Origin of the sequence: Flavobacterium sp. HJ-32-4 (genome assembly GCF_022532105.1) — a bacterium.
Taxonomy (GTDB): Bacteria; Bacteroidota; Bacteroidia; order Flavobacteriales; family Flavobacteriaceae; genus Flavobacterium.
The window spans coordinates 3,126,672-3,184,342 of sequence record NZ_CP092832.1; the positions used below are offsets into that span (position 1 = coordinate 3,126,672).

Genomic DNA, 57,671 nt, shown 5'->3' on the forward strand with positions numbered 1-57,671 from the left:
ATACGACATGCCATCAATTCCGCTACCGACGGCACCTTTATCGTCGCGCTGAGCGATGTGGTTGCCAACGCCATTGAAATCGTACAGGAGTACCTCGACAAAGAAAACGAAGACGGTACGATGTAACAATAAAGCCGGCCTCAGGGTCGGCTTTTTCTTTTCCGCTTAGTTCGGGTTGCCAGAAGCGCGAGGACCGAGAGCACCAGAAAAGGCAAGGGCGACAACGCCATCCGCACATTTCCCGCCAGGACGCCCGGCAGGAAAACAAGCAGCAGCAATAAGAACAAAGGAGGAATGCCCGTGAGCAGTAGCCACCGGCGCGGCATAAAAACCGCCACCAACAACAGCACTTGTCCAAGAAGTGGCAGTGCCACGGCCGGATGAAGAAACGTACCTTCTCCAGCCCCGCCTGTCAGCAAATAAAACTCCATCGCAAAAAGGCATTGGGAATGCGTCCCCCACTCTAACCACGCGAGTCCGGAGGTGAGCAGCAGTGCCGTGGCAAAAATCCGTATGTTTTGGTTGTCGGCTGTCATTGCAGATTGTTTAGAGGAACAAAGGTATAAGACCCTATTCACAAAACCCTGATTTTCATCAGTTCCTCCTATTATTCGCACCCCAAGAAAAATTTTAACATTTTCTCAGGTAGGGTTTTTTTATTGGCTGTTGTTTAACGTATTGAGTCAATACGTTAGGAGCTCCGGAGGATTTCGAAACTCTAAAACTTTCGTTAACAGCACGTTAATTGGCAGTTTCGATTATCTGACACGGTTCTAACTTTAGGCTCTTAATTATTTTACTTTTCTTATGAAAAAAATTACTTTTCTGCTGCTTACCCTCGGCATGTCGGCTCTTTCGTCGGCCCAATGCCTGAGTGGCGTCCCTTACCCGGACGAAACAGCGGTGCCAGATTGTAACGGTATTTCGCCAACCGACCTTTCGTTTGGTTACGGATATGCCGGCGAATACTCTCTGGTGACGCTTACCGAAGGTGAAACCTACACCTTCTCAAGTTCTATTGACACCGATTACATCACCATCTCGAATGAAGATGGCAGTACGGCTGTCGTATTCGGCGTAGGTCCCCTGACCTGGACAGCCGATGCTTCGGGCGACTATCGCTTTTACACCCATACCGACGATGCGTGCGGTGAGGAGGAAGAAATCCGCTCTCGCTACGTATTGTGCGGCACACCACCTCCACCTCCTGCGAACGATGATTGTGCCAACGCAATTTCGATTCCTACGGGGGACTCGTATTCATACGAGCAAACAGACGGTGGCGGTAGCACCAACAACGACGGCTACCTGCTGACTTGTTCCGACAATGGTCAAAATGATGGTACATGGTTTAGTTTCGAAGGAGACGGAAACGAGGTAACCATTACCGTTACGCCCGATCTGGATTTCGACCCACAACTTGCGGTTTTCAGTGGCTCATGTGGCACCTTCGAGTGTGTAGACACCATCGATGAAGGCTTCCCAGGTGACGAAGAAGAACTCGAATTCGTTACGGAAGCGGGCGTCACCTATTATATAAACGTCGGTTATTTTGACGACGTCGAAGACCAGCCTGAAGGCAACTTCACCCTCAGCATGTCACGCCAGGCACCGGCAGCCCTTCCGGAAAACGATGCCTGCGCGGGCGCTATTGCCATTCCAACAGGCGAAACGTATACCTACGAGCAGACCGACGGAGACGGAGCGACCAACAACGCTGGTTTCATTACCACATGTTCAAACGGCATGAACGACGGACTCTGGTTCTCGTTCGAAGGAGACGGTAGTGCGGTTGCCATCACGGTAACACCATCTGCCGGCAGCGATTTCGATTCACAGATCGGTGTTTACAGCGGTAGCTGCGACGCGGCCACATGTGTGGGAACGGTTGACGACACCTTCGAAGGCGAAGCCGAAACCATCAGCTTATTGACGACAGAAGTAGGCGTCACGTATTACATCAACGTAGGCAACTACTCGGGCTTCACCGATAACGACGAAGGTCCGTTCACCATTGAAGTAACCCGTTCGGCAGCGGTTGGTGTTCCTGACAACGACGCGTGTGACGGTGCATACGTCATCCCCACCCAAATGGATGAATATTCGTATGAGCAAACGGATGGTGCCGGTGCGACCAATAACGACGGTTTCCTCGAAACATGTGATAACGGCCAAAACGACGGCCTTTGGTTTACCTTCACCGGAGACGGCAACCACGTAAATATCGTGGTAGATCCAGCCGCCGGATTTGACCCACAGGTTACCGTATTCAGCGGATCATGCGGTGCTTTCAACTGCGTAGATACCATCGATAACGGTGGCAGCGGTGACGAAGAAACCCTATCGGTTCTCAATTCGGAAGTAGGAACCACCTATTTCATCAACGTAGCGAACTACAGCGGATTCACCGATAACCCGGAAGGCAACTTTACGATTTCCGTAACGCGTGAAACACCTCCTGCAGCCCTACCCGACTGCGCGGCTAACCCAACACCTGCCGATGGCGCTGTAGATGTACCAACCGGAGACGTAACCTTTAGCTGGGACGCACCTACGACAGGAGGTCCGGTAGACGGCTACAAAATATACGGTGGTTTGACTCAGCCGCTGACAGAAGCGGATTTGATCGACACCGTTACCGAAACATCTATTGACCTGACCATCACCGGATTCAGCACGACCTTCTACTGGAAAGTCGTTCCTACCAATACCCTGGGCGATGCAGAAGGCTGTGCCGAGTGGACATTCACCACAGTGGCACCGCCACCACCACCGGCAAATGACGCTTGTGCCGATGCTATCGCCATCACCACGTTGCCGTATTCAAACTCGTCTGACGACAGCGGGGCCACCAACAACGATGGCTTCCTGACAGGTTGTGCACCAGGCCAGAACGACGGCACCTGGTATACAGTCGTGGGCGACGGCGGTGACATCACCATTGCAGCCACGTCTGATATCGACGGCGAACTAGGCGTATTCACAGGCGACTGTGGCGCTCTTACCTGCGTTGGAAGTGTTGACGAAGGTTTGGCAGGCGACACCGAAACCTTCATCATCGAAGGCTCACAAGAGGGAACTGTATACTACATCAACTTTGGTTACTATGCCAGCGGCACCGACGAAGCAGAAGGCCAACTTGATATTGAAGTATCTTCTTCACTTAGCGTAAACGACAACGACCTCAGCTCGCTGAAAGCGTATCCAAACCCTGTTACTTCCGTATTGAACCTCGACTACATCCGTAATATCGAATCGGTAGCGGTAAGCAACCTCCTGGGGCAACAAGTACTGACACAATCAGTGAACAGTGCGAATGCGCGTATCGACATGACGCCACTATCAGCCGGCACCTATCTCGTGAAAATCATCGCGGATGGTGTAGCACGTACGCTGAAAGTGGTCAAACAATAAGCTACTAAGAGACTATACATAGGATTTTTTGTTTGAGAAGACTGCGGACTCCGGTTCGCAGTTTTTTTTTGTTGTCAGGCGATGCAAGCAGAAGCCCCGCTGTCGTATTTTTGGAGTAAATGATGCGGTAGTATGGAAAAGCAACCTATTTCACTGCAGGTAACAAAATCGTATAGCGCCCAATACCTCGACCCGATTATACTGCAACCGGGCGATCTTGTGCGGTTGGGTGAAGAAGAAACCGATCCGAACTGGAAAGGGTGGATTTGGGCGGAAACCGACACCCACAAAGGCTGGATTCCGATGCAGATACTGGATATGGATCCCGATCAGACGACAGGGCGCGTACTACAACCCTATTCAGCCAAAGAATTGGATGTGTTGGAAGGAGCGTACATAGAACCGCTGCACACACTAAACGGCTGGACCTGGGCGAAACACCTTGCAACCGGCGAGGAAGGGTGGATTCCGAACGAAATCCTGCCCGTGCGTTAGCGTCCTATCAGGAGGCGAAAGAAACAAGGGAAGTGCTTTCTGTCTTTTTTTACGCCCTTTTTTTCTGGAACGCATCGCGGGGTGTTCCATCCGATACATAGATGGTGCCGCAATACCGGAAGCCTTCCTTTTGGAGAAAGCGGTGCATCGGCACATTATCGCGATGGGTATCGACCCGAAGGTTTCCAATACGTGAAAAAGCGAACGAAAAGGCCGCCTGCGCCACACCCCTTACCAAACGCGCCGACGCCAGGCGATGGATGACACCATAGGGTGCATCGTCGAGCCACGCGCCCTCGATAACACGGTAATTCAGATCAGGGTCTTCACCTGTCATCAAACAGAAGTAGCCCACCGATTTCCCTCCTTCTTCACACATAAAACCACAATCCGACTGGATGTCCTGAAGGATAATGTCTGTTGAGGGATACCCGTTCGTCCACTGCGTAAGATTGCCCGTGGCCCGCATGATGGCGCGCGCCTCGTCGAGTATCTCCATGATACGGGCCAGGTCAGCAGGGGTGGCAGGACGTATTGTCATCCCCCAAAAATACACTATTCCCCATTTCCGTCAGCGTCGTCGGTTTTTCTATCTTTGGGGACGCCATCGCACTTGTGCTTCGGCCCAATATGACACCTATGAAAAAAATCTTCCTTTGGATGTTGCTCGGCGCCACCGCGATAACATCCGCCCAAAAAAAGAAACTGACCCTCGAAGAAAGCGTCTTGCAGCAAAACCGCCAGTTCCGTGCCGATATGATGGCGGGTTTCCAGTGGATTCCCGACACGGATCGCTACGTTTATACGACCGACGGTGGCCGCAAGCTCATGAGCGCCTCCGCCAAAGACCGCGTAGCGTCTGAATGGCTCACGCTTGACGACGTCAACAAAGCACTCGGCGAAAAAGCGAACAGTTTCAACGGAATTATCTTCCGCGATGCCTCGACCTTCGTCATTCCGGCCGGTGGCGATCTCTACGCCTATTCCGTCAGCACGAAAACCGGAAGCCGTCTGCTCGACCTGAACGATGAAATGGAGTCGACAACGCCGTCACCTGACTACACCAAGGTCGCCTACACCCAGAAAAACAACCTGTTCTATGCGGATGCAGCGGGTAAAAGCACGGCCATTACCAACGAAAAAGAAGGCATCGTATCCGGGCAGACCATCTCGCGTAACGAATTCGGTATCGAAGGCGGCATCTTCTGGTCTCCGAAATCCACCTACCTCGCGTTCTACCAAAAAGACGAGACGGGGGTAGCCGATTATCCGCTGCTCGATATCAATGAAACACCGGGTAAACTGGTATCCATCAAGTATCCGATGATCGGACAGACCAGCGAGAAAGTACGCGTGGGCATCTACCACCTCGCATCGGGAAAGACGGTTTACATTTCTCCCCGTGGCGCAGCCGACGACTATATGACCAACCTGTCGTGGACGCCGGATGAGAAGTATGTGCTGATTGCCGAACTCAACCGGGGCCAAAACGACATGCGACTGAACCTGTATGACGCTGCGACCGGCGCTTTCGTGCGTACCCTGTTGCAGGAAACGAGCGCCACGTGGACAGAACCGGAACACCCGGCGTTCTTCCCTTCAACGACTTCCTCGAATTTCGTATGGATCAGTGAGAAAGATGGGTTCAACAACCTGTATTACTACGGCCTCGACGGAAAACTGATTAAGCAACTAACCGCCAATCGTTTCGTGCTGCGCGATATCCTGGGCAGCACCAAAAACGGCAATACGATTTTCTTCTCGGCCACCGGACCGAACGCGACCAACATGCTGGCCTACAAGGTCGACCTTAAGGGAAAACAAACCCTCCTGACCAAAGACGAGGGAGTGCACCGCGTGTCGTTCAGCACGGATGGCAACTGGGTCTTCGATGAATATTCCAACCACAATACGCCTTCCCGATCGCTTTTATATGATAAAAACGGAAAAGCGTCGGTGTTGCTCGAAAGCAAAAACAAGTACGAAGGCTACGAACTCGGTACGGCCGACATCCGTACGATCAAATCAGCCGATGGTACGACCGACCTCTACACCCGTTTGATCAAGCCGAGTAACTTCGATCCGTCGAAAAAATACCCGGTTTTGGTGTATGTATATGGCGGGCCGCACGCCCAACTGATCACCAACTCGTGGCTCGACGGCGCCAATCTTTGGATGTACTGGATGGCCGAACAAGGTTACTTGGTATTTACAGTTGACGGACGCGGCTCTGACAACCGCGGGAAGGCCTTCGAGAGCGTCATTCACCGGCGCCTGGGGCTGAACGAAATGGACGACCAGCTTGCCGGCGTCAGCTACCTGAAATCGTTGCCTTTCGTCGATGGGAAGCGCCTGGCGGTACATGGCTGGAGCTATGGCGGGTTCATGACCACCAGCCTGATGCTTCGGAAGCCGGGTACCTTTACCACGGGCGTGGCCGGCGGACCGGTTACCGACTGGAAGTACTATGAAGTGATGTATGGCGAACGCTATATGGATACCCCAGCCGAAAATCCGGAGGGCTTTGCGGAAAACAGCACGTTGGCCTACGTAAACAACCTGCAGGGCAAACTGTTGTTGATTCATGGCACCAGCGATGACGTGGTGGTCATGCAACAGAATTTCGCCTTGTTGAAAAAATTCATCGAAGCCGGAAAGCAGGTCGATTTCTTCGCCTATCCCATGCACAAACATAACGTGGTAGGGAAAGATCGGGTGCACCTGATGGATAAAGTCCTGCATTATATTATTGACAACAACCCGTAATGCGCCAGCTATTCCTAGGGATAACATTCGCGCTCGTTGGATGCGCCGCACATCAGGATGCCAAAAACCTGCCGCAGGACGGTTCCTCCATGGCACGGGCCATTTACGTGACCTCGGCGGCGGAAGAAGCGGATGTGTTGAAGAAATGGTGCCCCGATTGCGAGTTCATCAAACGCAACATCATCCAGGATGACAACGGCAACCAATATGAAAAAGTACGGATGAGAGAACCAAACGGCAAAGAACGCTGGTACTGGTTCGACATCAGCCAGATGCGATAACTAAAAAAAACCTGATCGATGGATCAGGTTTTTTGTTTTTTCTTGCGGGCTGCCGGAAACAATACGTTGTTGAGTATCAGTCGGTATCCGGGTGACGTGGGATGTAAGTCGAGTACCGTTGGCGGATCACCCACCTGGTGGCGGTAATCCTCCGGGTCGTGGCCACCGTAATACGTCCACATGCCTTTTCCCATTTCCCCGTGGATGTAGCGCGCCTCGCCGTTCAGTTTGCATTCACCCATCACCAACACATTGGTTTTGACCAGGTCACGCTCAAACGCCGTAGTTTGTCCCATAAACCCTTTGACCAGTTGGGTGTGGTTTTGGCACAGCATCGACGGGATGGGATCCCATTTGGCCGAAAAATCCATCAGGGTGAAATAGTCTTTCTCCATCGGGACCGCTGCCACACGTTTGTTGGTGGTGTCGATATCCGAGAACTCATATACGTTCGGATTGCGCTCCAGCGTAAAGTTCTTGAAGGCAAACGTACGGGTGTAGTCGATTTGGGTTTGGTAATTCGGTGAGGAAGCGTCTCCGTCAAACATCGCTTCGCAGATGTCGACACCTTCCGCCGAAAGCGCGATATCGAAACTGTCGGTCGCCGAACACATCGCGAACATAAAACCGCCGCCGATCACGAAATCCCGGATTTTCTTGGCTACCGCGAGTTTTTCCTCCGACACCTTGGTATATCCCAATTTCGTCGCCAGTGCCTCGGCATCTTTCTTCTGTTCGATATACCAGGGCGTGTTTTTGTAACTGCCATAGAACCGTCCGTACTGGCCGGTGAAATCTTCGTGGTGCAGGTGCAGCCAATCGTATTGGATCAACGCATCCGCCAGTACTTCTTCATCGTATATGGCCGTGAAAGGGATTTCGGCATAGGTCAGCACCATCGTCACGGCATCGTCCCACGGTTGCTTGCCCGGCGGGGTGTAAACGGCGATTTTAGGGGCCTTTTCGAGAATGACCGTCTCCATGTTTTGGGACGGACTGGAGATTTCTTCCAGGATGGCGTTTGCCTCTGCGTCAGACAGTACTTCAAAGCTTACCCCACGGATCTGGCATTCCTTACGGATTTCGGCCGCATCCGGCAACAGGAAGGAGCCGCCGCGGTAATTCAGCAGCCAACTGGCCTTGTATTGCCGTTCGAGGCACCAATAGGTGATGCCATAGGCTTTGAGGTGGTTTTGCTGCGTAGACTCATCCATAGGAAGCAACACAAAACCCGCCCGCGCCGACAGGGCCATGAAAAGGAACAGAATGACGAGAATGCGATAACGAGACGCCATTTATTGAATTTTTGCCGAAGATACATCATCCGCTATGACCGATGTGTACATTTTTTGTTAAATCCCCCCGGCAAATCATCCGCAAAAAAGTGTCTTTTTGGACGTAAGTTATTAACAATGTGCATAAAATGCGAGACATTTTAGAGCACAAAATCGCCAAAAAGCGCTTTTTATGCCCTATCTTTGTGCCCCTTAAAAGAGGTAAAATCTATTGTATGAGAAAACAGTTACTACTGAGTATTTTTGGAGTTGCGTTGGCGTTGTTCTCGCTTGAGAGCGTGGCGCAGGTCTCCATTACAACAGCCGGTTCTGCTGTCACACAGAATTTTGACGGACTTGGTTCGGCAAACAACGCGAGTGTACCAGCCGGTTTTAAAATTGGTACCGATTGGTCTACCGGAACGACGGTAGTTACCGCGGCAGCCGGAACGAGCGGCGCGGGTATCCTAACGGGCACAAGCTCCGGCGGTGTGTACAACTTCGCCAATGGCGTGACGGCTACGGCTACAGATCGGGCGTTGGGCTTTCTATCGACGAGCGGTTTTTCGTCACCCCGGTCTATCGTGTACGCCTTCACCAACAATACAGGCGCAACCATTACGTCGATTGACCTGGCCTGGAATTATGAAAAATACCGTAGCGGAACCCGGGCGTTCGACTGGACGTTCTTCCACGGTAGTACCTCCACTGCCACTACCGCTGCAAACCCAGGAGACCAGTCATATGCAGCAGATGCCAACAACACGGTGATTTCAAACCCTCCGGCGGCGACGGCGAAGTCGTTTTCCATCACCGGTTTGAGCATCGCCAACGGCGCGACATACTACCTCCGATGGACCTACACGGGTGTTGCCGGTTCGACCAACGCGCAAGGACTTGCCATTGACGATTTCAGCATCACGGCCAACGTTTCGACAAACAATATTCCGGTGGCTTCAAGTGTGACCTTCACGGGTCCATTGGCTACAGGGAATACCCATACAGGAAGTTATACCTATTCGGATGCAGAAAACGATCCGGAAGGTACTTCAACCTTCCGTTGGTTCCGTGCAAACGATGCGGCAGGCGCAGGCGCGGTCGCTATCGGCGGCGCTACCTCGATTACCTACCAACCTGGTTCGAATGATATCGGGAAATACCTGTCATTCCGTGTGACACCTGTGGCTACGTCCGGCACGCTGACCGGTGCGGAAGTGGCGAGTGCCTACCAGGGCCCTATTGTTTCCTCTACGAACTCGGTATCGACGATCACCGCCGACGGCACCTTCACGCCGACTGCCAACGTCGATTACCTCACTTCTACCGGTACGGATGTAACGGCGAGCAGTTTTGAAATAGCCCGTTTCTCACTAAACGATGTGACGGGATCACCGTTCAATGATGGTCTGGCTACTACCCTCACGGCGCTTTCTTTCAGCGTAACCGGTTCATCCAACCTCGAAAAAATAGCGCTTTACGACGGAACTACGGAATTGGCGGAAGTAACCGCTGCCGCTACGACAAGCTTCTCCGGTTTGAGCCTTTCCGCAGCGTCGGGAGCCTCCAAGATCTTTTCGGTGCGCGTTACGTTTAAAACAACGGTGACCGATAACGCCCAACCGCAGTTGACCATATCGTCTGCCACTTCTGATCCGACAGGTTCTCTTTTTGCGGCTGCCAACGCGGGCGGTGCTTCGTCTTCGATTGCAGGCGACAACAACCGTATCGAGGTAACGGCTACTAAGCTTGCCTTTACCACGACGGCGGCACAGACCGTCACGAACGTAGCGATGACAACGCAAACCGTAGAAGCTACGGACGTGAACAACCGTCGCGACCTCGATTTCGTGTCAGTTGTCAGCCTTACATCGAGCGGCACATTATCGACATCGCCGCTTACAGCGACCGCTACGAGCGGTGTCGCTTCCTTTACGACCATCACCCACACGGCAATTGGAACCGGATTGACCCTTACCGCTTCATTTGGCGCGCTTACGCCTGCAGTGAGCGCGGCTTTCAACATCGTCCCTGCGCCAATTTTTGCTAACCCCATCACCGGAACCAACCCGGGGCTGTCAAACCCGTATACTAACGGACAAACATTTGATGCCAATATTTCCGTTTCGGGTATCGGCCGTGGGGCGGGTGTAAACGGAACCAGTGCAAATGATCGCTATAATGGCAGTTCGTGGGATACGGCCAATCTTGACACTACGGCATACTTCGAATTCACACTGACCCCAGTTGCGGGTTATCAGATCGACTTTACCAACTTTATCTACACGGCACAGTTTTCTACTACAAACGGTGTGACGACGGCTGCACTGCGGTCAAGCCTCGACAACTATACGGCTAATATCGGAACAGCGACGCTTACCGGAACAACCATTTCGTTGACCGATACGTCGTTCCAAAACGTATCAGGTCCGATCACATTCCGTCTCTATGCATGGGGTGCTACCAACTCGGGTGCGACATTCAGCGTGAACAGTTTTGAATTCAATGGTATTGTAGAAGCGAGCCCGGTTCCGCAAATTTCTGCTGCTCCGTCTACGATCTCCGGACTCAATTATTTTGAAGGCGCTGGTCCTTCCACTTCTCAAACCATCGGTATCACGGCTGCCAATCTTACGCCTGCATCCGGTAACGTGACCGCCAGCGCTACAACCGGATTTGAGGTTTCTACGGATAATACAAACTTCTCTTCTTCCGTAAACGTGGCGTACACCAGCGGCACGCTTACGAATGCTCCGCTATATGTTCGACAGGCAGCGGGCGCCACAGCCGGTGACTATTCGGGAACCGTGACGATTTCGGGCGGAAACGCACCTGCAAATGCTACGGTTGCCGTGAGCGGAAAAGTGGTCGTACCCTTTACCATTCCGTACTTCAACACTTTCAGCACACAATCGACTGTTGACGTGGCCTTGGTGCAAGGTTTTGTTGCAAGCAATGCGGCATTCAATACGTCATACCTTCGTTTCAATAGCATCGGAGCGTATCTTGATACACCTGTCATCGATTTCACACAGGAAGGTGATTTCCGCGTGGAGTTCGAAACCGCCACTTTCGGCGGTAATAATGGCCAGACACTTGAGTTGCAGATTTCAACCGACGGCGGTGCCAACTATACGACTTTGACCACTATTGCTCCACCATCGTCTTCCTACACTACGTTGACCTATGACATTAACGTAGCGTCCTACCCAAGTACAAATGGGAAACTCCGTGTGCTGATGACCGCCGGAACGTCGCAAACACGTCTCCGCAATTTCTACCTTCTGGGACGTACAACCTGGGACGGAACAAGCTGGTCAGCCGGCGCACCGAACAGCCTGGTAGTAGCAACCATCGCAGGAGATTATTCAACCAGCGGTGAGCCTTCTATCAACGCATACTCTCTTGATGTAAACAGTGGTACCCTGACCGTTACAAACGGTGAATCGGTCACCCTTCAAAATGCACTGACCGTCAACACAGGCGCAACCGCCGAATTTGAAAGTAACGCCAACCTCATCCAGGTGAACAACGTAGCGAATACGGGTAACATCTCGATCAGCCGTACGGCGAATATGAGAAGACAAGACTATATCTACTGGTCGTCTCCGGTTACAGGCCAGAACCTGTTCAATTTCTCTGACCAGACACTTTCGAACCGTTTCTACGTGCTGGACGAAGACACCAACAGCTTCAAAGCGTTGTTTACGGCCACACCAACCGGTTTGGGTGAAAACGCTACTACGTACAACTTCCTTCCTACGAAGGGCTATATGGTACGGGCTCCGAACAACCATCCGTCTACCGTAACACCATGGACGGGTACCTTTACAGGTGTACCAAACAACGGTACGTATACGTTCCAGGCAACGAATGGCGTAGCTACTGCGGCCATTGGTAACAACCTGATCGGTAACCCATATCCGTCACCGATTAACGCAACTTCCTTCCTGGCTGCCAACCCAACGGTAGGTACCCTTTATTTCTGGGCACACATTACGCAAACCGCACCAGGTGCTGCTAACTATGCTTCCTTCAACGGAACAGGTGCTGCCGCTGCTGCCGGTGGCGAGGTGCCAAATGGAACAATTCAGGTAGGTCAGGGCTTCTTGGTCACCGTACCTGCCGCTGTTTCGATCGTGTTCAACAACGGTATGCGTGTCAACAACCACCAAAACCAGTTCTTCCGTTCGTCTGAGTTCGGCGTAACAGGTCCGGAACGCCACCGTATCTGGCTTGACCTGAAAAAAGACGGTGCCGTAATGAGCCAGTCGCTTGTGGGCTACGTCTCAGAAGCAACCAATGGTATCGAACCACTGTATGATGGTGCCATGATCCCAGAAAATGCACCGCAACTGTATTCCGTGCTCGACAACCAGGCGTATAGCATCCAGGGTCGTGCGCTTCCATTCGCCGACAGTGATATCGTGCCGATGGGTATCAAAACACCTACGGCCGGCAACTACACCATTGCACTGAACAGTTTCGATGGCCTTTTCGGAAGCCAGGCAGTATACCTTAAAGACAATGCGACCAACGTGTTGCATGACATCAAATCAGGTGACTATACCTTCGCGACAGATGCCGGAACATTCAACGACCGTTTCCAAATCGTTTTCAACACCACAACATTGGGTACAGACCAACCTGTTTTGACCGACAATGCCGTAACCGTATACAAAAACGGAACATCGCTGGAAGTCAATTCTGGAACGGTTGCTATGCAATCGGTTAAAATCTTCGACATCCGCGGACGTCTCGTAGCTTCACGTGAAAGCATCAATGCTACCGCTACGTCGTTTGCGAACCTCTCGGCTACACAACAGGTACTTTTGGTGCAGATTGTGTCGAAAGACGGTGCAACCGTAACGAAGAAAGTGATTTTCTAATCATCACAAAACCATACGGAAAGAGCCGCCCACAAGCGGCTCTTTTTTTTTGCCGTAACGTGATGAAAAAGGGATGGTGTTGAAGAACATACAACGCGGCTGACAAAATGCCTCTATCGCAGGCACGTGATTTTAGGACGGGTCAGTATAACGAAAACAGGACTTATGTAGTAACCTGTATAGCTATTTTAGCACGGGTCATACGACCCGGCTACTGTATGGATACTGTATAGATACTGTATGGATACTGTATGGATACTGTATGGATAAAGTATCAGATGGTGACAAATTACTAACCCATACCCCTAGGTGTCATCCATTTTCTTATTATCTAATTCAAGGCCAGAATCCCGTCATACATCTTTCCTCTTTCCTTTTTCCTCTTTGCTCTCACCCCTCTCCCCTCCTCAGTTTTAACCTTATCCTAATGTACTACTATCAATCGTAACGATGCCGTAATACACTGCTAACGTTGTGCTTAGGCGCTACCGCTACTTTTGGCGAAAGTTATCGCATGAGGCTACATTACCTATTGGCGTTCGTACCCGCCTTTTTACTTTCCTGCACGACAGACCGCGACCTGGCCGACACCACCGTACTTCCCGATCCGGAAGCCGTTGTCGTGCATTACTGGAATTTTAACTCCCTGCCATCCGGCACACTGACTTCTGTGCAACCCGATGCCTCTCTGGTGACGGGTGCCGCTATCACCTATGAAGGTGAAGGAGCAGGATACATGGATGCCTTCGACCCGGGATACGACACAAATGCCCAAAACGGCGATGTGGCCGGACAAGGACTTCGCGCCCGGAATCCAAGCGACACACGCACGCTGCGATTTGCCCTTCCGACCACCGGGTTCAAAAACATCGTGCTTCGCTTTGCCACCGCCCGAACGGGATCAGGTGCCACGCAGCAATCATATGCTTACACCGTAGATGGCGTTAACTACACGTCCGACGGGCTTGTTCTAACTGGATTCACGACGAAGGAAGATCCGACGAACGACCTCGTCGTGCTTGACTTTTCCGATATTCCGGGAGCGGATGACAATCCGAATTTCCGCTTTGCCATTACCTTCAGCGGCGATACGGCGGCCGGAACATCCGGCAACAACCGATTTGATAACGTAACGGTAGAAGGAATCCCATTGGTTCCCATCACCGCCCCTTCCAACCTCACCTATCCTTCGCCCCAAACCTGGTCGGTGGGTGCGGCCATCACACCGGTTCAACCGACCGTTACAGGAAGTGGTATCCAGTATAGTGTCAATCCGGCGCTACCCGACGGACTCACCCTTGATACGACTACGGGCAGCATCAGCGGCACGCCCACTACCCAAACGCCTACGACCTCCTATACCGTAACCGCCACCAACGCAGGTGGCAGCACAACGGCTGTCATTCAGATTACCATCACAGCCGCCTCTCCTGTCTTTCTCGTGCATTACTGGAATTTCAATTCCTTGCCCACCGGTACGCTGACGACGGTCACACCCGACAGTTCGTTGTTGGCCGGCGGCGCAGCCTCCATTACCTATCCTGGAACAGGCGCGGGCTACCTCGACCAGGTGAATCCGGGCTCCGACCTGAACGCACAGGAAAGCGCACCGGCAGGATTGGCGCTTCGGATACGGAACCCATCCGATACGAGGGCGCTGCTGATCAACGCATCCACCGCCGGATATAAAGACATTGTCGTCTCATTTGCCACCACCCGCACCTCATCCGGGGCCAGCGAGCAGCTATATTCGTATACGATTGACGGCGTGAACTTCATCACCGCCTCCCTTCCGGTCACGACCTTCAGTCCGGGCATCGACCCAAGCTATTCCGTCGTCACCCTGGACTTTGGCGCCATCCCAGGCGCAGATAACAATCCCAACTTCGCGTTGCGCATCGGTTTCGGTGGTACCACAGCAAGTGGCACCAGCGGAAACAACCGAATTGACAACGTAGCTATAAGCGGCAGATCCCTATGAGAACCTTCCTACTGGCATCGTGCCTGCTGAGCACAGGGATCGCAGGTGCCCAAAAGACCCGTTTGGTCCCTACCCAACATTATGACCTATCCATACCGGAGCCCTCCGACATTTGTGTGGCGCCAGATGGCGTTTATTATATCGTAAGCGACCAGGGCTTCCTGTTTGAAACGCAGGCCGACGGCACGATCATTCGTAAGGCGGACTACCGCGGAATGGACGATGAAGCCGTCTTTGCCGATGACCGTTTCGTATATGTGGTGGAAGAATCCCTCCGAAAATTACGATTGTTCGACCGAGCCACGCTTACCCTGCAACGGACCGTCACACTGCCGTACGCCGGTGGCCGCAACAAAGGATATGAGTCGCTGACCTACAACCCCACGACGCAAAAGTTCCTGTTGATTACCGAAAAAGATCCAACGGTGGTTTTTGAAGTCGATCGCGACTTTAAGGTGACCAATGAAACCACGTTGAAACTGGCGCGCGACATTTCCGCCGCTACGTTCCATGACGGTTTTGTATGGGTGTTAAGCGACGAAGACCGGACCGTTTTCAAACTGGATCCGGTGACCTATCGACCGCTGGCGCAGTGGGTGCTGCCGGTGCTCAACCCCGAAGGCCTTACGTTTTCAACAGATAACACCTTGCGTATCCTTTCCGATGACCGGCGCCGTTTGTATGTATTCGATCTCCCACTTGCCCCTTAAGATGAAAAAAATAGCCTATTTGGTAGCCGGTATGCTCGTCGCGGCAAGCGGTCACGCCCAACTTTCGATCACCAACGGACAACACGTCCTGGAAATTTCCGGGATGGTGTCGTCGTACTACAATATGCGCTCGCTCAAACCGGGGGAAGACGACCACCAGAAAGACCGCTTCCGCCTGCGCGATGCCCAGCTTCAGTTAGAAGGGCGGATTGGAAATACGTGGGAATATGAACTCCAGATGGACTTCGCCGATCAGGCCGCAAGTTCAAACGGCGCCGATTTCGATCCGGAAAACCCCGGATTGATGGACGCTTATCTAGTGTATAAAGGATTGGGATTTGTGGATGTACAGGCGGGCTATGGAAAGCTCTTCTACTCGCGCAACTCCATGGTGCCCTTTATGTACTCTGCCTATTGGCAACGCCCTGAACTGACGCGGGGCAGCCTGTTCAGCCAACGCGATGTGGGCGTTACACTGATGAAAGATTTCTGGAACCAGCGCCTTCACGCCTACGTCGGTATTTACACCGGCTTGGGGGAACTTTCGCTAAACGGTGATAACGACGCAAGCGGCCAACCCGAATATGCAGCGCGGTTCGAATTTTCGTATCCGTCCCGCGTCCGTTACCGAGAAATTGATGCGAATGTAAGCCCGACACCGCTTTTTGCTATCGGCATCAACGGACGCTACGCCAATAAGGTACTTCCCGACGGCGAGGAGTTTCCCGCAAATGCCCAAGGGGAATACGGACTGAAGGTGCTCAACGGAAAAAAATATGTGTACGGATTTGACGCTGCCTTCCAATATAGGGGATTCTCGGCCCAATTCGAGATGCATCAGATAAAAGGCCTTCCGACCCTGCCGGATGATCCGCTCCTCCAGAACCTGCCGTCCAGCCAGACCAAAGGGTATCTCCTGGCAGGCGGCTATGTGGCCCAGGCCAACTACTTTATCAAAGACTGGCACACGGTGCTTTCCGCCCGCTATGAAGAACTTGATCTTAGTGATCTCGTACCCGGCAACTCGCAGCGCTTTTCTCCCGCCATCGCTTACCAGATCAACGGGTTCGATGCAATGGTAAAATTCCAGTACTTTCGTATTTGGAAAGAAGAAGCGATTGACCCTTTGAAATGGGACGAACAGTTTCGCCTTGGCCTACAACTGACCTTTAAATAATAACGATATGCTACAAAAATTACGTTTCCTGATAGTTCTGGTATCGGCGGCCGCCACGGCGCAGATTGCCTCTTTTCCTGCGACGCAGAGTTTTGACGATCCCTTTACCGAAGGAACCGACGTCGCTTTCCTTCCGGATTGGCAGGGAAATACCGTAGCGGCTACCAACCGCATCTTCCGCGATGTCACCGATTTTAGCTCAGACCCGGCGGCGATGAGCATCATCCCCACCAGTTCGTTTTCGGGGGACGCACGCGTGCATCTTAATCTCTCGGGGCAATCCGGCATGTCGGTTTCGTTTGTCGCGAAGTCCATGCTGAATGGCGACGGCACCCGCGATGCCGTCCTGACCATGGAAACCACAATCGATGGTGGCGCAACCTGGATCGGCACACAACTGATGGGATCCTTCCCTAATACCAACCAGACATCGTTCGGATCGTATACCTACACCCTACCCGCTACGGCCGACGGCCAATCCGATGTTTGGGTCCGCTTTTATGTCACACGCGGTACCACCGGCACCTCTACTGCGGCCAAACTCGTGATTGACGACGTGACAATCGCGACCGGAGGTGTAGCCGTACCTACATTGGCCGTATCGCCCACCACATTGTCGTTCGCACAAGTGGTTGGTACACCATCCGCCGCGCAGGCCATCACGGTATCCGGTAACAACCTCACCGAAGACGTTGTCATCACGGCGCCCACCGATTACGAAGTATCCCTTTCGGTAACAAGCGGCTTTGGCCCGTCTGTGACCCTGACCCCCAGCAATGGTACCTTTCCATCGGGAACCATGGTGTATGTGCGGATGAATGCGTCTGACGAAGGCACCACGAATGGCACGCTTACGCTAACCTCGTCTACGGCATCCGCTTCGGTGGCCCTTTCTGGTAGCGCGATTGTTACGACCTTGACCAATCCGGAGCCTTTCGTGGTAACGGCCAACACCGAACAGTCCATTTTTTCAGAATGGGATGCGGCCTCACCTGCGGGTAGTCGACCTTCTAATATGGCATTCTGGACGCACGCCACTACCGATCCCGACCTGACGGTGCAGTTTGTGGAAGACTACAACTGTTTGTACAACCTGACCAGCCGGTCGCGTTTCAACGGACAGGGTACGAATGGTATCTCCTTCGTCAACACCGGAAACTCCCAGTTTACGGGGGTGTGTGACGGAAGCGACCCGACACAGGTAGCGGGCAGCATGATGGCCAACGACCGGGTGGGTGCTGTAGTGGTGTCATTGAATACAGCAGCTGTCGCCACCGCCACCACGATGACACTTTCGTGGACGGGACGCACGATCCTGAAAAACAACCGCGTGTATGGCCTTCGGATGCAATACCGCATCGGAAACGGTGGCGGGCTTCCTAACGCGGGATGGACGGAGTTTCCGGAAACGGTAGACTATATCAGTGGTGAGGACAATACCTCGCAAACCTTCAACACACCGCTGCCTGCCGAAACGTTTGGGCAACCACTGGTTCAGGTACGCTGGGTCTATTATTTCATCAGCGGCACCGGAAGTCGCGCGCAATTGGGACTTGACGATATCGGGATTGCTGCAACGGTGTTGTCGACGCCCGACTTTGAGGTACCGACCTTCCGCCTGTACCCGAATCCTGCTACAGCGGGTCGTGTGTTTTTCGGACAACCTGAAACGGTAACCGTATATGATGTAGCGGGTAAATCGATCCTGCAAGCCAACGACGTCACCGAGTTAGACGTTACCGCCCTTAGACCGGGTCTTTACTTGGTACGAAATGCGAAGGGTCAAACCGCGAAACTAGTCCGATAAGACGTTATTTTAACGAACTGTAAAGGCCGTCCCGTGTGGAGGGCCTTTTCTGTTTACAATGCGTTAATATACCGTTGAATTTCTTAAACTTAACATAATTACACGCTGTAAATCAGATGCTTGTTACAAGCTAATTTTGTAGCAAACCTAATGTGCAAAAAACGATTCTCATGAAAGGAACACTATGCGAAACATCGCACGTAGCCAAACCGGTCAGCCTGACACGGTTTCTTCTCTGTGTGACGGTCTTCTTATTCGCCGGACTAGTACCTGCTACGGCCCAATTATGGACCAGCGGTACTGGATCGGCCTGGCTCACCGGAAGTAATTGGACGGGAGGAAATGTGCCTACCGCCTCCGGTATCGCGCAATTTGGTACCAACCCTACCGGCACCGCGGGCGTAGGTATCAATTTCAACAGTACGACGAATGCGGGTACCCAAACGACGGGTAACCGTATCCAGGAAGTCGGCGCCGTTGAGATTACCAGTGCCCGAGCGGCCACTTTTCTGATCGGAAACAGCTCGGGTTCAGCCGGCGCTGTTGGAGCCTTCCGCCCTATGGGTGTCACCGTCAACGGAATCGATAACACTATTTTGCGAAATGCCAGTGGCCAGACCTTTACCATCCAAAACACACAGGGAAGTGGTAACCAGACCATGTCGTTGGCGTTAGGTAATGCAACTAATAACGTAATCAACGTAGACGGCACTGGAAATATCGTCATATCAAGTAGTATAACAGGTGTTGGTAGAAGGATAACCCTAAACCTCACAAGTAGCGGCGATCTTCGCCTCTCGGGTACGAATAGTTTTGATGGCGGCATTACGGTAAACGGTACCTCTACAGGTCGCCTTAGAATCGACAATACGACCGCGCTTCCTTCGACCGGTACGGTCCGGATCAATACCGGTGGTCTGCTCCGTTTCAACGTAGCGGGCACATACGGAAACGCTTCACAGGCATTGGAATTCAACCCGAACCAAACGACCAATCCGTCGCTTGACATCAATGGTACAGGAACCACCACCTGGGCAGGCACCGTCAACCTTTTAGCAGCTACCCGGATTGAAGCGAATGGTGCTACCAACACGTTGGCATTCTCTGGAAATATGACCGGATCGGGCGACCTTATCAAACAGGCTGCCGGAACCCTTCGTTTATCCGGTACGGGCAACACACTGACCGGCGGGACGCAGATCGGAAACGGAACCCTTACGGTGTCGAGCGGCTCCTCTATGGGAAGCGGCGCTTTGGTAATGGCGCAGACAGGTGCCAACTCTACCACGCTTAATCTCAATAATACCGCGCAAACCGTCAGCAGCCTCTCGAGTTCGTTTACCGCTACCACCGGAACCGTGACGCAGACCATAAACCTTGCTACGGGTCATATATTAACGGTGAACCAATCGGGCAACACCACCTTCGGAAACGGGGCGGTATCCACCCTGACCTCGACTATAGTGGGAGAGGGAAGCCTGGTTAAATCTGGAAATGGAACCCTCACATTCACAGGAAGAAATACGTATTCCGGTAGCACTACTATTACCGCAGGCAAACTGGTATTAGGTTCGGACGAGGCTATTTCCCCCTTGTCTGCCGTCATCCTGAACGGCGGAACACTTAGCACCGGAACCTTCCAGAACCTCGGCACCTTAAACCTTAATGCCAACTCATCGATTGAATTGACAGGTGCATCGATGTACGGTGTTCCTTTTCAGGCGAGCAACGGCATCACCTGGAATGGCGGTACGTTGACCATTTACGGTTGGACCGGAACGGCTGGCGGACCGGGCACTTCAGGTCGCCTGTTTGTGGGCTCGGACGCAACGGGTCTTACACCAGCCCAATTGGCAAAAATCTCGTTTGATGGCTATACAGGCGGTGCCACGATACTGGCAGACGGTGAAGTCGTTCCCCAAAACGTATCGCCTATCATCAGCCTGAGCGGATCCCTTAGTGCACTTAGCACTACATACGGTTCTGCTTCGGCCTTTACTTCCTATACCGTTTCTGCCGTTAATCTTACGCAGGGCGTATTGATCACACCACCGGCTGGTATTGAGATCGCTACGTCTTCCGACTTTTCATCTGTCGGAACAAGTGTGGCGCCGCTCACTATAGGCAGCACCGGAACCCTTAGTTCGACGACGATCTACGTCCGCCTGTCTGCTTCGGCCGTTCCCGGAACGTATACGGGCACCATACAACACAGCACTAGCGGCGCATCCGACCAAACGATCGCGTTGGCGGGCGGAACCACCGTCAGCACCAAGAGTCTTAGTGTCCTGAATGCGGCGGCGCAAGACAAAACCTACGACGGGAACACCAACGCCGTAATCACGGGTACCCTTTCCGGTATTGTGGGAACAGATGATGTCTCACTCGTCGGCACTGGAACCTTTGCCACGGCTGCGGTCGGTACGGGTATTGCCGTCACATCGACCTCCACACTTGCGGGTACGCAGGCTTCCTACTATACCTTACAACAACCGACGGGCCTCACCGCTTCGATTTTGGCAGGTACGCTCACCCCGCAGACCATTTCGTTCGCGGCGCTGAACAACCGCACCTACGGAGATAGTAACTTCAACCTCACAGCAACAGCCACTTCCGGCTTAACCGTGTCGTTCAGCAGTTCGAACCCCGCTGTTGCCACGGTTTCCGGAACCACTGTTACGATCGTAGGCGCCGGTACCACCACCATCACAGCCTCGCAGGCGGGCGACAGCCAATACGATTCGGCACCGTCTGTAAACCGTGACCTCGTGATTGACCCTAAAACCCTTACCATAACAGGTGCCGTGGCGGCTGGAAAGGTATATGATGGCACTACGGGCACTACCTTTACGGGTACGCTACAAGGTATTGTCAACAGCGATCCGGTTTCATTTGACGGTACGGCCGCTTTCCAAACAGCGAATGTCGACAATGGAAAAACCGTAATCGCTTCGGCATCCTTGACCGGAAGCGCCAGTGTAACGGCCAATTATGTTTTACAGCAACCTACAGGGCTTACCGCTGATATCTCTGCCCGTCCGTTGACATTGTCAGCAGCGGTTGCGAGCTCCAAAATCTATGATGGAACGAATGTGGCGACCATCTCCGGTACGCTTACAAACATAGTCTCTGGGGATGACGTCAGCTACGACGGTATAGGCCTATTCGATTCGGCCAACGTAGGAACCGCGATTCCAGTCACGGCTACGATCAGTCTTACCGGATCGGCAGCAGGTAATTATACCTTTACGCAGCCTACCGGACTTTCCGCTGATATCACCATTCGCACGCTTACAATTGGTGGTCTTACAGCCGACACTAAAACCTATGACCAGACCACGAATGCCACATTAAGCGGAACAGCCGTTTTGAACACCGTGGTATCAGGTGAAGACGTATCCCTGGTGGGTACGCCCGTTGCCACCTTTGACACCCCTGACGCCGGCACCGCAAAAACCGTAACGGTGACCGGATATTCGTTATCAGGAACCGCGATCGGAAACTACTCGCTTACCCCACTGACCCTCACAGCAAACATCGACAAAGCCAATCAAACCATCACGTTTGCCGCGTTGCCTTCAAAAGAAACAGTAGACGCACCCTTCACGATCACTGCCTCTTCTGACGCCGGCTTACCCGTGAGCTTTGCCAGTTCTCTTGCAACGGTAGCGACCGTTTCAGGTACTACCGTCACTATCACCGGCTCTGGAACTACCAACATCACGGCTTCGCAGGCCGGTAATGCCAACTACAACGCCGCGTCGAACGTGGTGCAACCGCTCGTAGTGAACGCTCCGCTGTTGACACAGGCCAACTTTACGGGTGTAACGGTGCCGCGCTTCATGGGGTCAGGAACGTCTACCCGTCTTCCTGTGATGTTCCGGGCAACGGTCAGCGGACTCGCACCGAATACCCAATATCGTTATTTCATCAACGGCGCCACTTCGGCAGATCTCGGAACCACCAACCCGGGCGCCGGGAACCCGTTGTTGCTCAACGCGGCGGGTACTACGTTTACCTACAGTACAAGCGCAAGCATCAGCAGTCCGGGTAACTATGAAACGCTTACCACCGATGCCACCGGAAGCTACACCGGATGGTTCGGATTCGTCAATACAGGAAACACCCGTTTCACCGCAGGCAATACGATCTTCCCGACGATTGTGATCGGGAACGCCACCGGAACCCTTACGTACTACCGTCGGGCACTCGACCTTGGTATGACCGTATTGTCATTTGGCACAACGGGTACCGCTACCAATGGTACGTTCATCAAGAGTACCGCCAGTGCGACGGCTAAGAACTTCGTCCAATTATATGATACTACATCGGGAACGGGTCGTCCGCTAGCCTCTACCGTGGTAGAGAGCACAGGTGTGACCGTTGCAAGCCTTGTAGCGGGTTATGCTACTGCGGCCGGAAGCTGGAATGCGATCATCCCGAACAGCAATGCCAATGGCGTCAAGCGGATTGAACAACGCGACAACCTCAACACCCTTGTAGGATGTGCGTTCGACACCGATGGCGTTTGGACAGCTGTCAATACCGTAAACCCAACAGGTGGTACGACCGCCCTGGTCATCAGTGCAGCAGATGCGCCGCTCAACGTGTGCCCGAGCGCACCGGTCATCAACAGTGCCTTAACTGCCACTGGCGAAGTCGGAAATACGTTCTCGTATACCATCACGGCGCAAAACAATCCAACTTCCTTTAGTACCTCTACCCTGCCAAACGGACTTTCACTTGACACGGTAAGCGGTATCATAAGCGGCACGCCGGTGAACGCCGGTACCTTTAACGTGTCGATCACTGCTACCAATGGATTGGGAAGTGATACAAAGACGCTAACGATTACGATCGACAAAGGTGCGCAGGTGATTACGTTCAACACACTTCCTTCCAAACAGGTGGGCGATCCTGACTTCGTGCTTACCGCGACGTCGGCTACTTCGTCCATCAACCCTATTACCTATACAAGTTCCGATCTTTCGGTAGCGACCATCAGTGGTAACACCGTAACCATTGTCGGGGCCGGTAGCACGATCATTACCGCTTCGCAGGACGAATCGGCTGATTACTATGCTACCTCTGTCGACCGGACGCTGAACGTCTCGGCGGCCACCAACCTGAACCAAACCATCACCTTTGGTGCGTTGCCTTCCAAAACCTATGGCGATGCCACTTTCACGCTGACAGCCTCCGCTTCCTCCGGACTTCCGGTGACTTACAGCAGTTCAAACCTCGCCGTGGCTTCGATTTCCGGCGATGTCGTTACGATTGTTGGGGCCGGAAATGCTACCATTACCGCTTCGCAATCAGGTGGATCCGGATACAACCCGGCCCCTGATGTGGCACAAAACCTCTCGGTGGCTACGAAAGAGCTTACCGTAACCGGTGCCGTCGTCGCAACCAAACCGTATGATGGTACGACAGCAGCAACCATCAGCGGAGCCACGTTGTCGGGTGTAATCAACACTGACGATGTATCCCTTACCAACGCGACATCCGGTGTATTCGCCTCTTCGAATGCGGCATCCGGCATCGCGGTCACAACCAGCTTCGGCCTGCAAGGAACGCGCAGTGGCAACTACTTCGTCACACAACCTGCCTTGACGGGTACCATTACAAAAGCCAACCAAACGATTGCATTTGGTGCACTTCCTTCAAAAACGACCGCAAGCGCTCCGTTCGCACTTACGGCTACGGCAACCTCGAACCTTCCTGTTACGTATGCGAGTTCGAACCCGTCGGTTGCTACCGTTTCGGGCAGTACCGTCACTATTGTAGGGATCGGCACCTCGACCATCACCGCTTCACAGGTCGGTGACGGAAACTACGAGGCCGCATCCGACGTTCCACAACTCCTGACCGTAACGGCTTCCACCTTCACCAATGGCAACATCGCCGTATTGGTGACGAACCCGTCATCGGTTTCGACCAACACCACTGCTTCCATCGTCGAGTTGAGTCCGACTGCGGCAGGTGCCGTTACGACTACCGCTATTCCAGGTACAGGTGCAAACGCCCTTCGTTTCTCAGGCAGCGCCACCTCAACCGGTTATCTGACAACCAGCAACGACGGTACCCGTTTGTACTTTACCGGCGCGAACAGCACTGATACGGCAGCCAACGTCAATGCCTTGAACCCGAGAGGTGTCGGTTCACTCGATTACACGGCCACGTTTACCATCGGTACGACCTATACCGGCACGACCGGCCAACAGGCGCGCAGCGCGACCAGCGTGAACAATACGAACTTCTTCATTGGTGACCAGGGTGGTTTCTATACCAATAGTGCCACGACGCCGAGTCCGACCGGAAACTTCCGTGGCGTAAAAGCGTTTGGCGGCACCGTATATGCGCAAAGCAGCACCATCGCCGTGGGCACGATAGCGGCGCCTACCGGAAGCAGCCTCACCGTTCTTCCGGGCTTGGGTGCTTCGGTGACCAGCCTACAGGATTTCTACCTTATCTCATCGGGTACGAACGGCACGACCTTCGACATTCTTTATCTTATTTACGCGACGTCCAATACGGCCGGTACCATTGCGAAATACTCGCTGGTAGGTGGCAACTGGACGGCAAACGGTACCTATACCACTAATTTTGGAGGTTTCTCAATCGCAGCCCAACCACAGGCGGGAGGCGCGTACCTCTTCGTTTCAACGGGTCAGGGAGCGCTTGCTGCCAACAACGTCGTACGTTTGACCGATACAGCGGGCCACAATGCGACGCTTAGCATCACCACCGCCAATAATTTGGTGCTGTATACGGCTCCGGCCGGATCAATTGCGAAAGGTATAGCGATGGCACCGAAACTCATCGCGCCTGACGTAACGAATACCGTGCTGACGGCATCGGCTACGGTCGGAACGGTCTTTACAGATTATACCATCACCGCCGTCAATGCACCTGTTAGCTATGGTGCTACAGGATTGCCAGCGGGATTAACCGTCGACACCAATTCGGGCGTCATCTCGGGTACGCCAACACAGGCGGGCACCTTTAACGTAACGATTTCTGCGACCAATGCTGCCGGAACCGGTACGAAAACATTGGTAGTGACCGTGGCAAAAGGCACGCAATCAATCACGTTCGATCCCTTGGCGGATAAGGATGTATCCGATCCGGACTTCACGTTGGTTGCGACTTCCGCGACCGCCGCTATCAATCCGATTACGTTCACCAGCTCAAACACCGCCGTCGCTACGGTTTCGGGTACGACAGTACATATCGTGGGAGTCGGAACCACTACAATTACCGCATCACAGGCCGGAAATGCAGACTATTTCGCGGCTCCGGATGTAGCGCGTCTTTTAAATGTAGCAGATACCTCACTAACCGATCAGACCATCCAGTTCGATCCGTTGGCGAACCGCACGTATGGGGACATTCCGTTTGTGCTCAATGCTACGGCCACTTCCGGATTACCGGTTAGCTATATCAGCTCGAACCCTGCCGTTGCTACGGTTTCGGGTGCCACTGTAACCATCGTCGGTGTGGGTACTACTACGATTACCGCGTCACAAACCGGCGGTTCGGGTTACAACCCAGCCAATCCAGTAGCCCAATCGCTTACGATCGATCCGAAACAGTTGACGGTCGTGAATGCTGTCGTTACCACGAAGACCTACGATGGCACGACTACTGCGACGATTACCAACGCACAACTTTCAGGCATTGTGGGATCCGACAACGTCAGCCTGACAGGTGGTGGTGCTTTTGTAGACGCCAATGCCGGCACCGATAAACCGGTTACGACTTCGTACTCCCTTACCGGACCGAACGCAGGTAACTACACCCTGGCCCAACCGACCCTCACCGGGACGATCAATAAAGCCCTGCAAACGATTGTGTTCGCTGCCTTTACAACGAAAACCGACCTCGAACCGGTATTTGACCTGACGGCTACGTCGGCCACATCCGCACTCAACCCGATTACGTATGCGTCATCAGACACGAGTGTGGCTACGGTTACCAATGTAGGCGGTATTTGGAAACTTCAGGTCGTGGGTACAGGCTCTGCTACTATCACCGCGTCACAGGCGGAAAGCACCAACTACAGCAGTGCCGCAACACCTCAGACGCTGACGGTGTTGAGCGGACTTTACCTGAACCAATTCACCGGCGTATCGGCCTGTCCGACCAACGGCAACGTGCCGGTCACGCCGGCCAATGCCAGTGGTGCGGCCCTCACCCGCAATACGATCACGTGTAACTCGACCGCGAACGTCTTCAACTCGACCACACTGAACGCTACCGCTGCGGTCGTGACGACTTCGTATATTGAGTTTTCGGTTTCGGCAACGAGCGGATACAAACTCAACCTGACCGGACTTTCGTTCTTCCGTCAGGCGAGTAACAGTGCGCCGAACCGTCTTGCCGTCCGTTACAGTACCGACAACTTTGCCACGTTCACCGACTGGAGTGCCGCTCCCCTATCCGCTCCGACCGGCACTGTGGCTACGTGGGACTTTAGTGATTTCGTGACAACAGCAGGCGGAACCGTTACCTTCCGCGTCTATCCATACGGTACACAACGCGCCGATCTAACGGGAACAGCCGCTTCTTCAACCGGTACGTTCCGACTTGACGATGTCACCCTTTACGGAACGGTAATTCCGGCCAGCGTAACCTGGGACGGCACCGCGTGGTCAAACGTCACCGGACCCACTGCCCAGATTGACGCTGTAATCGACGGACCGTTCGCAACGGCTACGAATGGTACGTTCACCGCTGCCAACCTTACTGTTACACCTTCCGGCTCGGTTAACGTCGCGTCCGGACAAACACTGACCGTTCAGGGTGCTGTGGTGAATAACAATACCACCGACAACAGTTTCGTATTGGAAAACAACGGCCTCTTGCTGCAGAATCCGGCTGCGACTACAAATGCGAATACCGGATCCGTTTCTGTACGCCGTACGGCTAACATCAAACGCCAGGACTACATCTATTGGTCGGCGCCGGTGGCAGGACAAAACCTGTTCGGATTCTCGAACCAGACGCTCTCGAACCGCTTCTACATCCTGAATGAAGACACCAATGGCTTCGAGGCGCTGTTCACCGCTGCACCGAACGGATTGGGTGAAAATACCGCGACCTACAACTTCCTGCCTACCAAAGGCTATATGGTGCGGGCACCGAATAACCATCCGTCTACCGTTGCACCTTGGACAGGTACCTTTAAAGGCGTACCAAACAACGGTACGTATACCTACCAAGCAACGAATGGTGTGGCGCCGACGGCATTGGGCAATAACCTGATTGGTAACCCGTATCCGTCGCCGATCAGCGCAGATGCCTTCCTTTCTGCCAACCCATCGATTGGCACACTGTATTTCTGGACACACATCACACAAACCGCGCCGGGTGCTTCGAACTATGCTTCCTATAACGGCACCGGTGCTGCTGCCGCTGCGGGTGGTGAAGTGCCGAACGGTACGATCCAGGTCGGACAAGGTTTCCTTGTAACCGTTCCGTCTTCCGTAACGGTAACCTTCACCAATGCGATGCGGGTGAACAACCATCAAAACCAGTTCTTCCGTTCGTCTGAAAACGTAACCGATGCCCCGGAACGCCACCGCATCTGGCTCGACCTGAAAAAAGACGGGGCCGTAATGAGCCAGTCGCTTGTCGGCTATGTTTCAAATGCCACCAATGCTATCGAGCCGTTGTATGATGGTGCTATGATACCGGAAAATGCACCACAACTTTATTCGGTTATCGACAACCAGGCGTATAGTATCCAGGGCCGTGCGCTTCCGTTCGCCGACAGTGACATAGTGCCAATGGGTATCAAGACGCCGACAGCGGGCAATTACACCATCACACTAAACAGTTTCGACGGCCTTTTCGGAAGCCAGGCGGTTTACCTTAAAGACAATGTAACCAATGTGTTGCACGATATCAAAGCCAGTGATTACACCTTCGCAACCGAAGCCGGAACGTTCAACGACCGTTTCCAGATTGTGTATAACACGACCACATTAGGTACCGACCAACCTGTACTGACTGATAACACCGTAACCGTTTACAAAAACGGAACATCGCTGGAAGTAAACTCCGGAACCGTTGACATGCAATCGGTGAAGATCTTCGATATCCGCGGTCGTTTGGTAGCAAGTAAGTACGAGATCAATGCGACCCGCACGACTTTTGCCCTGAATATCGAGCACCAGGTGCTTATTGTTCAGGTGGAAGGGAAAAACGGATCGACGGTCACGAAAAAAGTGGCCTATTAAAAACCTGTGTATAAAGAGAAAAGGCTGTCCGATTGGGCAGCCTTTTTTGTTTATCTGAAAGTAGGGTTTAAAACGGCACGTCACCATCGTCATCCGGACGGTTCATATTGCTGCCGAAGGCTTCGTTGGCCGACGGGAAGCGCTTGGTGGCAAACGGATGTTCGTCGCTGTTCATCTTGGAAGGGAGGTCATCGAAACCGCCGCCGTATTCGTCGAGGTTGTCGAATTTACCGAGGTTACCGATGAATTTGAGGCGGATGTTTTCCAAACTTCCGTTACGGTGCTTCGCGATGATAAACTCTGCCTGACCTTCCGTCGGTGAATGCTCATCGTCGTCCCATTCGTCGATTTTGTAGTATTCCGGACGGTAGATGAACGATACGATATCCGCATCCTGTTCGATCGCACCCGATTCCCGGAGGTCGGAAAGCAATGGTCGTTTGCTGGAACCACGCGTTTCGACGGCACGTGACAACTGCGACAGTGCAATCACGGGAACGTTCAGTTCCTTCGCCAGTGCCTTGAGGTTACGGGAGATGGTGGAGATTTCCTGTTCGCGGTTCCCCCCTCCTTTTCCGCTTCCGCCGGCGGTCATCAGCTGCAGGTAGTCGACAATGATCAGTTTGATGCCATATTGGGACGATAGACGACGTGCTTTGGCCCGAAGGTCGAAGATTGAAAGCGACGGCGTATCATCAATGAACAAAGGCGCTTTCTCAAGATCTTTCACTTTCACCGTAAGTTGCTCCCACTCGTGTTTTTCGAGTTTTCCGGTTCGGAGCTTCTCAGATGACAAACCGGTTTCGGAAGAGATGAGACGCGTGATGAGCTGTACGGATGACATCTCAAGCGAAAACACCGCGACAGGTTGCTGGAAATCAATGGCGATGTTTCGGGCCATCGACAATACGAAGGCCGTCTTACCCATACCCGGACGGGCGGCGATGATGATCAGGTCGCTTGGCTGCCATCCGGAGGTTACCTTATCGAGTTTCTCGAATCCGGTAGCGACGCCGGAAAGTCCTTCGCGGGAGGCAATTTCCTCAATGCGTTTCTTCGCCTGGATGACGAGGCTTTGGGCGGTTTCGGAGCTGCGTTTGATGTTCCCCTGCGTCACTTCGTATAAACGGGATTCCGCCTTGTCTAGCAGGTCAAATACGTCGGTGGTTTCATCGTAGGATTCCTCAATGATTTCGGAGGAAATACGGATCAGGCTTCGCTGGATGTATTTCTGGAGGATGATCCTCGAGTGGAATTCAATGTGGGCCGACGATGAAATTTTCTGCGTCAGCTGGATGAGATAGAAGTCGCCACCTGCCATCTCGAGTTTTCCGTTTTTCTTCAGTTGGGCCGATACCGTCAGGAGGTCAATCGGCTGGGTATCGGTGAAAAGCTGAACGATCGCTTCGAATATGAAGCGGTGGGCCTCTTTATAGAACGCGTCGGGCTGCAGGATATCGATGACTTCATCCACCCCTTTCTTATCGATCATCATCGCCCCAAGCACCGCTTCCTCGAGATCCACGGCCTGCGGTTGCAGCTTGCCTTTTTCGAGGTTGATGAGGGTCGATTTGTCGACGCGCAACGGACTTATATTCCTTAAATTTTCCATAGGACGAATGTAGCGAAATCAGCGCTCCGGATGTGGGGAAGTAATACACCCGGAACTGTTGAAAAGTTTATTTTATTGTTCATAACCAACAAAAAATCCGGAAGAACACACTTCCGGATTCTGTTACGTTATCGTTACCGCAACGTTTACTCTTTGTATTCTCCCATCCGGCTGTATTTGTCCATTCGCTGACGCACCAGTTCTTCTGTTGATAAGTCTTTGATCTGGGCGAAGGCCTTCAGGATGTGGTCCTGTACGATGGTATACGCCGCTTCCTTATCGTAATGGGCGCCTCCCAATGGTTCGGGTATCACGCCGTCGACCAATTTCTGTTTGGTCATATCGGCAGACGTCAGTTTCAATGCTTCGGCTGCCTGCTCTTTGAATTCCCAGCTTTTCCAAAGGATAGACGAACACGACTCTGGGGAAATTACCGAATACCAGGTATTTTCCATCATCAGCACGCGGTCACCTACTCCGATGCCCAAGGCACCTCCGGAGGCTCCTTCCCCGATGATCACACAGATAATCGGTGTTTTGAGGCGCGTCATCTCGAATATGTTTCGTGCAATGGCTTCTCCTTGTCCGCGTTCTTCCGCTTCCAGTCCGGGATAGGCTCCGGGTGTATCGATAAATGTCACGACCGGCAGGTTGAATTTCTCCGCCATTTTCATCAGGCGAAGTGCCTTGCGGTACCCTTCCGGATTGGCCATACCGAAATTGCGGTATTGACGTGTTTTCGTGTTATATCCCTTCTGTTGCCCGATCAGCATAAACGACTGATCGCCGATTTTCCCGAGTCCACCCACCATCGCCTTGTCGTCTTTGAACGCGCGGTCGCCGAAAAGCTCTAACCAGGAATCGCCACACATCGCCTTGATATAATCGAGGGTATACGGACGGTTTGGATGGCGCGACAACTGCACCCGTTGCCAGGCTGTCAGGTTTTTATAGATGGTCTTGCGGGTCTCCTGTAACCGTTTTTCGATTTGTTTACAGGTGTCGGTAACGTCTACATTCGACTCTTTTCCGATGACCTGGCATTTGTCGAGCTGGTCGACGAGTTCCTTGATGGGAAGCTCAAAATCGAGGTATTCCATTATTTTTTATTTTGGAAACACAAAGATAACAGTATTTGGGTTACGATTCAATGCCGTTTCCACCCGAATCGGAGGTCGCGGCGATCCGGTTGGCCCGCGTCTTCAAAATACCGTTCATCACGACGGTTGCGAGGATAACCGCGGCACCCAGGTAAAATTCCCACCGCATCTTTTCATCCCCTTTCAACCAGATGATGGCCAAAAGGATACCATATACGGGCTCCAGGTTGATCGTCAACATGACGGTATACGGCGTAAGGTGCCGCATCACCTGCACCGATGCGATGAAGGCATAGGCTGTGCACACCGAACTTAAGATGGCGAGGTACGTCCAGTCGGACAATGACAATTCGAAAAAGCCTGGCCCGAAACCATCGGTAACGGCGAGCCAGACCGTCAAAAGAAGTATCCCGCCTATTATTTCGTAGACGGATATGACGGCCGCATCGAACCGCGACGCAAAGGTGCCGTTGACAATGGCGAAGGTCGCCGAGAGAAAAGCCGAGGTCAGCGCGAGGAGTATTCCTTCCCAAAAACGCGACTCCACCTGAAAGATGATGCACAGTCCGCCAATGACCAACAGCCCGAAGAGGATTTCATACCACACGACCTTTCGCTTCATGAAAATCGGTTCGAGAAACGCGGTAAAGAAAGCGCCGGTAGACAAGCACGCCAGTGTAACAGACACGTTCGATACTTTGATCGCCTGGAAAAAGGTTAGCCAGTGGAGGGCAATCACGAAACCTGCTACCAAAAATGCGGCCACCGTTTGAAGCGGTACCCGCATCCGGATACGCATAAAGGCGACATAGAGCCACATGAACAATACGGCAAGCGACATCCGGAACCACACCAGCGACAACGCCGGCAATGATATCTTTTTCCCGAGGACGGCGGTGAAGCCCCACACGAAAACAATGAAATGAAGATGGAGGTAGCTTTTGACCTTATCGTTTGGCATTCCGTAGCAGGTAAAACGCTAAGATACCAAAAACGACGTTCGGTATCCACACGGCGACCAATGGAGGCATAGACGATTTCTCGGCCAGTACACCAAATACCTTATCAAAGAAAATGTAGGTGAAGGCCAGGAGGATGCCGATAGCGAGGTTCATGCCCATACCGCCCCGTCGTTTCATCGACGAAACGGCCACGGCAATGATGGTCAGGATGAAAGCCGAAATGGGGATACTGTACTTTTTATACAATACCACCAAATAGACATTAATGGCTGCGGAACCCCTTTCGCGTTCCCGGTTGATAAACTTGTAGAGATCGCTCAAGGCCAGTGTTTCGGCCACGTAGACCGTAGGTGTCAGGTCTTCCGCCTTGAAATTGAAAATCGTATCCTTTTTCTCCGCGGTTTCAATACGGTCGTTGAACGGACCAATAGTGCGTTTGCGGTAATTACTGAGGATGTATTTCTCACGGGTCTCGCTCCATTTGATCCGTTCGGCTGTGATTTTAACCTGGAGTTTCAGGTGGCCCGGGTCGCCGGTGAACTTCTCATAAGTAAAATTACTTCCCAGTTTGGACACCTGGTTGAACGAAGAGACATGAATGAACTCGTTGTCAGACAATTGTTGGTAAACGTCGGTTGTCTTTCGCATTTCGCTACGACCGCCTCCCCTGAGGTACATATACCGGAAATTATTAAACCCCTCGCTCGCTTTCGGGACGATAAAGAAGCCCATCAACAAGGCGATGACGCATACGATGCCGGCGCCCAGCAAATAGGGTCGCAGAAACCGCGTGAAGGAAATACCGGAACTGAGGATGGCAATGATTTCGGTATTATTCGCCAACTTCGACGTGAACCAAATAACGGAGAGAAACAGGAAGATGGGAAAGAGAAGGTTGGCAAAATATACCGTAAAATCGTAGTAGTATATCGCCACTTCCTTAAACGGCACCTTATTCTGGATCATCCGTCCGACCTTTTCGGATACGTCAATCACAATTCCGATGGGAATAAACATACCCAGCATCACCACGAAAGTGGCGAGATAGCGCTTGAGAAGGTATTTATCGATGATGCTCATATCGTGTGGCTGGCGTAGTCTTCCAGGTAGATGACCCCGGTATCCGGAATCCCTCCACCCCTGCTACAATCGTTTGTCCATTTGTTTGACCATTTTGTCTTTCCATCCCCGGAAGTCTCCTGCTAAGATATGCTTTCTGGCCTCCCGCACCAACCATAAATAAAATCCAAGGTTGTGGATGGTGGCAATCTGCTTACCCAGGTATTCGTCTGCTACGAACAAGTGACGCAGGTACGCCTTGGTATACTCGGTATCGACAAAGGTGTGCCCCATTTCGTCGACCGGTGAAAAATCGTCAGCCCATTTGCGGTTCTTGATGTTGATCGTCCCGTGCGCCGTAAACAACATGCCGTTGCGGGCATTTCGGGTGGGCATCACGCAGTCGAACATGTCAATGCCGAGGGCAATGTTCTCCAGGATATTGATCGGTGTACCGACGCCCATCAGGTAACGGGGTTTGTCTTCCGGAAGGATGCCGCACACGACTTCTGTCATGGCATACATCTCCTCTGCCGGCTCCCCTACCGAGAGGCCGCCGATGGCATTCCCCTGTTGTTGGGTATTGGCGATGTACTCAGCCGACTGTGCCCGCAGGTCTTTATAAGTACTTCCCTGTACGATGGGAAACAACACCTGTTCATACCCATATTTTACCGGGGTTTCCGCCAGTCGCGAGATACAGCGCTCCAACCAGCGGTGCGTCATGTGCATCGATCGTTGGGCGTATCGGTAGTCGCATGGGTAGGGTGTGCATTCGTCAAACGCCATGATGATGTCGGCTCCGATTGAACGCTGTATGTCCATGACATTCTCCGGAGTGAACACATGATAGGAACCGTCGATGTGGGATTTAAATTTCACCCCTTCTTCCTTGATTTTCCGATTCGAGGAAAGCGAATAGACCTGGTAGCCGCCGGAATCTGTCAGGATATTACGGTCCCAGTTCATGAACTTGTGGAGTCCACCCGCTGCCTCCAATATCGGCGTTTGCGGCCGGAGATACAGGTGATAGGTATTACCGAGGATAATGTCGGGGTTGATATCGTTCTTAAGTTCGCGTTGGTGCACGCCTTTCACCGAGGCCACGGTACCCACGGGCATGAAGATCGGCGTCTCAATGGTGCCGTGATCGGTGGTGATGCGGCCCGCGCGCGCTTTCGATAACGGATCAGTCTGTAGAAGTTCGAATTGCATTCGTTGGAAATAACGCGCAAAGATAGGGATTTGGTATGGAACGGGTGTAGTTGATAGTTGAGGGTTGAAAGTCATGGTTAAGAGTTGATAGTGTGAAATAACTAGTAGCCTCTCCGCTACCAACCATGAACCATGAACCATGAACCATGAACCATGAACCATGAACTCTGAACTTTCAACCCTCAACTATCAACTTTTTATTTTTTAACAAAAGACGCGGTTTTCCCGTACCTCTATGTCGTCGGGAAGGGGTATTTTGCGTTAGGGGAGGGGCGGATGCGTCCCTTAGCGAAAGCAGCTGAGTCGACCATACGGAAAAACCGTACCTTTTGTTAAATTTTAGGAAGCAGCTCGCCGGCCATAAGAAGGTCTTTTCGACGCTACAAGTCAACTTCTGCAACCTCTTCGGTCCCAAAGAATAAGCCCCTGTAAACAATGCCTTTCCACTGGCAATTGTCAACCTCCAAAACAGAACCTTCCACTATGAACTATGAACCATGAACTATCAACAATCAACTTTTCCAAAAAAAAATCACTACGACTGTAACAAACCAAAACCCACCTCGTCTTTTACATATCAATCAAAACAATCAGAATCAGTAAAACGCCGGGCATTTGGTTTCGGCGTTTTTCTTTTGCATCGCTTACGTAGGTGAAAAGTCCAAAAATAAAAAGTGGTAAGGCATGCTGACCACTAGCGACTGACCTCCGACCACTACCTCCCATTTCTCCCTTTCTTCGTACCTTTAGCGGGCAAACCCGATTTACATGAAAGCATACCGTATCGGCATTTTGGCGCTGACCACATTGGTTACCGCCTGCTCGCCAAAACTCGCCCCCACACCCAAAACTGAAACTTCCTCAAAAGCAACCGTCGCGGAATTCTGGCTCACCACACCTGATAAATCCGTGCTGTTCAGTCGCCGACCGGATTTGAGTGAAGCGGAAGTCCCGTCAGAAACAACTATTGCCGTGGACGCTTCGAAAACCTACCAGGACATCGATGGGTTTGGACTCTGCCTCACCGGAGGAAGCGCGCAACTGATCAGCCGAATGTCACCAGAAGCACAAGCCGCACTCTTACAGGAGCTTTTTGGCACGGATGGCAACCACATCGGATTAAGCGTGTTGCGGCTGAGCATCGGATCATCCGATCTTGACGACCGTATCTTTTCATATGACGATCTGCCCGTCGGACAGACGGATCCGGAACTGCAACAGTTCAGTATCGAAAACGACCGCCGCACCGGCCTGATCAAAATCCTCAAAAAAATAAAAGCTATCAACCCCAGCCTCTACCTGATGGGCTCTCCCTGGTCGGCTCCTACCTGGATGAAAACCAACGGGTATGCCAAGGGCGGCAGCCTTAAACCTGAATACTTTCCAGCCTACGCACAGTATTTCGTGAAGTATATCAAGGCTATGGAGGCGGAAGGTCTACCCATTGATGCCATTACCATCCAGAACGAGCCGTTGCATCCGGGAAACACACCCAGTATGTATATGGAAGCGAAACAACAGGCGCTTTTTGTCTCAAAACACCTGGGACCTGCCTTCGCGAAAGCAGGCATCCGAACTAAAATCATCCTGTACGACCACAACTGCGACCGCCCGGATTATCCGATTTCCATCCTCGATGATCCTTCCGCCAAGGCCTTTTCCGATGGTTCGGCCTTCCACCTCTATGGCGGCTCTGTTGACGCGCTGACCAAAGTTCACGACGCACATCCCGACCGAAACCTCTATTTCACGGAACAGTGGACAGGAGGTCCGGGCGATTTCCCGAACGACCTTAAATGGAATGTCGAGAACCTGACCATCGGCGCCTCCCGAAACTGGAGCCGGATGGTGCTGCAATGGAACCTGGCCTCCGACCCACAGTATAACCCACATACCGATGACGGAGGGTGCACGTCGTGTATGGGCGCCATTACCCTCGACGGAGATAACGTGAAACGAAACGTCGCCTATTATCACCTGGCACATGCCGCGAAATTCGTCCGACGCGGATCAAAGCGCATCGAAAGTAACCTCATAGAAGGCCTTCCAAACGTCGCTTTCCTGACACCAGACGGCAAAAAAGTGGTGATTGTCGTTAACACGTCGACTGTTGGGAAGGGCTTTTCGATCGCCGCAAACGGACGGGCCTATGCCGCCTACCTGGGCGCCGGAGCCGTCGGTACGTTTATCCTTCCCTAAATTAATGTAGTATGGCCGTTTACGACATCCACTACCCCACCGCACCCGAGGTGCCTATCGTCATCAGTTCGCCCCACTCGGGCGTGGCCTTTCCCGACGACATCCGCCGGAGGCTCTATCCTGAAATGGCGGCACGACCCGACGACGCCGATTGGTTTATTGACCGACTCTACGACTTTGCCCCCTCAATGGGCATTACGTTCATTACCGCGCATTACTGTCGGTGGGTCATTGACCTCAACCGCGACCCTAAAAGCGTCCCGCTTTACAATGACGGCCGTGTGATTACGGGCTTGGTGCCCCTCACCGATTTCAACGGACGCCGCCTCTATGAGGGAACGGAACCCGACCAGGCCGAGATCGAACGCCGTGTATCGGAATTTTACGCACCTTACCACCAGAAAGTGGGTGAGTTACTGGAGGATTTGAAAGCGCGACACGGGAAGGTACTCTTGTTCGACGCGCATTCCATTCGGAAAGTAGTGCCCGGAATACAGGAGGTGCCCTTTCCCGACCTGATACTGGGCGACAACGATAGGACATCGGCGGGGTCATCCGTCATCGCTGCGGCCTACGATGCGCTGCAACGCAGCGGATACGAACTCGAACACAACACCCCTTTTAAAGGTGGATATATCACGCGTTTCTTTGGCCAACCTGACTACGGTGTGCATGCGCTTCAACTGGAAATGGCCAAAACCAATTATATGGATGACACCGAAATGGAATGGCATCCGGAACGCGCGGCCCGGATTCGGCAATTGTTGGTACGCGTATTTGAATCTTTGATAACAGAACTCGCATGACGACCTATCGGTTCAAGGGACTTCTCACAGAAAACGGATGGCTTGACGACGCCTGCGTGCGCCTTGACGAAAAAGGCATCATCCAATCGATCACAACCGGGGGCGATGGCGATTCCATTGCAGGATGTGCCCTTCCGGGTTTCCAAAACGCGCATTCCCACGCCTTCCAATATGCCATGGCCGGATTGGCCGAATTACACGAAGGCGACGGTATACCCGACGATTTCTGGAGTTGGCGGACGGCGATGTACAACCTGGCCCTAACACTCGATCCTGACCAAATGGAGGCTGTGGCGACTATGTTGTACGCTGAAATGGCACGACATGGCTATACCGCGGTGGCTGAGTTCCATTATGTACACCACGATCGCGAGGGCCGTCGTTACGACAACCTGGCTGAAATGGGCAGTCGATTGATTGCAGCCGCACAAAAAGCAGGCATCCGTATTACCCTTGTGCCGATGTTTTACCAACAGGGTGGCTTTGGGATGGCACCCCTGGAAAAACAGAAACGGTTCATCTCCACCACCTCCGACGATTATGGAAGACTGTTGGAAGCGACGGCAGCAGCGTGTCGTCATTATGAGGGCGCGCGATATGGAACCGGCATCCACTCGCTTCGGGCGGTGAAACCGGAGGACATCGTGGCAGTGACCCGTGGGATGGATGCTTCGCGACCGTTCCACATTCACGTATCGGAGCAATTAAAGGAAATAGAAGATAGTATCGTATTCCTCGGAAAACGGCCCGTACAATGGTTGCTCGACCATTGTGCAGTCAACGAGCAGTTCCACCTCGTTCACGCCACCCATTTGGATGATGCGGAAGTCAATGGTATCGCGAAAAGTGGTGCCCATGTGGTCATTTGTCCGTCAACGGAAGGCAATCTCGGCGATGGCCTGTTCCGTTATGCCGACTTCGCCGCAGCAGGTGGGCGCTGGAGTATTGGTACTGACAGTCACGTTGGACTCAACCCGTTTGAGGAACTACGGCTACTCGATTACGGTCAGCGGCTTTCGACGCATAAGCGGACGACCTATTTTCGTCCGGGAAAAGGCGACAGTGGTTTCAACGCACTCCGCATGGCGTGGGAATCAGGCCGACGCGCCATGGGAGAGCCATCCGAACACTTTTTCGCCGTGGGATCACCATTCGATGCCGTCGTGATGAAAGCCAATACCCCACTTATCGCAACAGCAAGTGTACAGAACCGATGCAACACCTTCGTGTATACGTCGGACGCCTCTGACATAATGGGAACAATAGTCTCCGGAAAATGGATTACCCGTGATGGGCAGCACCCCGACGGGGGCATACAGGAACGATTCGTGTCGACGCTTCGCGAGTTACGATTACGGTAAAAATAGAAGGCGCCCCGAGAGGCGCCTTTTTTTATTTCATGGCCGTAGTCCTGTCGGCGGTCAGCACCGAAATCTGAATAGACGAGAGATCGGCCAATGCCTCGGTTAACTGCCGTTGGGGCGTATCAAAAAGGGTGTAATCAAGTGAAATCTGGCAACAGGCGGAAGCAGTGGCATTGTACTTTTCGACTGCTTTACGCACTGCATCTACCTGCGCAGTGTGCGAATGGATGTAGTCACCCACGGAGCCGTCCTGCAACACAAATCCAGACTTTTCAAAATCGGGCGGAATGGTAGGCATACCTGTTTGTTCCGCGATGAACTGCGCTTTCAGGGCCTGGCACTTTTGGAATACGACTTCAGCCGGACCGTCAAGCCAGGTGGCCGCCCGTAACCGCGATACCAACTGCTCTTCCCTTACGAACGCGTGGGTTTTGGCTACAAAGAGTTCCTGCGAGGCGGTGGGTGTACGAATCAACATCAGCAGTAATCCGGCACCGGACACTATCAACATAGACGTTACTATCGTGTTCAGTTTGCGTTCGGCCCGTCGGATTCCGGCATAAAAGTAAAGCGGCAGGAAAACCAATAGCAGAACGGCCAGTGATCCTATCACCATAGCATTGGCGCCCGGCCAGTGTTGCATCTTAAACAAAATACCTAACGTCACCAGGATCGAACAGAACATGCCAACCAACAATACAATTTTGTCGGCGGTAGCGGCTTTCTCCTTTACTTTCAACACAAAAAGGAGGGGTAAGAAAAGGAAACTTAGCAGCACGACCCCCAGTGTGAGGAAAATCGCGGCGCCGGGCAGGTGCAGGAACTTCAATACGGTTCCGGCAATAAGGAAAGACACCGACGCGGTGCCGCTTCCCAACATTATTTTTTTCATGACGTAATAATTCTTAAAAGTTAGCAATCGGATGGTCTCTTCCTCGATCTCACCCAACTCCTTTTCGTAAAAAGAGGCGATGGTACGTCGATAGAAGCCTTCGAAGTCATCCTTCCCATCGAAGGTATCCTCGATGATACAACAAACATGGTCCAATAGGTCGTGCTGCAGGCTGACCCGCTCGATGCCACGTGCACGTATGTCATCGGCTATGAACGCTATCTGATGTTCGCTGAGGGTATACATCAGGCCGTTTGGGGCTTTATGTCAAGTAAAAACTGCATGGTCTCGAAGAACTCGGTCAACTCGGATACCTTTTCGGAAATACGGGATGAACCCTTCGGACTGAGGGAATAGTATTTGCGGACGCGTTTTCCGATAAACTCCGTCTCCACCGTCACCAACCCGTCGGCTTCCAGTGCATGCAGCGTCGGATACAATGCCCCTTCCGTTATGTGGATGCGGTCACCGCTGAGTTCCTTCACGCGTTGGGTGATTTCGTATCCATACATCCGCCCTTTCACCTCCAACTGCTTTAGCACGATGGTCTTGAGCGTTCCTTTAATCAATTCTGATGAAAACATACTAGTCGATTTATATACCTAACACAAATATACATAAGTTTATTATGTATTTAAAAAGAAAAATAAAAAAACCCGGGAAGCTCCCGGGTTTGGTATAAGAAAAAATACCTTATTCTTTGTTGTGCTCTTCTTCGATACGCTTGTGCTCTGAATCCGGAATGGTGTCGCAAAGCACTGGTGTTGCGATGAAAAGAGACGAGTACGTACCTACGACGATACCAATCAACATCGCGAAGATAAAGCCACGGATGGATTCACCGCCGAAGATAAACATAATCACCAACACGAAAATCATACTCAACGAGGTGTTAAGCGTACGTGACATGGTGGAGTTGATCGACTGGTTTACGATATGGTTGAAAGAACCTTTTGTTTTACCTCCAAGGTATTCGCGCACCCTGTCAAATACGATCACCGTATCGTTCATCGAGTAACCGATTACCGTAAGGATGGCCGCAATAAAGTGCTGGTCGATTTCCATACCGAATGGCATATACTTCCACAGGAGCGAATAAAGACCCAATACGAAGATTACGTCGTGGGCTACGGCTGCAATCGCACCAAGGCTGTACTGCCACTTACGGAAACTCACGAAGAGGTAGATGAACACGATGGCCATTGCACCAATAACGGCCCAGAATGCATTCGTCTTGATATCTTTTGCACGATCTGCGGTTACCTTATAGGAGTCAAGGATACCGGCTGTTTTACCGTCGTAAATGTTCACGAAGTTCTCATACCCCATATCTTTCACGAAGTGCTTTTTCACCGCGTCATACAACATATGGGTGATTTTCTCGTCAAGTTTCAGGGTATTACCCGTTTGGTCCATACCGTATTTGGTCACGACTTTGATCTGGTTGTCGGAACCGAATTTTTTCACCTCGGCACTTCCGAAGACTGCAATCAGCTCATCGCGGACTTCATCCGGACTTACATTCTGGTCAAAACGAACCTGATACGTACGTCCACCCACGAATTCCACGCTTTGGTTGAGTCCGTGTGTCATCAACGATACGATACAAACGATGGTAACAACTGCTGAGAAAGCATACGTCCACTTCTTGATACGTAGGAAGTCAAAGTTGAACTTCGTAAACCAGTTCTTCGACATATTCGTTACGAACGTCAGCTTACGGCCTCGGGCAGCATCGCGGTCCAGGAAGATACGGGAGATGAAGATAGAGGTATAAAGCGATGTCACGATACCGATAAGGAGTGTGATCGCGAATCCTTTGATAGGTCCTGTACCAAACGTAACGAGTACGATACCTGTCAGGATGTGGGTTACGTTCGCGTCGATGATCGAACGCATCGCACCTTTCCAACCGAACGACGTCTTGATGGCGTCCTCCAGCGATTTACCGGAACGAAGTTCTTCCTTCGCCCGTTCATAGATGATGATGTTGGCGTCAACCGCAGTACCCATTGTCAATACGATACCCGCGATACCTGGAAGGGTCAATACGAAACCGAAGTTTACCATCACACCAAACAGGAACAAGAGGTTCACGGCAAGCGCGATGTTCGCGTAAAGACCTGCACGACCGTAGTAGACGATCATCCAGAGTGATACGAGAAGAAGACCTATGATAGACGAAGTGATACCGTTGTCGATTGCTTCCTGACCCAATGAAGGTCCTACCACCTGTGACTGTACAATCTCAGCGGATGCAGGAAGTTTACCCGCACGCAGCACGTTCGCAAGGTCTTTTGTCTCTGTTACGCTGAACTTTCCAGTGATGATCGAGCTTCCACCCGAGATAGCACCTGTAGTAACACCTGGTGCAGAATATACGACGTTGTCGAGCACGATAGCGATGAAGCCTTGTGTACGGTGTGCCTCTCCTGTCATCTGTTCCCAAACGCGGGCACCGGTCGTATTCATCTGCATGGATACCGAAGGACGGCCCATTTGGTCGAAATCGTCACGGGCTTCGATGATAACACCACCGCTCAGTGGCGCTTCATCAACCTTGTTACCGCGAAGCGCGTACAAATCGGCTGATTCACCTGTTTCTTTTTTGGTTTTCTCATCAATGATAGGCTCGCTTTTACCCCATACAAACTTGGCATAGCGCAGGTTACCTGGCAACGCGGCACGTACTTCAGGGCTGCGGAGATATCCTCCGACAGTCGCCGTATCATTGATGTTGAATTTTGCTACGATCGGTCCGCCACCGCCGCCGATTACTTTACCCAGAATCGGTTCTTTTTTCAGGTCTTTCTTCGCCTTTTCGTCATCGCTCGCCAATTTGGCTGCGAGTGAATCAGCAGGCTTATCAGCGCCACCTTTCAGTTTCGCCTTTACGATGTCGTTGGCTTTGATAAGGAACGGATAAACGTCATTAGCGGTATAGGTCATCCAGAACTCCAATTGTGCCGTTTGGCTGAGGAGTGCGTTGATACGGTTTACGTCTTTTGCACCTGGAAGTTCCACGAGAATACGACCGGAATTCCCCAGACGCTGGATGTTCGGTTGCACGACACCGAACTTGTCGATACGTTTGTTCAGTACCTCAAAGGCACTGTTTACCGATTCGTCTACCTTCTCACGAAGCACTTTCTGCACTTCCGCATCGCTCATTGACGTATTGACCTTCTCAAGGTTACGGTTGGCGAAGAGATCCGGCGAACTCAATCTTGTCCCTCCGTTGTTAGCCTCAAATGCACGGAAAAACGCATCGAGGTAACTTTCGTTTCCTTGTTTGTCTTTCTCTGCAGTTTCAAGAGCCTTGAGGAAGGATGGGTTTTTCGAGTTGTTCGAAAGCCCCAGAAGGATGTCCTTTACCGAAATCTCGAGGATGACGTTGATACCGCCCTCGAGGTCAAGTCCTTTGTTGATCTTGCGCTTCGCAACATCTTCATAGGTGTAATTCAGGAAAACCTCTTCTTTTTTCTTCTTGTTCAGGAATTCAATCTCCTTAGCACTGTCTCCTTTGGCAAATTCTTTGGCCTCCTGCTCGACACCGTCGGCGATGAACGTGAACGACAACTGGTAAATACTCACCAGTCCGAACAAAATGGCAAAAAATTTAATGAGTCCCTTGTTCTGCATTATTCGTAATGTTTATTGATTTTCATTGCGCAAAATCAAATGCGCTTTTTCAATTTGTTTGGTTTCGTAAAAAATTTTCAAAAAACCCGCCAGATTTGTATTTCAGGCGTTTTTTTTAAAACAGGCAAATATATAATTAACCTCAGGATTAACCAATTTTATTTTCCGCACACACAAAAAAGACTGGCTTTGAAAGCACAGTCTTTTTCGGGTGCGTTGGATCTGTTTTAGCTCAATACCGCTTTCAGGTCGCCGTTCATACCACGGACGGCGTCGGCACTTTTCGCGAAGAGCTCTTTTTCTTTATCGTCAAGTTCAATCGCAAGGATTTCCTCGATACCATTCTTTCCAATGATACAAGGAACACCGATACAAATGTCTTGTTGTCCGTACTCGCCTTCGAGGAACACAGAACAGGCAATCATTTTCTTCTGATCGTTCAGGATGCTGTCTACCAGGTACGCCACCGATGCACCTGGTGCATACCAGGCCGAAGTACCCAGTAACTTGGTCAGCGTCGCGCCACCTACCATCGTATCGGCTGCCACTTTCTCAAGCTCTTCCGCTGAAAGGAACTGCGAAACCGGAATACCGTTATAGGAAGCCAGACGCGTCAACGGAATCATGGTCGTATCACCGTGTCCGCCGATTACCATTGCCGATACATCGTTTGCCGGCTTGTTAAGGGCTTTTGACAGGTAGTAACGGAAACGCGAACTGTCAAGCGCACCGCCCATACCGATAATACGGTTCTTCGGAAGGCCTGTTGCTTTCAGGGTCAGGTACGTCATGGTGTCCATCGGATTGGAAACCACTACGATGATCGCGTTCGGGGAATGCGCAAGTACGTTCTCGGCCACCGATTTCACGATACCGGCGTTGATGCCAATTAGTTCCTCACGGGTCATACCAGGTTTACGCGGAATTCCGGAGGTTATGACCACCACATCGCTGCCTGCCGTTGCGGCATAGTCGTTGGTAACGCCGGTCAATACGGTGTTGAAACCGGTATTGGTGGCGCATTGCATGATGTCCATGGCCTTGCCTTCCGCAAAGCCTTCTTTAATGTCAAGCAGTACGACTTCGCTCGCGATACCGCGATAGGAAATCACGTCGGCACAGGATGCTCCTACGTTTCCAGCGCCTACTATGGTAACTTTCATGATAGTATGGATTAAGTTGTTATTCAGAATTGATATTGTAGCGAAAGGTTGGTATTGACATATTTGCCAAAACCCACAAAGCCCTGTAGGAAAACCGGACCAAGATCGTAACGACCGGCCACTTCCCCAAACAGGTTGAACTGGGTTTTATATATTGACTCAAGTTCTTTATTCAGGATGTCGTGCAGCGGAAGGATATCCTCAATCTGACCCCGCTCGCCACGCACATCATATTTGAAGTGGCTGCTATTGCCGATAACAGAAGCGGAAAGTTCCCACTTCCCCCACTCTTTCGAGCCTCCTAACTGCACCTGCCAACTGTTGACATCGCTATGCAAACCATTGAGACCAAGGTTCCCAAAAGACGTAATGACATCGAGAAATTCCACGGTCACATCTTCCTTTGAATAAAGGGCCAGTGCGGCCAAATGCCATTTCTTTGCTTCCAGTTTCGGAAAATACTGGCTCAGGTTATGCTTGATCCCCACGCCGTAAATCTGGAAATCGACATGCTTCAGCACGATGCGCGGCGCATACCGGGCTACCAACTCGGTGCCGTATCCCAATCCGAGACTACCTTGCAGGTACGGATAAAGAATCGTTTCACGGTTGACGCCTTCGGGCGATTCAAGGGTAACCGGTTCACCGTTGAGGGAGCCTGTTAGATTAACCACTGAATCACCTCCGAGTGCGGTAGGTGTCTGCGCTTCCGACGTATCATCAATCGTAAAAAACGACAGATCGGAATTCTGCAGCAGAAAGTGACGTTGTGACTGCGGTACAAAGAACGTATTGAAATTGGCGCCAAGGGTAAAATCCCAACGATTCGCCTTCTTGGGTGTCGTCATCCAACCCGCTGCTGCCTGGTAGGCAATAGCGTCGGTGGCGGGCGTAATGTAACGGTCGGTAAAGAAAATCGCGTCGTCGATCATACTGTTCAGTTCCGCGATGGTTTGGTCGGTCGATTGGGCCGACAACCGCAGCGTGCTGAAAAGTGCGATTCCGCACCCGATTCCTACCAGCCGTCGTTTACGCATCGATCTTGGCGTACACCGCGTTCTTTTCGATGAACTCGCGGCGTGGCGGTACTTCATCCCCCATGAGCATTGAGAAGATCCGATCAGCTTCTGCCAGACTGTCGATCGTGACCTGACGCAACGTACGGGTATTCGGATCCATCGTGGTTTCCCACAACTGCTCGGCGTTCATTTCTCCGAGACCTTTGTATCGCTGGATATTGGCCCCGCCTCCCATGCGCTCGTTGGCAATGTCGCGTTGGTCGTCGTTCCAGGCGTATTCCTTCTTGGCACCTTTTTTTACGAGATACAACGGTGGTGCGGCAATATATACGTGTCCTTCCTCAATCAATTCCTTCATAAAGCGGAAGAAGAACGTCAGGATTAAGGTAGAGATGTGGCTTCCGTCGACGTCGGCATCACACATGATGATGACCTTATGGTAGCGCAGTTTTTCAAGGTTGAGGGCTTTCGAATCATCAGCGGTACCGACGGTTACGCCGAGTGCGGTGAAAATGTTCCGGATTTCCTCATTTTCGAAAACCTTGTGGTGCATCGCTTTTTCTACGTTCAGGATCTTACCCCTCAGTGGCAGGATCGCCTGGAACGCCCGGTCACGACCCTGTTTGGCCGTTCCGCCTGCCGAGTCACCCTCGACGAGGAAGATTTCGCATTTTTCCGGATCCTGTTCGGAGCAATCCGATAGTTTGCCCGGAAGTCCGCCGCCGCCCATGACACTTTTACGCTGGACCATTTCGCGGGCTTTCTTCGCTGCGTGACGTGCCTGTGCCGCCAGGATGACTTTCTGGACGATGATTTTGGCATCGTTCGGGTTTTCTTCCAGGTAGTTCTCGAGCATTTCCGATACCGCTTGGCTGACCGGCGACACCACCTCGCGGTTACCGAGTTTCGTTTTGGTCTGGCCCTCGAACTGTGGTTCCGCGACTTTAACGGAAATGATGGCCGTAAGTCCTTCACGGAAATCGTCCCCTGAAATCTCAAACTTCAATTTATCGAGCAGGCCCGATGAGTCGGCGTATTTCTTGAGGGTACGGGTAAGTCCCATACGGAAGCCCTGTAAATGGGTACCTCCTTCATGGGTGTTGATGTTATTGACGTACGAGAAAATGTTCTCGGTATAACTCGTATTATATATAAGTGCGACTTCAACCGGAATTTCGCTCTTCTCGTTCTCCATCGAAATCACACTGGCGATCAGCGGCTCGCGGTTTCCATCGAGGTAGCGGATGTATTCCTTGAGTCCTTCGGTCGAATAGAACGTCTCCGAACGAAATTCTCCTTTCTCATCGGTTTCGCGACGGTCCGTAAACGTGATCGTTACTCCTTTATTAAGGAAAGAAAGCTCGCGCATACGGGCGGCCAGCGTATCGTAGGAAAACTCGAGGGTTTGCTGGAAAATCTGGCTATCCGGATAGAACGTCTGGCGTGTACCCCGCTTTTCGGTTTCCCCTACGACCTTTACCGGATAGAGCGACTTTCCGCGCTCGTATTCCTGTTCGTAGATTTTTCCTTCGCGGAAGACCGTCGATTTCATGCGCTCGGAAAGGGCGTTCACTACGGAAACCCCTACCCCGTGCAGACCTCCGGATACCTTATAGGAATCCTTGTCGAACTTACCACCGGCACCGATTTTGGTCATGACGACCTCAAGTGCGGAAACACCTTCTTTTTTATGGATATCGACCGGGATACCACGGCCATTGTCTTCTACCGTGACCGATCCGTCTTCGTTTATGGTAACACCTATGGTATCGCAATGCCCGCCCATCGCTTCGTCGATCGAGTTGTCGACGACCTCATAAACGAGGTGGTGGAGACCGCGCACACCGACGTCACCAATATACATCGAGGGACGCATCCGAACGTGCTCCATTCCCTCAAGTGCCTGAATGCTGTCGGCGGAATAGTTATTTTTATTGATTTCTTCGCTCATATTTTGCTTCTGAATGGCTTTTTTTCATTCACCGAACAAATATAGCAAAACAGACCCCGAAACCGCCGTAAACGCGCTTATTTAAAGCAAGAAGTTATTAACATTTTTTGTGGATGCCGGCTGTGTTTTCGGGTGCTCGCGTCGGAAAAAGACAAGCGCCGGAAAAACCGGCGCCCGCTTACAAACAAACTATATAACTACACTAAACTCCCTCCGCGATAATCGATTTGGCGATATTCGTATCTGCCTGGATATGAGCGGCATTTGCCCGTCCGCTCGGGTCGGTGTTCTCCTGCCATTTTGGTATCCATTTCCGGACGGTCTGCGCGGCACTGACTTGTGGAAAGTGCTTGTGGAAGATCCGGCGGTAGTAGAACGCTTCTTTCGTGGTCGGCGTGTTATACGGAAACAACTCGGATGCCTTTTCGAATTCCGCATCCGTTACTTGTGAAGCCGCGAATTCGATTAGGGTATCGATCCAACTATAGCCCACGCCATCGGAGAACTGTTCTTTCTGGCGCCACAATACTTCATCGGGAAGATAGGGCTGCTCAGGGGTATCGAAGGCTTTCCGCAGTATGCATTTTTCGACACCGTCATAGGTTTTAGGCTGTTTTTCTTCCGGACGGATAGCCATCGCGACATCGAGGAACGCTTTATCAAGGAACGGCACCCGCGCTTCGAGTCCGTGTGCCATGGTCGACTTATCGGCCCGTAGCAGGTCGGCGGTGAACAGCTTCTGTACGCGTTCGATCGTTTCTTTCTGGAAATCATCGGCCGTTGGGGCATTACGGAAATAGAGGTAGCCACCGAACACTTCGTCTGCGCCTTCGCCTGAAAGCACGACTTTGATGCCTTTTTCGGTGATGGCTTTGGCCAGGAAGTACATGGGTGTACTCGCCCGCACGGAGGTCACGTCGTAGGTTTCAAGATGCCAGATAAGTTTATCCAGGATGTCAATGCCCTGCTCGATCGTGAAATGGATTTCATGGTGTTCGGTTCCGAGGAAGGCCGCTACCTTACGGGCCGCTTTCGCGTCAGGCGCCTCCGGGTCGAGTCCGATAGAGAACGAATGCAACGTCTTTCCCTGTTCTTTCAACAACCGCGCGGCAATGGAAGAAGTGAGGGATGAGTCGAGTCCGCCCGACAACAATACGCCAATCGGCACGTCGCTCATGAGTCGTTTGCGCGTTGCCTCGGTCAGGGTCTCGCGAATAAGGTCGAGGTTGGCATCGGCTACCGCCGTGCGATAGTCTTCGTATTCCGGGCGGTAGTATTTTACAAAACCGGTTTTTGGTGTATAGTAATGTCCGGGCGGGAAGGTCGAAAACGTACGGCACTGGTCGGCTAACGGTTTCATTTCCGACGCAAACCACACGCGACCGCGCTCGTCGAGTCCGTAATACAAAGGCTTCACCCCCATCGGGTCGCGGCCGGCGATGAAATCGTCTCCATCGATTACGACAAAGGCGAAGTCGCCGTCCAGCATGTGTACGAAGTCATAGCCGAACTTCTCATAGAGGTGCACGATGACCTCTGAATCCGACTTCGAGCGGAAGGTATGGTCTTTCAGGATCGTATCCCGCAGTTCCTGGTGATTGTAGATTTCGCCGTTGTGCACCATCCAGGCCGACTTGCAACCTTTGATGGGCTGACGTCCTGAATGAAGATCGATGATCGACAGGCGCTCGTGGCTCAGTATATGGCCATTTTCGGTAATGTGGAGATCGCTTTCATCCGGTCCGCGGTGCGACATCCTTTTTGAAAGCTGCCGTACCAGTTCTTCGTTCTTTCCTTTTCCAATAATGGCTAAAATCCCACACATACTAATTCGCTATTACTTTTTCGTTGAAGCAAATTTGCAGGGTTTAGTTACGATTCAAAACTATATATAACTTTTAGATATAAATTATACACTAAATAAAGGTTATTTATTATAAATCGAAATCTACATACGTGATTTAAGCCATTATCACTTACGGACTGTAATTTCTACCGGGCAGACGTCCGCAGCATCATCGCAATATCCGCGGGCAATAGCTGGCGGGCGCTTTCAATCTGTACGTCCGTTTGGTCTTTTTTGGTTCCCCTAAGCGCATGGACGTAGTTACAATATAGATAATACATAAGCACCCTGTTACACTCATCAAGGTCGGCGTCGGCCATCATCGTCTTCATACGTTCCTCGAACACCGTTTTGTCCTTGCTTTCGGAAATGGCACGTCCGAGGCGGGAAATATTTCCAAAATAGTGGTTGGATGCCGGATCTTCGACCCGAAGCGCAACCCCCAATAGCAGGGTGGGGACGTCTATATCCAGTACCTCCAGCTCTTTTATATACGTCTGTCGGCCTTCCCACGCCCAACTGCCATCGCTTACGCGGGATACATTGTCGTTCATGATATCAAGGTGTGACCGAAGGAACACTTCCCACTTTGTGGTTTCGGCCGACAATTGCGCGATATTCATCGCATGGACTCTCGGTCCTTGATCCATACTGCAGCCACCCACGACAATCCGGTTTCTTTTGAGAAACAGTGCCTCTTCGGGTCGGCCGTATCGTACCATCAGGACTTCTAACTCACCGTTTCCGACGCGGCGTGCCATCATCTCAGCAACTGCTTCTTCATATAAGGGTTTGAATTTCGGATCGTATTGCATCAGCGAATCGATTCGACCATATTTTTTACGCTCCCAATCCTCTAAACGGTTAAAAAACGCCATTTGCTCGCTCTCGGACTCCTTGCTTTCCTCCATGGCTGCCTTTAGCTGCCTCTCCATTTTCTTCCGCTGTTTTCTTGACATCTTTTTTCCTTCGATTTCAACAGCAAGTGCCAGGGTATCGACGGCAAATGGACGAGCCTCATATTCAGGGCGTTTCAAGACAGTCCGGATGTAATCAAGGCATGCCATCACTTTCACTGCCGAAGAATCGGAATAAAAGTAGCGTTCTTGCGCCGTTTTCAGGAAAACCTGCGCGGTGGTATCAACGAGACAGTCGGAATACGCCACCATGGCCGCGTAGCGCGCCGGAAGCGGCCTGCTCACGCAGTCTTTCTTCAAATAAAAGGCATCGAGCCTTTCGTCGGAGTAACTGGTTTTCTCGTGATATTCCCAAATCCATTTTCCGGTAAGGTCTCCTTCAGGAAAGACGACTCCTTCATCGTCGGCCTCTATTTTATTGCCACCTTTCTTACCGAGATCCATTGAATAAATGAACCTACGATTTCCTTCATCCGATTCTCTCACACCGATTGTAACCAACACATTGGGCTCGGGGGAGGCACTTGGAAACTCAGACAATAGCCGATCAAAGGTACTACCGGACTGCAATCGTTTCAATGCCCGCTCCGCCTGCTTCCCGGTAATTGAAAAAAAGTCGGCACGCCCCTGCCGTATGCCTTTGAAAGAGGGGTATGCGACACAGGACTTATACTTGAGATTCAGTGAGTCGACGATGTGCTGCAGCTTTGAAATTGCCTGCGGAGAATAAATCAGTCCATTGTCATACGTCTGGAACTCACCTTCCTGGGCAGATAGTGGGTTGACCGATAATAAAAACACGAAAAGGAGAGAAATCGCTTTCATATACAGCATTTTACGTATTAACTATATTATCTCCTCTATAGTATACGCCTGGCCATTAAATTCAAAAGTGTAGTTTGGATCCTTCCCCATGAGCCAGCTCGCGAGCGGTGCCGAAGGCGAAACAGCCATGACGTTCAGGTTCCCAATCCGTATTTTGGGCAATGCACAGGCGATAAAAAGATAGAGACCGTTTACCTTTACGATGCTGCCCAACGCCACACGGGTTGGAATGCCTGCCTGTCGTATCCGATCAAGAATGGCCTTCTGCTCTAAACATTCGGCGAGTTTGCGGTTGATTTTCTCCTGCTCGATGTGCATCATCGACAAAGCGGTTTCGTGTTTATCGCCGGCCGACCCTTTGGCGTCGTTACGCGAATCTTCCGACAAGGCGTCAATCATATCGCGGAAGGCATCGATGCGATCCTGTACGAGTTGCTGATAGTGTGTGAGTACGTGTTCCCTGAAATCCATAAAAAAAGGCCGTTTGAAGCGGCCTTGTAAATGTGGTGATTGTTTATCAGAAATCAAACTTGTAATTCGCACCGGCCATCACCTGGAAGGATTGCACCGGATAATACAACCATTTTTCATACGCCTGATTGGCGATGTTGTTGAGTTTCAGGAAAGCCGACCAGCGCTCATTATGACGGTAACCCAGGTGGGCATTCGCGTCGAAATACGGATCGAGCGACACGCTGGTGCCGGTGTTGTCGATGTCATAGCGTTCTCCGGTGTAGAAAATCTTGAATCCGGCGTACCATTTCGAGGTGATGTCGACATCCAGTGATGTGCCGAGTTGCAAAGTGGGAAGGTTCGGCACATCGTCATATCCGTCGGCGTCGTAGGCGCTGAACGTCCCGTTGAGTCCGAATGACACGCTTTTTGAGAACTCGGCCTTTATTTCACCAAAGAACCGGAACGTCTTCACGTCGTTATAGTCTACTGCAAAAGCATTCCCATATTGATACCCTTCACGATCAGGATCGATGGTTACGGGTGGCAGCAACGAACTATGGACAAAAAGTGCCTTGTTTTTCTCATTAAGGAATGAACCGCGTACGTTGTACGATACCGTACTGGCTAATTTCCCTTTCAATCCGGCGAAAAGGTCGTACTGCCGATCGGTTGGTGCCAACACCACTCCGGGCAGGATGAACGGGTTTTCAGCGGCGAAATCGCGGTAGGTATTCTGTTGCATCGTGCCTTCAGCCCCGGCATAGAACACCATTAGGTCGCCCACCACCTTCAACGAGGCGTTCAGGGCCGGATACAGCGCGAATTTGCTGTCGGTGTTCTCCATATCCGCACTATAGAAGGCCGCGACACCCAAATCAATCGTCCAGTCGTTGCGGCGGATCGTGTAGGAAGGCTTCGCGCCGAAGTTCGTATAGCCGAAATCACCGAAGGTAGCCGTCGTAGCGCCCAGGTAATCGACTACGAGATCGAGTTTGAGGGCACTTTCGCCCATATCGAACGCAAACGACGGTTTCAATACGATGCGATTTTCCGAGGCATCGTAATCGCTCCAGAAACGGTCGTACTTAATCGAGGCTTCCTTGAAAAAGCCGCTGTTCATCCGCACGCGGGTGCCGGCATACAGTTCGTTGAAAGCATGTTGGGGATCGACCGTATCATATAAATCGGGCACGATATTCTCAAGTTCGCGGTCAACGCCATACCAATTATAGGTACTGGTCTTGAAACCCGCGTCGACATTCCAGGTCATGTTGTCGGCATTGTAGCCGTACCCGAGGTCAAGTGACGTATCGGAGAATTTATCTTCCAGACGCGCTTCTTTGATACCTCCCTGGGACGAAAAATGGCGTAACATCCCGCCTACATAACTATTATCATCGATTGCGTGGTTGACAAACAATTCAGCATTGGCATTGGAATAATTGCCGAAACCAAGCGTCAGGTAGTTGGCAAACAGGCGCGCTTTTTCTTCTTTGTCAACAGACGCGGCGCGCCCTTTGGCGGGTGTAAAGGTCGAGGCTACGGGGAACGAGAAAATCTGGTACTTGATTTCCTCTTTGTCGGTCGTTTCCTCGTCGTCGAGCACTGGGGTTTCCTTCACTTTGAACGCATCTGAAATGGTGGGGGTATAGGGCTTGACGACGTTTACGACTTCCGTGCCGATGTTCTCGTCTTTCTTCTGGGCGGATACCAGTGCGGTTCCGCCTAACAACATTGCTACTATATAAAAAGGTCTGAGGGTCATGTGTGTGGTTTTGGCGGTTAGTTCTGCTGGATCGAGGCGTTGGTTTTGGCTTCCTCGGCTTTGATACGGTCGAGTTCGGCTTTCGCTTCTGCGATGACATCCGGGAAGTCGGTAAAATTCTTCACGACGCTGTCGAGGATATACGTGGCATTGAAACTGTCTTTCAAGCCATAGAAATTCTTCGCCATGACGATGAGTCCCTTGCCGGAGAAATACCGGTAGCCGGAATAGTTCTTCGTCAGTTTCTCGACCGAGGCGTTGGATGCTTCGAACTTTCCGTCTTTGTTTTTGTAGAAGGCATCGTAGTATTGGGCTTCTGCGGCTACCTCGCCTTTGGCAATGGTAAGCAGTTTCGCATACGCCGCCCGTGCTTTGGCCTCGTCACCCGAATTCACGGCCGAACGGGCCACGATGATTTGTGCATCGCTTCGCACTTTGTCGTCCATCTTCGGGTTGGCCAGTACTTTCTCGGCCGAGGTCACGGCGTTTACGAAGTCATCTTTCTCATAATACGACTTCATCAGGTTGGCCTGGGCGAAGGTGACGTTTTGTGGAAACTCCGCTTCCGCTTCCAAACGTTTCAACACCGGAATCGCTTTGTCGTAGGACTTTTGCTTCAGGTGTATCTCGGCCAATCGGGCTAATGCCTGTTCGGTGAATTCGCTTCGGGGTTTCGCTATCACAAACTCATAGTTCGGGATGGCGTTGGTTTCCAATCCGTCGGCATAATACAACTGGGCCAGGTAGAAATTGGCGTTCAGGGCATGCAATCCGTTCGGGAACTTCGCCAGATAACCGGAAAAGCCCGAGATGGCCGCCTTGGCGTTGTTTTGCATATATTGTTTTTCGGCCGATTCGTAGGTGTCGTTGTCGAGTTCGGCGTCGCTTACTTCTACATACGACAGGGTGCGCACCCATGCGGCGTATTCGTCTACATGGCCGTTATCGACGTAGATGAGTCGTGCAGTCGAAACCGCCTCCAATGCTTCGGGCGTATTTGGGTATTCGGATGCTACCTGCTTCAGTTTCACGAGGGCCTGCGCATCGTTATCGGCGTTGTAGTAGATGAGTCCCTGACGCAGGATGGCCTTGGCGCCGTACGAACTGTTCTTGTATTCCGATGCCAGTTTTTCGTAGGTCTTGACCGCTTCAGTCGTTTTCTTTTCGGCGACGTAGGTGTTGCCCAATTCAAAAAGCGCGTCGTCGCGGTATTGCGATTTCGGAAAGGCGGTTATGAATTTGTTCAGGTCGTCGATTTTCTTCTCGTTGCGGCCTACGAAACCATAGCTGATGGCTTTCTGGAACGCGGCATAATCGGCATCGATTCCTTTCATTTCGATGGCTTTGTTATACGCCTCCATAGCGGGCCAGTATTTACCCGTTACAAACTGGCTGTCGCCGAGGCGCAGGTAGGCGTCGTTGAGGCGCACCTTGTCGTCGGTTGGTTTGCTGACATACGCCTGGAAGTTGGCGGCTGCCTGGTCGTATTCCTTTTGTTTGAAATAGGCATAGGCCAGGTTGTAGCTGCTGTTTTTGAACTCGGGCGTCGTTTTCGCCTCGTCGAACTGCAGGAATTGTTTGAAGCTCAGCAGCGATTCGGCGAACTGGTCAAGCACGTATTCGGTTTCGGCTTTCCAGAAGGTGGCGCGGGCCGTGAACTTAGCGTCGCCGGGTGTTGCAATCGACTTCTTGAACATCGCCAGGGCGTCCTGGTAACTACCATCGGTGTGGAGTTCGAGTCCACGGTAAAACGTCACTTTCTTGTAGGCCGCCTTATTGGAAACCGTTTTGTTTTTCTCCAGAAGCGCGAGGGCTCCTTTATAGTTTTTCGAGGTGATGAAGGAATTGACCAGCAGGTTCTCGATTTCCGGACGGTTCGGGTTGGCCGGATATTTGTCGATGAACCCCTGCAACACATCCGGGATGGGTTGGTAGGAATTGCCGATCTCATAGCTCAGTTTGGCATAGCTCAACCAGGCATCTTCCTGGATCTTGGCATCAAAATCCATTTCGGATGCATTCTTGAAGGCGTTGAGGGCCTGCTGCTTGCGGTCGGTCTTCATATAGCTGTCACCCAAATGGTAGTAGGCGTTCTGGGCGACACCGTCTTTCCCGTCGATGATTTTATTGAACTGCGAAATGGCATTTTCGTAGTCTTTTTGCTGGTAGTAGGCGTATCCGAGGATGTAGTAATCGGTATTCGTCCACTTGCCCTTTTTCCCTTTATATTCCTTCAGATACGGAATGGCCTCGGCGTATTGCTTTTGGTTGAAGTAACTCTCGCCGATGATTTTGTTGAGTTCCGACTTTTCGGCCGGCGTCGATTTCACCATGGCGGTCTTGCCCTGCTCGATGGCTTTCGCGAAGTCGCCTTTCTTGAAGCTCATGTCGGCCTGGAAATACGACATTTTGTCTTTGTATTTCTGCTGGTCCTCCACCTGTTCGAACTGACGGCTTGCCTCTTCGTAGTTATCCGATTCGTAGGCCATAAAGCCGAGGTAGTACTTGGCCTGTGAGCCGTATTCTTTGGAGTTCGAGACTTTATTGAGATAGGCCGTCGCCTGTTTTTTGTCTTTGGCAACGAAATACGAATAGCCCTTCTGGAAGTTATAGCGATCCATTTGACCGGCGGTCAGCGTGCTTTCGTCTACTTTGTCGTACCATTCGAGGGAGGCCTTGAAATCGCCGGCATCAAAGTAATACTCCGCCACTTCCCGAAACGCCTGGTTTTGCTTGGAGCTGGTGGGATAGTTGGCCACGAAGTCTTCCATCAGGCGATCCGCACCAGGCTGCTCGAGTCGGATGGCACAGTTGGCGATATAGTAAGCACAATCGGCCTCTACTTCCCCGGAAGGGTGCTGGTCCCGGGCTTTTTCGAAAAGGCGTTGCGCCGACTGGTACTGCTGGTCGCGGTACAACTCGAGGGCGCGGTCGAATTCTTTAGTGTCGGGTGAATAGATGGCGGACTGCTGGGAGAACACCGGCAGGGAAGCCAGTCCTGCCATCAGGGCGATGAGCCGCGTTTGGATGCGCATTTGTGTGTGGTTTTTCAAGAATTAGGAATGAGGAGTTTCGTTTTAGGAATAGTCATACGGTAGCGGATGAGTGAGAGGCGTCGTCTATTCACCTATCGGACACTACCGTCAGTGTCAGATTTGTCACCATTTGATACTTTATCCATACTTTATCCATACTTTATCTATACTCTATCTATGCTTTATCCCCTTTTTGTATGACCTACAAAACGAGGGGTAACACAATCTGTTTTCGTCATTACACAAAATTTCAAATATAACATTTCCTCTATCATAAACGGGGGACCGTCTGTCTTTAGTATGCACAATCGACAGTGGATAACCCTCGAACGCAGTAACGGTCTTTATTTTAAACTATTATCGTCCGACAGGTCCGGAGGATTTGGATTTTGCGCCCATCCACCCTATTTTTACCAAAAATCTCCCTCATGCCTGAAACGGTCTTATTCCTCGAAAACGTCAGCATCCTACAGGAAAAGAAAACCATCCTATCGGACGTAAACCTCACCGTTCGACAGGGTGAATTCATCTACATCATCGGGCGCACCGGATCCGGGAAGAGCAGCCTCATGAAAACGCTGTATGCCGACCTGCCGCTTGAAGAAGGCAGCGGTTCGATCGTAGGGTTCAACCTTTCGAAGATGAAGGAGAAAGATATTCCGTTCCTGCGACGGAAACTGGGCATCGTTTTCCAGGATTTCAAGCTGTTGCCCGACCGTTCGGTAGAAGACAACATGCTGTTCGTTTTGAAGGCGACGGGCTGGAAGGAAAAAGAGGAAATGCAACGGAAAATCGACGAGGTATTGAC

At 51.8% G+C, this 57,671-nt stretch carries 33 protein-coding genes and 1 pseudogene (2 of these 34 cut by a window edge); 15 read left to right on the plus strand and 19 right to left on the minus strand.

Features of this window, described 5'->3' with window-relative positions:
• Positions 1-126 (plus strand): annotated as a pseudogene (cphA, locus tag MKO97_RS13450) (cyanophycin synthetase) (it extends 2,500 nt beyond the left edge of the window).
• Between the two features lie 14 nt (positions 127-140).
• Here the strand turns inward: cphA and MKO97_RS13455 are convergent.
• A complete protein-coding gene (locus MKO97_RS13455) occupies positions 141-536 on the minus strand; it encodes a hypothetical protein (RefSeq protein ID WP_241103728.1) in 396 nt (131 codons plus the stop codon).
• Positions 537-807: 271 nt separating this feature from the next.
• On the opposite strand from MKO97_RS13455, the gene MKO97_RS13460 reads away from it, so the two are divergent.
• The gene (locus tag MKO97_RS13460; protein ID WP_241103729.1) at positions 808-3,414 is read left to right on the plus strand and encodes a T9SS type A sorting domain-containing protein; all 2,607 of its coding nucleotides are present in this window, start codon (positions 808-810) and stop codon (positions 3,412-3,414) included.
• A 132-nt stretch (positions 3,415-3,546) separates the two neighbouring features.
• Positions 3,547-3,909: an SH3 domain-containing protein gene (locus MKO97_RS13465; protein WP_241103730.1), complete on the plus strand. Its 363-nt coding sequence runs from the start codon at positions 3,547-3,549 to the stop codon at positions 3,907-3,909.
• 49 nt (positions 3,910-3,958) lie between these two features.
• On the opposite strand, the gene MKO97_RS13470 is transcribed toward MKO97_RS13465, so the two are convergent.
• Positions 3,959-4,450, minus strand: a complete 492-nt coding sequence (locus MKO97_RS13470) for a GNAT family N-acetyltransferase (protein WP_241103731.1) — start codon at positions 4,448-4,450, stop codon at positions 3,959-3,961.
• A 98-nt stretch (positions 4,451-4,548) separates the two neighbouring features.
• On the opposite strand from MKO97_RS13470, the gene MKO97_RS13475 reads away from it, so the two are divergent.
• Both MKO97_RS13475 and MKO97_RS13480 read left to right on the plus strand, forming a co-directional pair.
• Positions 4,549-6,675: a DPP IV N-terminal domain-containing protein gene (locus MKO97_RS13475; protein WP_241103732.1), complete on the plus strand. Its 2,127-nt coding sequence runs from the start codon at positions 4,549-4,551 to the stop codon at positions 6,673-6,675.
• On the plus strand, positions 6,675-6,956 hold the full coding sequence (locus MKO97_RS13480) for a hypothetical protein (protein ID WP_241103733.1): 282 nt from the start codon (positions 6,675-6,677) through the stop codon (positions 6,954-6,956). Before MKO97_RS13475 ends, MKO97_RS13480 begins: the two co-directional genes overlap by 1 nt.
• Positions 6,957-6,979: 23 nt before the next feature.
• On the opposite strand, the gene MKO97_RS13485 is transcribed toward MKO97_RS13480, so the two are convergent.
• Complete coding sequence (locus MKO97_RS13485) at positions 6,980-8,251, minus strand: asparagine synthetase B (RefSeq protein ID WP_241103734.1); 1,272 nt, start codon at positions 8,249-8,251, stop codon at positions 6,980-6,982.
• Between the two features lie 215 nt (positions 8,252-8,466).
• On the opposite strand from MKO97_RS13485, the gene MKO97_RS13490 reads away from it, so the two are divergent.
• The 6 genes from MKO97_RS13490 to MKO97_RS13515 all read left to right on the plus strand — a co-directional run bounded on the left by MKO97_RS13490 (position 8,467) and on the right by MKO97_RS13515 (position 29,035).
• A complete protein-coding gene (locus MKO97_RS13490; protein WP_241103735.1) occupies positions 8,467-13,116 on the plus strand; it encodes a T9SS sorting signal type C domain-containing protein in 4,650 nt (1,549 codons plus the stop codon).
• Between the two features lie 514 nt (positions 13,117-13,630).
• Entirely contained in the window at positions 13,631-15,097 is a 1,467-nt protein-coding gene (locus MKO97_RS13495; RefSeq protein ID WP_241103736.1) for an Ig domain-containing protein, read from the plus strand.
• Positions 15,094-15,807, plus strand: coding sequence for an SdiA-regulated domain-containing protein (locus MKO97_RS13500; RefSeq protein WP_241103737.1), 714 nt, complete (start codon positions 15,094-15,096; stop codon positions 15,805-15,807). Before MKO97_RS13495 ends, MKO97_RS13500 begins: the two co-directional genes overlap by 4 nt.
• A 1-nt stretch (position 15,808) precedes the next feature.
• Positions 15,809-16,984 carry a porin gene (locus tag MKO97_RS13505; RefSeq protein ID WP_241103738.1) on the plus strand — a complete coding sequence of 392 codons (1,176 nt, stop codon included), beginning with the start codon at positions 15,809-15,811 and terminating at the stop codon, positions 16,982-16,984.
• Between the two features lie 7 nt (positions 16,985-16,991).
• Entirely contained in the window at positions 16,992-18,791 is a 1,800-nt protein-coding gene (locus MKO97_RS13510; protein WP_241103739.1) for a T9SS type A sorting domain-containing protein, read from the plus strand.
• Positions 18,792-18,961: 170 nt separating this feature from the next.
• A complete protein-coding gene (locus MKO97_RS13515; protein ID WP_241103740.1) occupies positions 18,962-29,035 on the plus strand; it encodes a YDG domain-containing protein in 10,074 nt (3,357 codons plus the stop codon).
• Between the two features lie 67 nt (positions 29,036-29,102).
• On the opposite strand, the gene dnaB is transcribed toward MKO97_RS13515, so the two are convergent.
• From dnaB to tgt, 5 genes are all read right to left on the minus strand, one after another.
• Complete coding sequence (gene dnaB, locus MKO97_RS13520; protein WP_241103741.1) at positions 29,103-30,647, minus strand: replicative DNA helicase; 1,545 nt, start codon at positions 30,645-30,647, stop codon at positions 29,103-29,105.
• A gap of 146 nt (positions 30,648-30,793) precedes the next feature.
• Positions 30,794-31,747 carry an acetyl-CoA carboxylase carboxyltransferase subunit alpha gene (locus MKO97_RS13525; RefSeq protein WP_241103742.1) on the minus strand — a complete coding sequence of 318 codons (954 nt, stop codon included), beginning with the start codon at positions 31,745-31,747 and terminating at the stop codon, positions 30,794-30,796.
• Positions 31,748-31,787: 40 nt separating this feature from the next.
• Complete coding sequence (locus MKO97_RS13530; RefSeq protein WP_241103743.1) at positions 31,788-32,708, minus strand: DMT family transporter; 921 nt, start codon at positions 32,706-32,708, stop codon at positions 31,788-31,790.
• The gene (locus tag MKO97_RS13535; protein WP_241103744.1) at positions 32,695-33,789 is read right to left on the minus strand and encodes an LptF/LptG family permease; all 1,095 of its coding nucleotides are present in this window, start codon (positions 33,787-33,789) and stop codon (positions 32,695-32,697) included. The genes MKO97_RS13530 and MKO97_RS13535 overlap by 14 nt, the downstream gene beginning before the upstream one ends.
• Before the next feature lie 63 nt (positions 33,790-33,852).
• Entirely contained in the window at positions 33,853-34,983 is a 1,131-nt protein-coding gene (gene tgt, locus MKO97_RS13540) for a tRNA guanosine(34) transglycosylase Tgt (protein WP_241103745.1), read from the minus strand.
• Positions 34,984-35,751: 768 nt separating this feature from the next.
• Here tgt and MKO97_RS13545 point away from each other — a divergent pair.
• From MKO97_RS13545 to hutF, 3 genes are read left to right on the plus strand one after another with little or no spacing between them, the layout of a single operon-like run.
• Positions 35,752-37,182 carry a glycoside hydrolase family 30 beta sandwich domain-containing protein gene (locus tag MKO97_RS13545; protein ID WP_241103746.1) on the plus strand — a complete coding sequence of 477 codons (1,431 nt, stop codon included), beginning with the start codon at positions 35,752-35,754 and terminating at the stop codon, positions 37,180-37,182.
• 11 nt (positions 37,183-37,193) lie between these two features.
• Positions 37,194-37,988 carry an N-formylglutamate amidohydrolase gene (locus MKO97_RS13550; RefSeq protein WP_241103747.1) on the plus strand — a complete coding sequence of 265 codons (795 nt, stop codon included), beginning with the start codon at positions 37,194-37,196 and terminating at the stop codon, positions 37,986-37,988.
• On the plus strand, positions 37,985-39,349 hold the full coding sequence (gene hutF / locus MKO97_RS13555; protein WP_241103748.1) for a formimidoylglutamate deiminase: 1,365 nt from the start codon (positions 37,985-37,987) through the stop codon (positions 39,347-39,349). The genes MKO97_RS13550 and hutF overlap by 4 nt, the downstream gene beginning before the upstream one ends.
• Positions 39,350-39,380: 31 nt before the next feature.
• On the opposite strand, the gene MKO97_RS13560 is transcribed toward hutF, so the two are convergent.
• The 11 genes from MKO97_RS13560 to MKO97_RS13610 all read right to left on the minus strand — a co-directional run bounded on the left by MKO97_RS13560 (position 39,381) and on the right by MKO97_RS13610 (position 56,863).
• Positions 39,381-40,490 (minus strand): hypothetical protein, encoded by a 1,110-nt coding sequence (locus tag MKO97_RS13560; RefSeq protein ID WP_241103749.1) that lies wholly within the window; start codon positions 40,488-40,490, stop codon positions 39,381-39,383.
• Positions 40,490-40,828, minus strand: a complete 339-nt coding sequence (locus MKO97_RS13565; protein ID WP_241103750.1) for a PadR family transcriptional regulator — start codon at positions 40,826-40,828, stop codon at positions 40,490-40,492. The genes MKO97_RS13560 and MKO97_RS13565 overlap by 1 nt, the downstream gene beginning before the upstream one ends.
• A gap of 109 nt (positions 40,829-40,937) precedes the next feature.
• Positions 40,938-43,886 carry a protein translocase subunit SecDF gene (gene secDF / locus MKO97_RS13570; RefSeq protein WP_241103751.1) on the minus strand — a complete coding sequence of 983 codons (2,949 nt, stop codon included), beginning with the start codon at positions 43,884-43,886 and terminating at the stop codon, positions 40,938-40,940.
• Positions 43,887-44,113: 227 nt separating this feature from the next.
• The gene (locus tag MKO97_RS13575; RefSeq protein ID WP_241103752.1) at positions 44,114-45,049 is read right to left on the minus strand and encodes a malate dehydrogenase; all 936 of its coding nucleotides are present in this window, start codon (positions 45,047-45,049) and stop codon (positions 44,114-44,116) included.
• Positions 45,050-45,072: 23 nt separating this feature from the next.
• Positions 45,073-46,086 carry a DUF6588 family protein gene (locus MKO97_RS13580; protein ID WP_241103753.1) on the minus strand — a complete coding sequence of 338 codons (1,014 nt, stop codon included), beginning with the start codon at positions 46,084-46,086 and terminating at the stop codon, positions 45,073-45,075.
• Positions 46,079-48,019: a DNA topoisomerase (ATP-hydrolyzing) subunit B gene (gyrB, locus tag MKO97_RS13585; protein ID WP_241103754.1), complete on the minus strand. Its 1,941-nt coding sequence runs from the start codon at positions 48,017-48,019 to the stop codon at positions 46,079-46,081. Before gyrB ends, MKO97_RS13580 begins: the two co-directional genes overlap by 8 nt.
• A gap of 202 nt (positions 48,020-48,221) precedes the next feature.
• Entirely contained in the window at positions 48,222-49,844 is a 1,623-nt protein-coding gene (gene asnB, locus MKO97_RS13590) for an asparagine synthase B (RefSeq protein WP_241103755.1), read from the minus strand.
• Positions 49,845-50,011: 167 nt separating this feature from the next.
• The gene (locus MKO97_RS13595; RefSeq protein ID WP_241103756.1) at positions 50,012-51,607 is read right to left on the minus strand and encodes a hypothetical protein; all 1,596 of its coding nucleotides are present in this window, start codon (positions 51,605-51,607) and stop codon (positions 50,012-50,014) included.
• 21 nt (positions 51,608-51,628) lie between these two features.
• Complete coding sequence (locus tag MKO97_RS13600) at positions 51,629-52,078, minus strand: hypothetical protein (RefSeq protein ID WP_241103757.1); 450 nt, start codon at positions 52,076-52,078, stop codon at positions 51,629-51,631.
• Between the two features lie 46 nt (positions 52,079-52,124).
• A complete protein-coding gene (locus tag MKO97_RS13605) occupies positions 52,125-53,828 on the minus strand; it encodes a TonB-dependent receptor (RefSeq protein WP_241103758.1) in 1,704 nt (567 codons plus the stop codon).
• A gap of 17 nt (positions 53,829-53,845) precedes the next feature.
• Complete coding sequence (locus tag MKO97_RS13610) at positions 53,846-56,863, minus strand: tetratricopeptide repeat protein (RefSeq protein ID WP_241103759.1); 3,018 nt, start codon at positions 56,861-56,863, stop codon at positions 53,846-53,848.
• A gap of 428 nt (positions 56,864-57,291) precedes the next feature.
• Here MKO97_RS13610 and MKO97_RS13615 point away from each other — a divergent pair, with 428 nt between their 5' ends.
• Positions 57,292-57,671, plus strand: the 5' portion of a protein-coding gene (locus MKO97_RS13615; RefSeq protein WP_241103760.1) for a cell division ATP-binding protein FtsE. 304 nt of this gene lie beyond the right edge of the window; 380 of the gene's 684 nt are visible here — the first part of the coding sequence; its start codon is at positions 57,292-57,294; its stop codon lies beyond the right edge, outside the window.

What these genes read in the sequence shown, in the direction of transcription:
- MKO97_RS13455 (WP_241103728.1), bottom strand. Translation starts at nt 536, where the DNA reads ATGACAGCCGACAACCAAAACATACGGATTTTTGCCACGGCACTGCTG.
- MKO97_RS13460 (WP_241103729.1), top strand. Translation starts at nt 808, where the DNA reads ATGAAAAAAATTACTTTTCTGCTGCTTACCCTCGGCATGTCGGCTCTT.
- MKO97_RS13465 (WP_241103730.1), top strand. Translation starts at nt 3,547, where the DNA reads ATGGAAAAGCAACCTATTTCACTGCAGGTAACAAAATCGTATAGCGCC.
- MKO97_RS13470 (WP_241103731.1), bottom strand. Translation starts at nt 4,450, where the DNA reads ATGACAATACGTCCTGCCACCCCTGCTGACCTGGCCCGTATCATGGAG.
- MKO97_RS13475 (WP_241103732.1), top strand. Translation starts at nt 4,549, where the DNA reads ATGAAAAAAATCTTCCTTTGGATGTTGCTCGGCGCCACCGCGATAACA.
- MKO97_RS13480 (WP_241103733.1), top strand. Translation starts at nt 6,675, where the DNA reads ATGCGCCAGCTATTCCTAGGGATAACATTCGCGCTCGTTGGATGCGCC.
- MKO97_RS13485 (WP_241103734.1), bottom strand. Translation starts at nt 8,251, where the DNA reads ATGGCGTCTCGTTATCGCATTCTCGTCATTCTGTTCCTTTTCATGGCC.
- MKO97_RS13490 (WP_241103735.1), top strand. Translation starts at nt 8,467, where the DNA reads ATGAGAAAACAGTTACTACTGAGTATTTTTGGAGTTGCGTTGGCGTTG.
- MKO97_RS13495 (WP_241103736.1), top strand. Translation starts at nt 13,631, where the DNA reads ATGAGGCTACATTACCTATTGGCGTTCGTACCCGCCTTTTTACTTTCC.
- MKO97_RS13500 (WP_241103737.1), top strand. Translation starts at nt 15,094, where the DNA reads ATGAGAACCTTCCTACTGGCATCGTGCCTGCTGAGCACAGGGATCGCA.
- MKO97_RS13505 (WP_241103738.1), top strand. Translation starts at nt 15,809, where the DNA reads ATGAAAAAAATAGCCTATTTGGTAGCCGGTATGCTCGTCGCGGCAAGC.
- MKO97_RS13510 (WP_241103739.1), top strand. Translation starts at nt 16,992, where the DNA reads ATGCTACAAAAATTACGTTTCCTGATAGTTCTGGTATCGGCGGCCGCC.
- MKO97_RS13515 (WP_241103740.1), top strand. Translation starts at nt 18,962, where the DNA reads ATGAAAGGAACACTATGCGAAACATCGCACGTAGCCAAACCGGTCAGC.
- dnaB (WP_241103741.1), bottom strand. Translation starts at nt 30,647, where the DNA reads ATGGAAAATTTAAGGAATATAAGTCCGTTGCGCGTCGACAAATCGACC.
- MKO97_RS13525 (WP_241103742.1), bottom strand. Translation starts at nt 31,747, where the DNA reads ATGGAATACCTCGATTTTGAGCTTCCCATCAAGGAACTCGTCGACCAG.
- MKO97_RS13530 (WP_241103743.1), bottom strand. Translation starts at nt 32,708, where the DNA reads ATGCCAAACGATAAGGTCAAAAGCTACCTCCATCTTCATTTCATTGTT.
- MKO97_RS13535 (WP_241103744.1), bottom strand. Translation starts at nt 33,789, where the DNA reads ATGAGCATCATCGATAAATACCTTCTCAAGCGCTATCTCGCCACTTTC.
- tgt (WP_241103745.1), bottom strand. Translation starts at nt 34,983, where the DNA reads ATGCAATTCGAACTTCTACAGACTGATCCGTTATCGAAAGCGCGCGCG.
- MKO97_RS13545 (WP_241103746.1), top strand. Translation starts at nt 35,752, where the DNA reads ATGAAAGCATACCGTATCGGCATTTTGGCGCTGACCACATTGGTTACC.
- MKO97_RS13550 (WP_241103747.1), top strand. Translation starts at nt 37,194, where the DNA reads ATGGCCGTTTACGACATCCACTACCCCACCGCACCCGAGGTGCCTATC.
- hutF (WP_241103748.1), top strand. Translation starts at nt 37,985, where the DNA reads ATGACGACCTATCGGTTCAAGGGACTTCTCACAGAAAACGGATGGCTT.
- MKO97_RS13560 (WP_241103749.1), bottom strand. Translation starts at nt 40,490, where the DNA reads ATGTATACCCTCAGCGAACATCAGATAGCGTTCATAGCCGATGACATA.
- MKO97_RS13565 (WP_241103750.1), bottom strand. Translation starts at nt 40,828, where the DNA reads ATGTTTTCATCAGAATTGATTAAAGGAACGCTCAAGACCATCGTGCTA.
- secDF (WP_241103751.1), bottom strand. Translation starts at nt 43,886, where the DNA reads ATGCAGAACAAGGGACTCATTAAATTTTTTGCCATTTTGTTCGGACTG.
- MKO97_RS13575 (WP_241103752.1), bottom strand. Translation starts at nt 45,049, where the DNA reads ATGAAAGTTACCATAGTAGGCGCTGGAAACGTAGGAGCATCCTGTGCC.
- MKO97_RS13580 (WP_241103753.1), bottom strand. Translation starts at nt 46,086, where the DNA reads ATGCGTAAACGACGGCTGGTAGGAATCGGGTGCGGAATCGCACTTTTC.
- gyrB (WP_241103754.1), bottom strand. Translation starts at nt 48,019, where the DNA reads ATGAGCGAAGAAATCAATAAAAATAACTATTCCGCCGACAGCATTCAG.
- asnB (WP_241103755.1), bottom strand. Translation starts at nt 49,844, where the DNA reads ATGTGTGGGATTTTAGCCATTATTGGAAAAGGAAAGAACGAAGAACTG.
- MKO97_RS13595 (WP_241103756.1), bottom strand. Translation starts at nt 51,607, where the DNA reads ATGAAAGCGATTTCTCTCCTTTTCGTGTTTTTATTATCGGTCAACCCA.
- MKO97_RS13600 (WP_241103757.1), bottom strand. Translation starts at nt 52,078, where the DNA reads ATGGATTTCAGGGAACACGTACTCACACACTATCAGCAACTCGTACAG.
- MKO97_RS13605 (WP_241103758.1), bottom strand. Translation starts at nt 53,828, where the DNA reads ATGACCCTCAGACCTTTTTATATAGTAGCAATGTTGTTAGGCGGAACC.
- MKO97_RS13610 (WP_241103759.1), bottom strand. Translation starts at nt 56,863, where the DNA reads ATGCGCATCCAAACGCGGCTCATCGCCCTGATGGCAGGACTGGCTTCC.